This is a genomic window from Saccharopolyspora shandongensis, assembly GCF_900106995.1.
Lineage (GTDB): Bacteria > Actinomycetota > Actinomycetes > Mycobacteriales > Pseudonocardiaceae > Saccharopolyspora > Saccharopolyspora shandongensis.
This window is the reverse complement of sequence record NZ_FNOK01000062.1, coordinates 1-56,241: the sequence shown is the minus strand read 5'-3', so window position 1 is coordinate 56,241 and position 56,241 is coordinate 1. Positions and strand designations below refer to the sequence as shown.

The 56,241-nt window shown below is 70.3% G+C and carries 51 protein-coding genes; 25 read left to right on the top strand and 26 right to left on the bottom strand.

Going from position 1 to position 56,241, the window contains the following annotated elements:
• The 7 genes from BLW84_RS50040 to BLW84_RS39085 form a co-directional block, all read right to left on the bottom strand.
• The coding region (locus tag BLW84_RS50040) for a helix-turn-helix domain-containing protein (protein WP_281247488.1) at positions 1-216 on the bottom strand (216 nt) is incomplete at its 3' end.
• A gap of 65 nt (positions 217-281) precedes the next feature.
• Positions 282-845 (bottom strand): hypothetical protein, encoded by a 564-nt coding sequence (locus BLW84_RS39110; protein WP_093276437.1) that lies wholly within the window; start codon positions 843-845, stop codon positions 282-284.
• Between the two features lie 46 nt (positions 846-891).
• A complete protein-coding gene (locus tag BLW84_RS39105) occupies positions 892-2,118 on the bottom strand; it encodes an RNA-guided endonuclease InsQ/TnpB family protein (protein WP_245761692.1) in 1,227 nt (408 codons plus the stop codon).
• 133 nt (positions 2,119-2,251) lie between these two features.
• Entirely contained in the window at positions 2,252-4,339 is a 2,088-nt protein-coding gene (locus BLW84_RS39100; RefSeq protein WP_093276435.1) for an acetate--CoA ligase family protein, read from the bottom strand.
• The gene (locus tag BLW84_RS39095; protein ID WP_093276432.1) at positions 4,336-4,773 is read right to left on the bottom strand and encodes a Zn-ribbon domain-containing OB-fold protein; all 438 of its coding nucleotides are present in this window, start codon (positions 4,771-4,773) and stop codon (positions 4,336-4,338) included. Before BLW84_RS39095 ends, BLW84_RS39100 begins: the two co-directional genes overlap by 4 nt.
• Before the next feature lie 3 nt (positions 4,774-4,776).
• Positions 4,777-5,922 (bottom strand): acetyl-CoA acetyltransferase, encoded by a 1,146-nt coding sequence (locus BLW84_RS39090; protein ID WP_093276430.1) that lies wholly within the window; start codon positions 5,920-5,922, stop codon positions 4,777-4,779.
• Entirely contained in the window at positions 5,919-7,091 is a 1,173-nt protein-coding gene (locus BLW84_RS39085) for an acyl-CoA dehydrogenase family protein (protein ID WP_093276427.1), read from the bottom strand. Before BLW84_RS39085 ends, BLW84_RS39090 begins: the two co-directional genes overlap by 4 nt.
• A 262-nt stretch (positions 7,092-7,353) precedes the next feature.
• Between BLW84_RS39085 and BLW84_RS39080 the strand changes: the two genes are divergently transcribed.
• From BLW84_RS39080 to BLW84_RS39070, 3 genes are all read left to right on the top strand, one after another.
• Complete coding sequence (locus BLW84_RS39080) at positions 7,354-7,980, top strand: TetR/AcrR family transcriptional regulator (protein ID WP_093276425.1); 627 nt, start codon at positions 7,354-7,356, stop codon at positions 7,978-7,980.
• Entirely contained in the window at positions 7,980-8,789 is an 810-nt protein-coding gene (locus BLW84_RS39075; protein ID WP_093276422.1) for a thioesterase family protein, read from the top strand. The genes BLW84_RS39080 and BLW84_RS39075 overlap by 1 nt, the downstream gene beginning before the upstream one ends.
• Positions 8,790-8,987: 198 nt before the next feature.
• Entirely contained in the window at positions 8,988-9,440 is a 453-nt protein-coding gene (locus tag BLW84_RS39070) for an Imm1 family immunity protein (protein ID WP_093276419.1), read from the top strand.
• Positions 9,441-9,480: 40 nt separating this feature from the next.
• Here BLW84_RS39070 and BLW84_RS39065 read toward each other — a convergent pair whose 3' ends face one another.
• Positions 9,481-10,155: a PHP domain-containing protein gene (locus BLW84_RS39065; RefSeq protein WP_177226940.1), complete on the bottom strand. Its 675-nt coding sequence runs from the start codon at positions 10,153-10,155 to the stop codon at positions 9,481-9,483.
• Positions 10,152-11,069, bottom strand: coding sequence for an SDR family oxidoreductase (locus BLW84_RS39060; protein ID WP_093276417.1), 918 nt, complete (start codon positions 11,067-11,069; stop codon positions 10,152-10,154). Before BLW84_RS39060 ends, BLW84_RS39065 begins: the two co-directional genes overlap by 4 nt.
• 156 nt (positions 11,070-11,225) lie before the next feature.
• Between BLW84_RS39060 and BLW84_RS39055 the strand changes: the two genes are divergently transcribed.
• From BLW84_RS39055 to BLW84_RS39045, 3 genes are all read left to right on the top strand, one after another.
• The gene (locus BLW84_RS39055) at positions 11,226-12,707 is read left to right on the top strand and encodes an MFS transporter (protein WP_218157646.1); all 1,482 of its coding nucleotides are present in this window, start codon (positions 11,226-11,228) and stop codon (positions 12,705-12,707) included.
• 70 nt (positions 12,708-12,777) lie between these two features.
• Positions 12,778-13,368 (top strand): isochorismatase family protein, encoded by a 591-nt coding sequence (locus BLW84_RS39050; protein WP_093276412.1) that lies wholly within the window; start codon positions 12,778-12,780, stop codon positions 13,366-13,368.
• Between the two features lie 209 nt (positions 13,369-13,577).
• Positions 13,578-14,483, top strand: coding sequence for a GlxA family transcriptional regulator (locus BLW84_RS39045; protein ID WP_093276409.1), 906 nt, complete (start codon positions 13,578-13,580; stop codon positions 14,481-14,483).
• 292 nt (positions 14,484-14,775) lie between these two features.
• Here BLW84_RS39045 and BLW84_RS39040 read toward each other — a convergent pair whose 3' ends face one another.
• The 4 genes from BLW84_RS39040 to BLW84_RS39025 form a co-directional block, all read right to left on the bottom strand.
• On the bottom strand, positions 14,776-15,216 hold the full coding sequence (locus tag BLW84_RS39040; RefSeq protein ID WP_093276406.1) for a hypothetical protein: 441 nt from the start codon (positions 15,214-15,216) through the stop codon (positions 14,776-14,778).
• Positions 15,217-15,218: 2 nt separating this feature from the next.
• Positions 15,219-16,172, bottom strand: a complete 954-nt coding sequence (locus BLW84_RS39035) for a ribonucleotide-diphosphate reductase subunit beta (RefSeq protein ID WP_218157645.1) — start codon at positions 16,170-16,172, stop codon at positions 15,219-15,221.
• A 4-nt stretch (positions 16,173-16,176) separates the two neighbouring features.
• Entirely contained in the window at positions 16,177-17,442 is a 1,266-nt protein-coding gene (locus tag BLW84_RS39030; protein WP_177226939.1) for an MFS transporter, read from the bottom strand.
• A gap of 242 nt (positions 17,443-17,684) precedes the next feature.
• The gene (locus BLW84_RS39025; RefSeq protein WP_093276400.1) at positions 17,685-18,575 is read right to left on the bottom strand and encodes a LysR family transcriptional regulator; all 891 of its coding nucleotides are present in this window, start codon (positions 18,573-18,575) and stop codon (positions 17,685-17,687) included.
• A 155-nt stretch (positions 18,576-18,730) separates the two neighbouring features.
• On the opposite strand from BLW84_RS39025, the gene BLW84_RS39020 reads away from it, so the two are divergent.
• Positions 18,731-20,452 (top strand): AMP-binding protein, encoded by a 1,722-nt coding sequence (locus tag BLW84_RS39020; RefSeq protein ID WP_245761691.1) that lies wholly within the window; start codon positions 18,731-18,733, stop codon positions 20,450-20,452.
• A 3-nt stretch (positions 20,453-20,455) separates the two neighbouring features.
• Here BLW84_RS39020 and BLW84_RS39015 read toward each other — a convergent pair whose 3' ends face one another.
• Positions 20,456-21,601 (bottom strand): FAD-dependent monooxygenase, encoded by a 1,146-nt coding sequence (locus BLW84_RS39015; protein WP_245761690.1) that lies wholly within the window; start codon positions 21,599-21,601, stop codon positions 20,456-20,458.
• A 139-nt stretch (positions 21,602-21,740) separates the two neighbouring features.
• Between BLW84_RS39015 and BLW84_RS39010 the strand changes: the two genes are divergently transcribed.
• Complete coding sequence (locus tag BLW84_RS39010) at positions 21,741-23,150, top strand: M20 family metallopeptidase (protein WP_342743218.1); 1,410 nt, start codon at positions 21,741-21,743, stop codon at positions 23,148-23,150.
• A gap of 105 nt (positions 23,151-23,255) precedes the next feature.
• Complete coding sequence (locus tag BLW84_RS39005; protein WP_093276393.1) at positions 23,256-24,530, top strand: MFS transporter; 1,275 nt, start codon at positions 23,256-23,258, stop codon at positions 24,528-24,530.
• Between the two features lie 354 nt (positions 24,531-24,884).
• Here BLW84_RS39005 and BLW84_RS39000 read toward each other — a convergent pair whose 3' ends face one another.
• Positions 24,885-25,778 (bottom strand): MurR/RpiR family transcriptional regulator, encoded by an 894-nt coding sequence (locus BLW84_RS39000; protein WP_143061261.1) that lies wholly within the window; start codon positions 25,776-25,778, stop codon positions 24,885-24,887.
• Between the two features lie 34 nt (positions 25,779-25,812).
• Between BLW84_RS39000 and BLW84_RS38995 the strand changes: the two genes are divergently transcribed.
• The 7 genes from BLW84_RS38995 (at position 25,813) to BLW84_RS38965 (ending at position 33,862) form a co-directional block, all read left to right on the top strand.
• Positions 25,813-26,205, top strand: a complete 393-nt coding sequence (locus BLW84_RS38995; RefSeq protein ID WP_093276388.1) for a C45 family peptidase — start codon at positions 25,813-25,815, stop codon at positions 26,203-26,205.
• Positions 26,205-27,800: an ABC transporter substrate-binding protein gene (locus BLW84_RS38990; RefSeq protein ID WP_093276385.1), complete on the top strand. Its 1,596-nt coding sequence runs from the start codon at positions 26,205-26,207 to the stop codon at positions 27,798-27,800. Before BLW84_RS38995 ends, BLW84_RS38990 begins: the two co-directional genes overlap by 1 nt.
• A complete protein-coding gene (locus BLW84_RS38985; RefSeq protein ID WP_218157644.1) occupies positions 27,797-28,771 on the top strand; it encodes an ABC transporter permease in 975 nt (324 codons plus the stop codon). Before BLW84_RS38990 ends, BLW84_RS38985 begins: the two co-directional genes overlap by 4 nt.
• Complete coding sequence (locus BLW84_RS38980; RefSeq protein ID WP_093276383.1) at positions 28,768-29,631, top strand: ABC transporter permease; 864 nt, start codon at positions 28,768-28,770, stop codon at positions 29,629-29,631. The genes BLW84_RS38985 and BLW84_RS38980 overlap by 4 nt, the downstream gene beginning before the upstream one ends.
• Before the next feature lie 136 nt (positions 29,632-29,767).
• Positions 29,768-30,556 (top strand): ABC transporter ATP-binding protein, encoded by a 789-nt coding sequence (locus BLW84_RS38975; protein ID WP_093276380.1) that lies wholly within the window; start codon positions 29,768-29,770, stop codon positions 30,554-30,556.
• Positions 30,553-31,362, top strand: coding sequence for an ABC transporter ATP-binding protein (locus BLW84_RS38970; protein WP_093276377.1), 810 nt, complete (start codon positions 30,553-30,555; stop codon positions 31,360-31,362). The genes BLW84_RS38975 and BLW84_RS38970 overlap by 4 nt, the downstream gene beginning before the upstream one ends.
• Before the next feature lie 190 nt (positions 31,363-31,552).
• The gene (locus BLW84_RS38965) at positions 31,553-33,862 is read left to right on the top strand and encodes an ATP-binding cassette domain-containing protein (protein ID WP_093276445.1); all 2,310 of its coding nucleotides are present in this window, start codon (positions 31,553-31,555) and stop codon (positions 33,860-33,862) included.
• Positions 33,863-34,337: 475 nt separating this feature from the next.
• Here BLW84_RS38965 and BLW84_RS38960 read toward each other — a convergent pair whose 3' ends face one another.
• Positions 34,338-34,910, bottom strand: a complete 573-nt coding sequence (locus tag BLW84_RS38960) for a DUF8189 domain-containing protein (RefSeq protein ID WP_483880107.1) — start codon at positions 34,908-34,910, stop codon at positions 34,338-34,340.
• Between the two features lie 342 nt (positions 34,911-35,252).
• Between BLW84_RS38960 and BLW84_RS38955 the strand changes: the two genes are divergently transcribed.
• A complete protein-coding gene (locus BLW84_RS38955; RefSeq protein ID WP_093276372.1) occupies positions 35,253-35,897 on the top strand; it encodes a dihydrofolate reductase family protein in 645 nt (214 codons plus the stop codon).
• Between the two features lie 55 nt (positions 35,898-35,952).
• On the opposite strand, the gene BLW84_RS38950 is transcribed toward BLW84_RS38955, so the two are convergent.
• Positions 35,953-37,275, bottom strand: coding sequence for an MFS transporter (locus BLW84_RS38950; RefSeq protein WP_093276369.1), 1,323 nt, complete (start codon positions 37,273-37,275; stop codon positions 35,953-35,955).
• Between the two features lie 211 nt (positions 37,276-37,486).
• Positions 37,487-38,374 carry a LysR substrate-binding domain-containing protein gene (locus BLW84_RS38945; protein WP_093276368.1) on the bottom strand — a complete coding sequence of 296 codons (888 nt, stop codon included), beginning with the start codon at positions 38,372-38,374 and terminating at the stop codon, positions 37,487-37,489.
• 254 nt (positions 38,375-38,628) lie between these two features.
• On the opposite strand from BLW84_RS38945, the gene BLW84_RS38940 reads away from it, so the two are divergent.
• The 6 genes from BLW84_RS38940 (at position 38,629) to fabG (ending at position 45,845) form a co-directional block, all read left to right on the top strand.
• On the top strand, positions 38,629-39,942 hold the full coding sequence (locus BLW84_RS38940; RefSeq protein ID WP_245761689.1) for an MFS transporter: 1,314 nt from the start codon (positions 38,629-38,631) through the stop codon (positions 39,940-39,942).
• 86 nt (positions 39,943-40,028) lie between these two features.
• Positions 40,029-41,174 (top strand): acyl-CoA dehydrogenase family protein, encoded by a 1,146-nt coding sequence (locus tag BLW84_RS38935; RefSeq protein ID WP_093276362.1) that lies wholly within the window; start codon positions 40,029-40,031, stop codon positions 41,172-41,174.
• 37 nt (positions 41,175-41,211) lie between these two features.
• Positions 41,212-43,344, top strand: coding sequence for an acetate--CoA ligase family protein (locus BLW84_RS38930; protein ID WP_093276359.1), 2,133 nt, complete (start codon positions 41,212-41,214; stop codon positions 43,342-43,344).
• Positions 43,345-43,371: 27 nt separating this feature from the next.
• Positions 43,372-43,827 (top strand): Zn-ribbon domain-containing OB-fold protein, encoded by a 456-nt coding sequence (locus tag BLW84_RS38925; RefSeq protein ID WP_093276357.1) that lies wholly within the window; start codon positions 43,372-43,374, stop codon positions 43,825-43,827.
• The gene (locus BLW84_RS38920; protein ID WP_093276354.1) at positions 43,824-44,972 is read left to right on the top strand and encodes a thiolase; all 1,149 of its coding nucleotides are present in this window, start codon (positions 43,824-43,826) and stop codon (positions 44,970-44,972) included. Before BLW84_RS38925 ends, BLW84_RS38920 begins: the two co-directional genes overlap by 4 nt.
• A gap of 138 nt (positions 44,973-45,110) precedes the next feature.
• Positions 45,111-45,845, top strand: a complete 735-nt coding sequence (gene fabG / locus BLW84_RS38915) for a 3-oxoacyl-ACP reductase FabG (RefSeq protein WP_177226938.1) — start codon at positions 45,111-45,113, stop codon at positions 45,843-45,845.
• Between the two features lie 49 nt (positions 45,846-45,894).
• On the opposite strand, the gene BLW84_RS38910 is transcribed toward fabG, so the two are convergent.
• A complete protein-coding gene (locus BLW84_RS38910) occupies positions 45,895-47,061 on the bottom strand; it encodes a cytochrome P450 family protein (RefSeq protein ID WP_093276349.1) in 1,167 nt (388 codons plus the stop codon).
• A 129-nt stretch (positions 47,062-47,190) separates the two neighbouring features.
• Here BLW84_RS38910 and BLW84_RS38905 point away from each other — a divergent pair, with 129 nt between their 5' ends.
• The gene (locus BLW84_RS38905) at positions 47,191-47,673 is read left to right on the top strand and encodes a MarR family winged helix-turn-helix transcriptional regulator (RefSeq protein WP_093276347.1); all 483 of its coding nucleotides are present in this window, start codon (positions 47,191-47,193) and stop codon (positions 47,671-47,673) included.
• Positions 47,674-47,680: 7 nt separating this feature from the next.
• On the opposite strand, the gene BLW84_RS38900 is transcribed toward BLW84_RS38905, so the two are convergent.
• From BLW84_RS38900 to BLW84_RS38870, 7 genes are all read right to left on the bottom strand, one after another.
• The gene (locus BLW84_RS38900) at positions 47,681-48,835 is read right to left on the bottom strand and encodes a CaiB/BaiF CoA transferase family protein (RefSeq protein WP_093276344.1); all 1,155 of its coding nucleotides are present in this window, start codon (positions 48,833-48,835) and stop codon (positions 47,681-47,683) included.
• 237 nt (positions 48,836-49,072) lie between these two features.
• Entirely contained in the window at positions 49,073-49,759 is a 687-nt protein-coding gene (locus tag BLW84_RS38895) for a dienelactone hydrolase family protein (RefSeq protein WP_218157643.1), read from the bottom strand.
• 168 nt (positions 49,760-49,927) lie between these two features.
• Positions 49,928-51,223: a NupC/NupG family nucleoside CNT transporter gene (locus BLW84_RS38890; RefSeq protein WP_218157642.1), complete on the bottom strand. Its 1,296-nt coding sequence runs from the start codon at positions 51,221-51,223 to the stop codon at positions 49,928-49,930.
• A 124-nt stretch (positions 51,224-51,347) separates the two neighbouring features.
• A complete protein-coding gene (locus BLW84_RS38885; protein WP_093276339.1) occupies positions 51,348-51,752 on the bottom strand; it encodes a DoxX family protein in 405 nt (134 codons plus the stop codon).
• A gap of 128 nt (positions 51,753-51,880) precedes the next feature.
• Positions 51,881-53,476: an MFS transporter gene (locus tag BLW84_RS38880; RefSeq protein WP_093276335.1), complete on the bottom strand. Its 1,596-nt coding sequence runs from the start codon at positions 53,474-53,476 to the stop codon at positions 51,881-51,883.
• 83 nt (positions 53,477-53,559) lie between these two features.
• Positions 53,560-54,636 carry a J domain-containing protein gene (locus BLW84_RS38875; RefSeq protein WP_093276332.1) on the bottom strand — a complete coding sequence of 359 codons (1,077 nt, stop codon included), beginning with the start codon at positions 54,634-54,636 and terminating at the stop codon, positions 53,560-53,562.
• A gap of 66 nt (positions 54,637-54,702) precedes the next feature.
• Entirely contained in the window at positions 54,703-54,948 is a 246-nt protein-coding gene (locus BLW84_RS38870) for a biotin/lipoyl-containing protein (RefSeq protein ID WP_093276329.1), read from the bottom strand.
• A 685-nt stretch (positions 54,949-55,633) separates the two neighbouring features.
• Here BLW84_RS38870 and efeU point away from each other — a divergent pair.
• The coding region (gene efeU / locus BLW84_RS38865; protein ID WP_093276440.1) for an iron uptake transporter permease EfeU at positions 55,634-56,241 on the top strand (608 nt) is incomplete at its 3' end.

The window sequence follows — 56,241 nt, the reverse complement described above, 5'->3', positions numbered from 1 at the left end:
CGCCTCGTGGCCACCTGTCAACCACGCCCGGTGCCACTTCGATGCGGTCTGCTGTGATACCCCCAACGCCGAGGCCACATCGACCTGCCGCTCGCCCCGCTCGAACATCTCCGCCGCCCGCCTCCGCCGCTCACGCAGCGCCTCGAAATCCCGCCTAGCGGCGCCAGATTTGTTCTCACGGGACTGCTTACCCGTCGATCGTGAAGACCTCGCCACGCCACAATCATCCCACCGGGCAACACAAACCAAGCACAACGACACACCCTATAACCAAAAGATCATTAGTACATCGCCCACGCCGTCGGGCCGACACCGGCCGCGAGCGGGCTGGCCGGGTCCAGCTCCATCCGGATCAGCGCGCCGGGGATGTCCGAGGTCGGTTCGGCGAACGCCGCCGAGGTGAGTCCGAGGCGAGCCGCCAGCCGCGAGCTGTCCCGCAGCGTGATCAGCGTGCCGCCGCCGCGCACCCACTCGGTGAGCGCCGCCCGCCCCTGCTCGCCCAGCGAATCGGCAGCTTCCGCCTCCGGCCCGTTCGGCACGACCAGCACGTCGTAGTCGGCCAGCACACCGGCGGCGATCTGCTCGGCGGTCAGGTCGCCGAACCCGAGCCCCTGGTCGCCCAGCCACCAGCGCAGCCAGCCCGACGATTCGACCGCGGCGCTGTTCTCCGACACCTGCCAGACCGCCGTCCGCGGCGCGCCGACGACCGGCGGCGCGACCGGTTCGGCCTGCTGCGGCAGGGGAATCGCCCGCGGCTTCACGTCGGCGCCCGAACGCCCGCCGCTGACGTTCTCCAGCAGCGGGCCGCTCCAGGCCGTGACGTCGTAGAAGTACGGAAACGGCACTTGACCTCCTCTCCACCGTGGAGGCTGGAGATTCCTACTGTGCCTATCAGTGCGGGGTTCGCCGCGATAGGTCACCTCGGTGGGTTCCTGCTTCACCGCGCTGAGCCAGAACGGGTCCTGGTCTTACCTGCGCTCCACAGGCTGTCACCGCCAGTCCGGCGGCCTTGGCGACATTCACTGCCGCGTTGATGTCCCGATCCAACGACACCCCACATGCCTGACACTGCCAGGAACGCACGTGCAACGGCTTGGGACCATCCTTCACTCCACACCGTGAACACACCTGGCTGGCGGGCTCGAACCGTCCGATACGGACCATGCGACGCCCGTACCGGACGGCTTTGTACTCCAGCATCGAAAGAAACGCCGACCAACCTGCGTCATGAACGGACTTGGCGAGCCGCGTCCTTGCAATCCCCACCACAGCCAGGTCCTCAACAGCGATCGCTTGGTTCTCGCGGATCAGCCGAGTTGACAGCTGGTGGTGAAACTCGCGGCGAGCGTCTGCCACCCGCGCATGAGCACGCGCAACCTTGACTCTGGCCTTCTCCCGGTTCCTCGAACCTGTCTCCTTGCGCGACAAGGCTCGTTGTGCCCTCTTGAGCTTCTTTTCCGTATGTCGCAGGAACTTCGGGCAGGCAATCTTGCGCCCATCCGAAAGCACCACGAAGTGCTTTAGGCCAAGGTCGATGCCGACCGCCGAATCAACGTCAGGCAGTATTGCCGATTCGGCGTCAACCACAAACGACGCGAAGTACCGCCCGGCCGCATCCTTGATCACCGTCACGCTCGACGGCGCAGACGGAAGCGAACGCGACCATTTCACCCGCACATCGCCGATCTTGGGCAAGGACAGCTTCCCGCCATCTGCGACCTTCCAACGGGCGTTGGCGGTGAACCTGATCGACTGGTATCGATCCCGACGCGTCTTGAACCTGGGCAAACCCACCTTCCGGCCAGCACGCTTGCCGCTGATCGAGTCGAAGAAATTTCGGAAAGCCGTGTCGAGGTCCCGCAAGGACTGCTGCAGCACGACGGCCGATACATCGGCCATCCACGCCCGCTCAGGTGTCTTTTTCGCGTTAGTGATTAGCAGCTTCGATAGCTCGCCTGCCTTGGGAAAGGGCATGCCCGCGGCATAGGCCTCCTGCCGCGCCCTCAGTCCGTCATTGAACACAACCCGGGCGCACCCGAACGCCCGGGCCAACGCGCTCTGCTGTCCCGGCGTCGGAAACAGACGAAATCTGTACCGAAGCTGCACAGCCACAACCATGTACCGTCGGTTACGTCATCAACTCCGTGCACCTCGCATCAAGGGCTAACACTACTCCTGATCCACACAGGTAATCCGTAGACGATTCGGTCAAGGTTGCATCAAAGCGCTTGGTACTCAATAGATTTGTGGTTCACCGAGTCCAGGTCACCAACGCGTCCAGGGCTTCGACGCGGTCGCCGTCGACCAGGAGCGGGTTGACCTCCAGGGATTCCAGGCCGTCGCCGAGCGCTTGGGCGAGGCGTCCGATGCGCACCACGACATCGGCCACCGTGTCCAGGTCGGCCGGGGTCGAGCCGCGGGCGCCCTGGAGCAGCGCGGCGCCGCGCAGTTCGCCGAGGGCCTGCCGGACCTGGGCGTGGTCGACCGGGAGCAGTCGCAGCGCCGAATCGCGCAGCACCTCCACCCACACCCCGCCGAGGCCGATGGCCATCGTCAGCCCCCACGACGGGTCGCGGACGACGCCGACCAGCAGCTCCACGCCGCCGCCGCGCTGCGGCTGCACGAGCGCGCCGATCCCGCTCGCACCGGATTCCCGCAGCGTCGCGCACACTTCCTCATGCGCGCGGCGCACGTCCTCGGGGCCGGACAGGCCGAGCCGGACGCCGCCGATGTCGCTCTTGTGGCCCAACCCGTCGGCGACCGCCTTGAGCACCACCGGGTAGCCGAACTGCTCGGCGGCCGCGACCGCGGCGTCCGCGTCCGCCGCCAGTTCCGAGGGAACCACCGGGATCCCGTTGGCGGCCAGCAGCGCCGCCGCCTGGTGCTCGGTCCAGATCCCGGAACCCCGCACGCCCAGCGGCTCCGGATCGTCCACATGGGACAATTCGGCTTCCGACCAGCGCGCCGCGGCGCCCAGCGCGGTCATGCCGTGCTCGATTCCGCCCGCCACGTAGGGGAAACCCGACTTCTCCTGGATCATCCGGCCGAACTCGCTGACGTCGGCGCACACGTTGCCCAGCACCGCCACCGGGCGCGGCGACTCGCGGATCCGGCGCGCGTTCTCCCGGAACGCCGCGATGCTCAGCTCCGGGTTCGGCGGTGGTACCCGCGGCAGGTCGGCGAGCAGCAGGACCGCGTCGATGCCCGGATCCTCGGCCACCACCTCCAGCGCCCGGCCCAGCAGCGTCCGGTCGACCACCACGTACCCGGTCACGTCCAGCGGGTTCTGCACGGTCGCGAACTCCGGCACGATCTCCTTCAGCCGCGCCACGGTTTCCGGTGCGTACTCGGGGAGTTCGAGCCCTTCCTCCGCCGCGCGGTCGGCGATGATCTCCGACGCGCCGCCCGAGGGCGTGACCACGCCGATGCGGCGCCCCGGCAGCTTCCCGATCTCGGCCAGCAGCCCGGCCGTGATGAGCAGGTCCTCCAGCGAGCGCACGCGGATCACGCCGAGCTGCCGGAAGGCCGCGTCGACCACCGCGTCGTCGCCGACCAGCGCGCCGGTGTGCGCCTGCGCGGTGTGCGACGCGATCTCGCTGGACCCGATCTTCAGCGCCACGATGGGCTTGCCCGCCTGCGCGGCGCGGCGGGCGACCCGCGCAAACTCGGCCGGGTGGCGCACCTGCTCCAGGAACAGCGCGATGACCTTGGTCGCCGGATCGTCGACGAGGTAGTCGATCACGTCGGTCACCGACAGCACCGTTTCGTTGCCCATCGCGGTGAGCAGGCTGATGCCGACGTTGCGGGCCTGCGCGAAGTTCAGCACCGCGCTGGCCAGCGCCCCGCTCTGCAGCACCACGCCGATCGGGCCGCGGACCAGCGGTGCCGGGATCGGCAGGCCGTACGGGGTGATGCCGGCGGCCGCGTTGATGTAGCCGTTCCCGTTGGGCCCCAACAGGATCAGGCCGTGCTCGCGGGCGAACTCCGCCACCTCCCGCTCCAGCCGGCGGCCCTCGGCGCCGGTCTCGCCGAAGCCCGCGGTGAGCACCACGTAGCTGCGGATGCCCAGTTCCGCGCCCTCGCGCAGCACGTCCAGCAGCGCGTGCGTCGGAACCATCACGTACGCCAGGTCGACCTTCTCCGGAATCGCCGACAGGCTCGGGTGGGCGCGCTCGCCGTGCACGATCTCGGTGCGCGGGTTGACCAGGTGCACCGGGCCGGGGAAGCCGTTGTTGCGCAGGTTGTCGAAGGTCGCCAGCGACCAGCCGGACTTGTCGGTGGCGCCGACCAGGGCGATGGACCGCGGGTTGAACAGCGCCCGCACGGCTTCCGCACTCATCGCGCCACCACCCGGAAGCACGGCAGCTCGGGCCCGTCCGCACCGAGGCGGGTGATCACCAGCTCCACCCGGTCCCCGATGCGCACCCGCCCCGCATCCGTGCCCGGCTCATGGGCCCCCAGTTTCAATTGAAACTGCGGGCCGACGATCCGGGTGAGCATCCGCGGGCCCTCGTCCAGGTCGACGAGCGCGACGGTGAACGGCGCCTGGTCGGCGAACTCGCCGAACGCCTTGTGCGCCACCGTCCAGGAGTAGACCGTGCCGCGGCCGCTCGCGGTGAACCAGTCGAGCCGGTCTCCGAAGCAGCCCGGGCACACCGAGCGCGGGTAGAAGACGGCGGCTTCGCAGTCCGCGCACCGCTGGATGCGGAGTTCGCCCGCGGCGATGCCGTCCCAGAACGGACGCGTCTCGGCGTCCGGGATGATCTGCACCATCGGTCAGCCCCTTCCCAGCACGATGGTCGACGTCGACGACAGCACCCCGCCGGTGCCGTGGGCCAGCGCCAGCTCGGCGCCGTCCACCTGCCGCGGCGTACCGGCGAAGTCGTGGCGCAACTGCCGGGTCGCCTCGATCAGCAGGAAGATCCCGTACATCCCGGGATGCGTGCAGGACAGGCCGCCGCCGTTGGTGTTCATCGGCGCCTCGCCGCCGGGCGCGGTGCGGCCGCCCGCGACGAACGCGCCCGCCTCGCCGGGCTTGCAGAACCCGAGCGATTCCAGCGTCAGCAGCACGGTGATGGTGAACGAGTCGTAGATCTCCAGCACGTCGATGTCGTCGTGCCCGACCCCGGCCATCTCCAGCGCCGCCGGGCCGGACCGGGCGGCGCCGGTGACGGTCAGGTCCGGCATGTTGGCGATGGTGTTGTGCGTGGTCGCCTCGCCGTGCCCGAGCACGATCACCGGCCGCGTGGCCAGGTCCGGCCACCGGTCCTCGGCCGCGACGACCAGCGCGCCGCCGCCGTCGGTGACCAGGCAGCAATCCAGCTTGCGCAGCGGTTCGCAGATCATCGGCGACGCCAGCACCTCGTCGACGGTGAGCGGATCCCGGTGGTACGCCTGGGGATTCAGCCGCGCCCATTCCCTCGTCGACACCGCGACCTCGGCGAGCTGCTCGCTGGTCACCCCGTGCTCGTGCAGGTACCGGTTGGCCGCCAGCGCGTAGGCGCCGACCGGCGTGGGCAGCCCGTAAGGCCGCTCGAACTGCTCGGTCAGCGTCGCCGGGCGCGGCTGGTTGCGGGACCGGTCGCTGCGCTGCGTGCTGCCGTAGGCGATCACCGCGACGTCGATGACGCCCGCCTCGATCGCCGCGGTGGCGTGGCCGAGGTGCGCCTCGAACGACGAGCCGCCGATGTTGGTGCCGTCCAGGTACCGCGGGCGCATGCCGAGGTATTCGGCCAGGGCCAGCGCCGGCGACCAGGACCAGCCGCCCGCGACGAACAGCGCGTCGACGTCGTCGCGCCGCAGACCGGCCTCGGTCAGCGCGGCCTTCGTCGCCTGCGCCTGCTGGGACAGCACGGTCAGGTGCGGGGTCTTGCCCAACTCGGATTCGGCCACTCCGACGATGGCCGCGCGACGCCGTGTCACTCCGCGATCCCTCCCAGCTTGACGTGGCCCTTGAGCAGGTTGCGGGCGATGGTGCGGCGCTGGATCTCGTCGGTGCCCTCGTAGATCCGCAGCAGCCGCAGCTCCCGGTACCAGCGTTCGATCGGCAGCTCGCGGGTGTAGCCCATGCCGCCGTGGATCTGCAGCACCCGGTCGACGACCTGGTTGGCCATCCCCGCGCCGTGCAGCTTGGCGATCGACGACCAGTGCCGCGCGTCCATGCCCTGCTGCACCCGCCACGCGGCGTGCAGGGTGAGCCACTTGGTGGACTCGATCTCGACCTGGGAGTCCGCGATCTGCCACTGGATCGCCTGGTACTCGGCGATCGGGCGGCCCATCGATTCGCGGATCTTGGCGTGGTCGATGGCCATCTGCAGCATCCGCTCCGCCGCGCCGATCGCCCGCGCCGGGATCATGTAGCGGCCCTGGCCGATCCAGCGCAGCGCCAGCGGGAAGCCCCGGCCGACCTCGCCGAGCACGTTCTCGGCCGGCACCCGCACGTCCTCGAACACCAGCGACGCCGGACCCCACTGGCCCATGGTCGGGATGGGTTCGGACTTCCAGCCCATGTCCCGGTCGACGAGGAAGCACGTCACGCCGTTGTCGGCGCTCGCGTCGGGGTCGGTGACGGCGAAGACCATCACGAAGTCGGCCTCGTTGCCGCCGGTGATGAAGGTCTTCTCGCCGTTGATCACCCAGTCGCCGCCGTCGCGGACCGCGCGGGTGCGGATGTTGCGGGCGTCGGAGCCCGCGCCGGGTTCGGTGATGGCGAAGCAGGACTTCCGCTCGCCGTCGATGGTCGGCACGAGGTAGCGCTTGCGCTGCTCGTCGTCGCCGGCGTAGAGGATGTTGTCGGCGCTGCCGCCGAAGGTGAACGGCACGAACGTCCGGCCGGCCTCCATCGCCAGGATCGCAGACATGACCGCGCCGAGGTTCATCCCGCCGTATTCCTCAGGCGTGTTGACGCCCCAGAAACCGGCCTTCTTCGCCTTGTGCTGGAGCTCGCGCAGCACGTCCGGGTCCACCGACGGTTTGCCGGCGCGCTCGTTGCGCAGCACCTCTTCTTCCAGCGGCCGCACTTCCCTGGTGATGAAGCTGCGGACGGTGTCGCGGATCTGCCGTTCCTCTTCGCCGAGTGCGAAGTCGACCATCGCGAAGTCCTTTCGACTCGGGCCCCGTCGCCCGGCGGCGACTTTCTAGAACCGCACTCTAAATACTTGGACGCCCCGCGACTAGCGTCCGTCCGTGGTAGCCATGCCGACGGCGGATTCGTTCTAGAATGTGATCCCACTACTCGAACACCGGTGGGCGGACGTTTCCCCAGGCCGGGCCCGTGAGTACTTTGTGCTGCCATAGCGACACGAAGTACGCACGGCCCCGACCAGGGCCGATCAGCACGACGGGAAGGTGGGCATGGCAGGCAAGACGAATCGCTCCAACGCCTGGCAGTGGAGCCGAACCGCGGAAACCCGCCGCGTGCTGCTGCAGGCCGCGCGCGAGGTGTTCACCGCGAAGGGGTTCGCCGAGGCCAGCGTGGCGGAGGTCGTCGAACGCGCCGGGTCCAGCGTCGGCAGCCTCTACCACCACTTCGGCGGCAAGACCGAGCTGTTCCTGGCGCTGTGGGAGGACCACCAGGCCACCCACGAGCAGAACGCGATCAGTTCCGTCGCCAAGGCCCGCGCCGGCGGCGAGGAGGACCCGCTGACGCTGTTCAACGTGGGCGCGCGGGCCTTCCTGGAGGGCTCGTGGGCGCGCCGCGACCTGGTGCGGCTGTTCATGGACGGCGACGGGCCGCCCGGGTTCGAGCTGATCCGCCGGACCCGCGGCCGCGAGTGGGTGCGGCAGAACGCGGTGCTGCTGGGCGCAGGCACCGACCCGGTGGACCGGGTGACCGTCGCCGTGCTGACCACGATCATCGGCGAGGCGGGCCGCGAGATCGCGACGTGCGCCAGCAAGCGGGAGGCGAACAAGGTCCTGGAGGCGACGCTGCGGCTGATCCGCCGTCTGGACCCGCTCCGCGACGAAGACGAGGAGGATTGATGGCCGAGACCAACGGCGCGGAACCGTTCTTCACCATCGACGGGGACCGGCTGGTGCCCGGCCCGCACGCGGGCAGCCCGTGGGCGCCGGACATGATGCACGGCCGGCTGTTCGGCGGACTGCTCGCCCGCGCCCTGGAGCAGGAGCACGCCGAGCCGGACTTCCACTTCACCCGGCTGACCGTCGACCTGTTCCGCAACACCAAGCTGGTGCCGGTCCGGGTGGAGACCCAGCGGGTCCGCGACGGCCGTCGCATCCGCGTCGCGGACGCGACGGTGTACGCCGGGGACGCCCCGGTGGCGCGGGCGAGCGCGGTGCTGCTGCGCCGCGGCGAGCAGCCGACCGAGACCGTCGAGCAGACACCGGCCTGGGACGTCCCGAGCCCTGAGGCGATCGGCTCGCCGCGCGCCCAGCCGTCGGGCTGGCCGCCGCCGTTCGACATCTGGATGCTCGACGCCGACGGCGAGCCCACCAGCTCCTGGAACGCCGACGGCCGGCGCCGCGCCTGGCTACGGGACAACAACGAGCTCGTGGCGGGGGAATCCCCATCGCCGTTCGTGCGGGTCGCGTTGGCGGGCGATTTCGCCAGCCCGCTGGCGAACTTCGGCACCCACGGCAAGCTGGAGTTCATCAACGCGGACTACACGCTGACGCTCAGCCGCCTCCCGCTGAGCGAAGCGATCGGCATCGAGGCCACGGGCCACCTCAGCGAGGACGGCGTAGCGGCGGCGAACTGCACGTTCCACGACACCAGCGGCCCGATCGGCTACTGCACCGTGACGGCGGTGGCCAACCCGGCCGCGAAATAACCGACGCGGCCCGTCCGCCGGCCGTGAGTCTTTTGGACGGCAATAGCAACCCAGAAGACTCACGGCCCCGCTCTTCCAGCCGACACGATCGTGGCAAATTAGGCTTCGCAGCAATGAAAACTGTCACACCGCCCCGAAACGATCTCCGCGCACTGCCACGCGGCAGCGAACCATCGTGATTCGTGGAAAGGCCAGGCCATGACTGTGGTAACAGCGGTTATCGACAACCAGCTCCGCTACGCACGGACGGATGCGGAAGTCAGTTCGCTGATCTTGGCCGCTCTGGCGGAGCAACACGATTGGGCGACTTTGTTCTACGTGTGGGATCGGCCGTGCCGTGAATCCGATGATGGTTCTCTGCACGAGTACCCGGGTAACCAGCTTCGGCTGGACGCCGATCCCGATTCGGGCTGGGGCGCGCTCAACTACGTCAACACTGCCGACGACTCCGAGCCACCCGGCGTTTGGAACAGCCTCAATCCCGCGCCACCGCTGGATGCGCCGACGATCTGGTTCGACCCGGGGACACCGACAGCGTTTCCCGCGTCCGCAGTCCTGCCGATCGATGCGATCCACGATGCCGTTGCGGAGTTCTGCCGCACCGGTCGGCGCCCCGCGTGCCTGCAGTGGCAGGGCGCTCGGTGGTCCTGAGATCGTGAGCGATGATGCTGGTAAGAACCGGATTTTTCACTCACGAACTCCGTCCCGGCTGCCAGCCGACGTGGTCTCGGTACTCGCCCCAGATCCGGGCTTCCGGGAGCTTTTCCAGGAAGTCAGTGGGGCCGTCGAAGTCCGGCATGTGGAGATAGGCCGCTCCGATTCCCGGTGGGTCGTGGGCGTCCGATCCCGCCGCTGCCGGGATTCCGCAGCGGGCCGCGAAATCTGCCGCCGCCTCGTTGTGATCCGGGTCGCTGATCTTGGCGTTGCAGACCTCCACCACATCGAGTGCACCGTGTTCGTGGAGTTCTCGCAGGCCCTCGGCACCGAGGCTGGTCCGGTTCGGGTCCAGCGGATGCGGCGCGTAGATCACGCCCCGCTGATCGCGAATTCGGCGCGCCACCTCGGGTAGCGGCAGGACGTACGGGATTCGCTCGGTCAGGAACAGGCCGATCACCTCGCCCGCGCGGGTGCGGATCTCCTCCCCGACCACGACCCGCGCGCCGATGTCGCGTGCCACGGCCTCCCACGCGCCGTCGAGGCTGTGGTGGTCCGTCACGCACACCACGTCGATCCGCTCCGCCGCCACCCGCTGCGCAATTTGCTCCACTGTGGACACCGCGTCGCCGGAGTGCACAGTGTGCAGGTGGCAGTCGACCCGGACCCAGCCCGGCGGGACGGGACCGGGGTCGGGCAGCCGCCAGCTCACCCCTCGCTCGGGACCTTGCCGTTGGTCAGCGCGTTCTCCCGCGCCTCCGCCACCAGGCCCGGAATCACGTCGTCGAGCTCGGCCGGGTCCCAGCGCTCGCCCTTGTCGACGCCCGGCCCGGCGATCCAGCCCTCCGCGACGCTGATCGAACCGCCGCGCACGTTGAACACCCGGCCGGTGATGCCCTTGGCCTTCTCGCCCGCCAGCCACACCACCAGCGGCGCGATGTTGTCCGCGTTCGCAACGTCGAACCGGCCTTCCTGCGCCCGGACCTGGCGCCCCAGGCCGTCGGTCATGCGGGTCAGCGCGGCCGGGGCGATGGCGTTGACCGCGATGCCGTAGCGCTCCATCTCGCGGGCCGCGATGACGGTCAGCCCGGCGATGCCCGCCTTCGCCGCGCCGTAGTTGCCCTGGCCCGGGTTGCCGTAGATGCCGGAGGACGAGGTCGTGTTGATCACCCGGGCGTCCACCTCCTCGCCCGCCTTGGCCTTGGCGCGCCAGTACGCCGCGGCGTGCCGCAGCGGGGCGAACGTGCCCTTCAGGTGCACGCGGATCACCGCGTCCCACTCCTGCTCGGTCATGTTGAACAGCATCCGGTCGCGGAGGATGCCCGCGTTGTTGACCAGCACGTTCAGGTCGCCGTAGTGCTCGACGGTCGACTCGACGAGCCGCTTGGCGCCCTCGAAGTCGGCGACGTCGTCGCCGTTGGCGATGGCCTCGCCGCCGGCCGCGCGGATCTCGTCGACGACCTCGCCGGCCGGCCCGGTGGAGGAGCCGGTGCCGTCGACCTCCGCGCCGATGTCGTTCACCACGACCTTCGCGCCCTGCCTCGCGAACTCCAGGGCGTGGCCGCGGCCGATGCCGCGCGCCGCGCCGGTCACGATGACGATCCGCCCGTCAACGATGCCGCCCATGCGTCCTCCCGGAAGCCGGTTTTTGGAGCCGTCTTCTAGAAACACTGCGAGTGATTCCCACCACTGTCAATGCCTTTTGCACAGATGGACGCTTCCTCGGCGGACCCAGATGAGAATACGGTTCTAGTATTGCCCGTTCGAGGAGGAGGCCCGGCCGTGGACGATCAGCTGCGCTACGCGTGGCGCGTGTTGTCCGTGGTCAGCATCGCCAGCGTGCTGACCGGGCTGGGCACCAGCTCGCTCAACGTGGCGCTGCCCGAGGTTTCCCGGCACTTCCAGGCCAGTTCGACCGCCGCGAGCTGGATGCTGCTGTCGTTCATGCTCGCCACGACCACGCTGATGGTCTTCTTCGGCCGGCTGGCCGACCTGTTCGGCCGCCGCACCATGTACCTGGCCGGGCTGGCCGTCTACACCGCCGCGAGCCTCGCGCTGGGCTTCGCGCCGACCGCCTGGACCGTGGTCGGCCTGCGCGTCGTGCAGGCCGCCGGCGGCACGATGCTGCTCGCCAACAGCGCCGCGCTGCTGACCACCGCCTTCCCTCGCCAGCACCTCGGCCGCGGCATGGGCATCTACATCGCGTCGTTCTCCGTGGCGCAGCTGCTCGGCCCGACGCTGGGCGGCTTCCTCAGCCACCGGTTCGGCTGGGAGTGGGTGTTCTGGAGCAACGTCCCGATGGGCCTGCTGTGCCTGCTCTGGGGCGCGATGGTGCTGCGCCCCGACAAGGGCCGGACCGGCGAACGCGGCGTCGACGCGCCAGGCAACATCCTGATCCTGCTCTGCCTGGGCAGCTTCCTGCTCGGGCTCTCGCAGATCGGCGAGCGCGGCCTCACCGATCCGCTGGTGCTCGGCTCGTTCGCGCTGTCTGTCGTGCTCGCGCCGGTGTTCCTGGCCGTCGAGCGGCGGCGCCGCAATCCCGCCGTGGACATCGGCCTGTTCCGCGATCCCGGCTATTCGTTCGGGCTCGCCGCGGGCCTGCTCAACACCATCGCGCGGATGGCCGTGCTGCTGCTGATCGCGCTGTTCTACCAGGCGGTGCAGGGCGACGACCCGGTGGCGGCCGGGCTGAAGGTCCTGCTGCTGCCGTTGACCACCATGATCGCCTCGACCGGATCCGGCCTGCTGCAGGGGCGGATGTCCACGCGCGCGATCGCGATCACCGGCGGCGTGCTGACCGCCGTCGGCCTGGTGGTGCTGGCGATCTCCGTCTCCCCCACCGTCCCCTATGGACCGATCGCCGTCGGGCTCGTGCTGCTCGGCACCGGATCGGGGCTGTTCATGCCCGCCAACGCCACCGCGGTGATGAACGGCCTGCCCCGCAACCGGGTCGGCATCGGCAACGCGATGCGGCTGACCGCGCAGAACATCGGGGTGATGGTCAGCACCGCGCTGGCGCTGGCGTTGATCACCGGCCCGCTGCCGGTGGAGCTGCGGGCCGACGTGTTCGCCGGGACGATCTCCGGGGTGTCCGGGCAGGCCGTCGACCAGCTCGTGCTCGGCTACCGGATGGCGCTGCTGACCATGACCGCGATCGCGGCGCTCGGGGTGATCGCGGCGGCGGTGCGCAGCCGTGCCCCCGAACAGCAGGCGTCGGCACCGGAACCCGCGCGCACCGACGAGCCCGCGCAGCGATCGCGGTGACCAGATCGTTCCGGTGTGCGGCGCGATCGTGCCTCCCGCCCGGGCGCGCGGACGACCAGACTCCTCAAGCGTGAACAAAGCACTCCTCGTCGTCGACGTCCAAGAGTCCTTCCGGCAGCGCCCGTTGTGGCGGGTCATCTCCAACCCCGGCATCGTCGAGCAGGTCAACCAGCTGGTGGCGCTGGCCCGCGCCGAAGGCGACCTGGTCGTCTGGGTCCTGCACAGCGAACCGGGCACCGGCAACGTGTTCGACCCGGTCAACGGCCACGTCCGGCTGCAGGACGGGCTCGCCCCGGCGGACGGTGAACCGCTGCTGACCAAGACCGCGCACAACGCGTTCACCACCACGAACCTGCACCAGACCCTCACGCAGCGCGGAATCCGGGAGCTGTCGGTGTCCGGGATCCGCACGGAGCAGTGCTGCGAGACGACGACGCGTGTCGCCTCGGACCTCGGCTACGACGTCACGTTCGTCACCGACGCGACGGCGACGAACCCGATCGCGCACCGGGACGCCCCGGCGGACCAGACGATCGAGGAGCTCCTGGCGGACCCGCGGACCCTGCACTCCGAGGACATCATCGCCCGCACCGAGTACGCCCTGGCGGGCCGCTTCGCGACGGTCCGCACCGTCGCGGAACTCACCGGCACCCAGGGATGACGGCGAACCCGCCTGCGGAGGCATTCGAGAACGCCCAATTTTAGGCAAAATCGGAAACCCGGCCCGGGGACGGTGTCCAATTTTAGGCAAAATCGGGAGCCGGACCCGGCCGGGTTGGATGTCCAATTTTAGGCAAAATCGGGATGTGCGCCCTCGTGGTGGTTCGGTGGCTCCGGGTGGTGGCGCGGATTGGGTAGGATGACCGGATCGTGAGCCGCGTTGTGTTCTTGCTGCTGCCGGGACTGCACCTGCTGGACCTGGCCGGGCCCGCGCAGGCGTTCTCCACCGCCGCAGGCCTCGGGCACCGCTACCAACTGTCGTACGTCGCGCAGGGCGACGAGGTGGTGAGCGCGCAGGGCTTGCCGCTGCACGCCGACACCAGCTGGCCCGCGCTGACCAGGGACGACCTCGTGCTCGTCCCCGGTTCGCGCGTGGCCGATCCGCCGCGTTGGCCGAAGCTGCACGCCGCGTCCGCCGAGCGGCTGCGCGCGCACCACGCCGCCGGCGGGACGGTGGCCAGCGTGTGCTCGGGCGCGGACGCCTTGGGGCAGGCCGGTCTCCTGCGGGGGCGCCGCTGCACGACGCACCACGACCTGCAGGACGAGCTCGCTCGCCGGTATCCGGCGGCGAGCGTGGTGCGCGACGTGCTGTTCGTCGAGGACGACCGGGTCATCACCTCCGCCGGGATCGCCAGCGGCATCGACCTGGCGCTGCACCTGGTCGCGACCAGGCACGGCCCCGGCGCGGCGGCGCGGGTCGCGCGCGGCATGGTCGTCTACGCCCGTCGCAACGGCGACGATCAGCAGGCCAGCGCGATGCTTCGGCACCGCTCGCACCTCAACGACGCGGTGCACCGCGTCCAGGACCTCATCGACGCCCGCTTCGCCGAGTCGCTCCCGCTCGCCGCGCTCGCCGCCGCCGCGGGCTGTAGCGAGCGCACCCTGACCCGCTCCTTCGTGCGCGCAACGGGGCTGACGCCCCTGCGCTACCAGCAGGTGCTCCGCGCGGAGCGCGCCGAGCACCTGCTCAGCCGGGGCGCGACGGCGGAGGCCGCGGCGCACGCGGTCGGCTTCGCCGACGCGCGCATGCTCCGCCGCCTGCGTTCCCGCACCTAGCGACCGTATATCCACAATGGACAATTTCGGCAGCGGGATGAGCGCGGCGGGATCAGATCCGGAGCTCCTTGAGCCGCTGGGTCGAGCGCCGGACCGCCCGGTCCGACGTCCTCCACCGCATCGGAGAGCTGTTCAGGTCGCCCTGCGGACCTAACGCCGCCAGCTGAACGGAAGCGGATGCGGAGCGAACGGACCGTTCACCTCAACACACGAAGCAAACGGACCGTTCACCTCAACACACGAAGCAAACGGACCGTTCACCCCAACACACGGAACGGACAGTCCGTTCACCTCACCCGGCGGGCGCCGCCTCCGGCGGCAGCGAGGCGGGGATCCGGCCGATCGCCGCGATGGACTCCACCACGAAGTAGATGCCGCGGAAGAACAGCAGGACGTCGCCGTGCACCAGCCTCATCCGGCGGTACATCAGCAGCCGCCCGGCGTCCTCGCCGGTGGTGATATCCCGCCAGGCGGCGGCGTCGGCGGTCAGCACGTAGTCCGCGTCCGGCTCGTCGCGGATCGACGCCTCGACGCAGTCGCCGTCGGCCCACTGCAGCCGCAGGTACTGCCCCGTTTCCGCGAGGCCGAGCGACCAGGACGACGAGTACGACCCGCGCGCCCGGTCGATCCACTCCCAGTAGCTCTCGAGCTTCGTCGCCCGGATCGCCTCGTCCGGCCCGCGGTCGACCACCTCGCGCGCCGCATCCGCCCACTGTGGACTGAACAGCCGCATGCTCATCCTCCCGCCAGTTCGGGCTCGATATTGTCGATCATCCGCTCGATGTCCGGCGCCAGGCCGATGCCGACGTCGGAGAGCTTCATGTTCAGCTGGCGGATCATCAGCCGCCGCACGTCCTCCGGCGACCAGCCCAGCGACTCCAGCGCCACCCGGCGGCTCGTCGCGCCGTTGATCGCCAGGATGGTGCGCAGCGTTTCGTGGATCTCCAGCAGCAGGCGGGGATCCTCGCGCACCGAGTCGCGCAGGAACCGCATCCCGGCCTGCACGTGGCGGGCCTCGTCGCGGCAGGTGGCCGTGAACCCCGCGTAGTAGCCGGGCAGGAAACCCCTGTTGCGGCAGTAGGTCAGGGTGATCTTCATGACCGACAGCGCCAGCACGCCCTCGATCCACAGGAAGTAGTTGGTGCCGTAGCGCACCCGCAGCGCCGGGTTCTCCGGGTCCGCGCGCAGCTCATCGGCCTGGTAGGCGAGCAGCCCGAACGGCCCGACGAACGTTTCGGCCACGTGGTGGAAGGACGCGTCCAGCACGTCCTGGATCGACTCGCCGGGCAGCCCGACCACCTCGCGGTAGAAGCGGTCGAAGAACACCGTGTGGCGGGCCTCGTCCTCGATCTGGCTGGACATGTAGATCTTCGATTCCTCGCTGCCGCCCAGCATGAACACCGGCAGCTCCACCTCGACCTGCCGCTCGCCGTGGTGGAATCCCGAGGAGATCGCGACGAACGCCTCCCGCTCGACCTCGGTCATCCGCTCGGTCCAGTCCGCCGTGTCGCGGGTGAAGTCGAGCTCGTAGACGTCCCAGCGCTGCCGCAGGTAGCGGCGGTAGAGGTCCAGGTAGCCGGGTAGTCGTTTCAGGTCGCGGTGCAGGTAGGCCAGCACGTCGTCGATGTCGACGCGGCCGAGGCCGGCCAGGTCGACGCGGTCCACCGCGTCCTGGGAAAGGTCGGTCATCTGCTCACCTCTCGGCTTTCTCGACGCCGGGCGCGACGTCCTCGCGGGCCTGTGGACGCCGCCACGGCCCACGGAACAGCAACATCACCGGCAGGAACAGCACCATGCAGACCAATGCGATCGACAGCCACGCCGACCAGCTGGTGGCGGCCACGACGCGCGGCATCAGGAACAGCACCAGCACCGCCATCACCCTGGTCAGGAACGAGAACACGCCCCACGCACTGCCCTGCAGCCGCGGATCGATGTCCTCGGTGTTCTCCGAGTAGTTCGCCATCCACGGCGCGTACGCGGCGCCCATGCCCGCGCCCAGCAGCGCCCCGGTGACCAGCAGCTGCCCGATGGAGATCGTGTCGCCGCCCATGAGCACCACGAGGTAGCCGGTCATCACCACCGCGACGACGGTGCCCACGGCGGTGATCGGCTTGCGCAGCTGCAACCGGTCGGAGAGCCGGCCGACGGCGATCAGCGTGCCGAGGTTGAGCACCCAGAACCCGCTCATCACGGCCGATGCCGAGGCCGCGCTGAGCCCGAAGCTCTGCGCCAGCATCGTCTGCCCGAACAGCGACAGCGTCAAGTAGAGCACCAGCCACACCGAGATGCCGACGACGTGCGCCCACATCGTGGTGTGGCCGAACAGGTCCCGCATCCGCACCGGCCGGTCGGTGTCGGCCGCGGCCAGCGCGCGCTTCTCGGTCTGCTGGATCTGCGCCCGCAGCTGCGGCGACAGATCGGCGATGTTGAACGCGATCACCAGCGAGATGACCAGCGAGACCACACCCATGATGACGAACTGCGAGCGCCACGAGTTGTCGAACAGCGGCAGCGTGAATCCGGCGATCACGGCGGCCAGGAAGTTCGCGCCCACCGGCCCCCAGGTCCAGAAGCCGAAGGCCTGCGCCCGGCCCATCCGCGGCGAGAAGTCCCGCACCAGCGGCGCGGTCGCGGCCATCACCACGCCGTCGAGCATGGACAGGAAGGCGCGGGCGACGAGCAGTTCGCCGGGCGTGCTGACGAGCGTCATCGCGAAGCACATCAGCGCGGTCAGCAGCATCAGCGGGACCAGCACCCGCACCCGGCCGAACTGGTCGGTGAGCCGCCCGCCGATCATCGCCGCGATCGCCCCGGCGATCAGCGCCAGGGCCGACACCGAGCCGTAGGTGATCAGGCTCATGTGCAGGTCTTCCAGCAGCAACGGCACCACGGGGACGATCTGCCCCTCGTAGGAGCCGATGAGGCTGGCCAGCACCGCCATGGACAGGATGCGCATCCGGCGGGATCCGGTCGGATACTCCGAGAGTTCACGAACGTACGAGAGCCCCATTGCTCCGCCCTTCCGCGACCGGCTGTCGGCCTACCCCCACATCCGGCTCGGCCCGAGCCGCAACCCTAGAATTTCGCTCTAAAATTCGTCGACCGATCAACAGGGTCGGAGCGATCTTCCCCCAGTGTCAAGGGTTTCGGGCACATTCCCCCCGAACGTCGAGGAGGACCGCGGCGAACGACCGGCCGTCAGCCGCCGTCGCGGATGGTGGCGATCAGGTGGTCGACGAAGAGCCGGACCGGGGCCGGGAGCCGGCGCTGGGCCATCGTCTGGATCTGGAGGTTGCGCTGCAGCAGCTCCGGGTTCGTCAGCGGGATCGCCACCAGGCCCTCCGCGTCGAGGCGGCGGCGCACGCTCAGCCGCCCGGTGAGGGTCACGCTGCCGGAGAGCCGCGCGAAGCTGTGCAGGGCGATCGTGTGGTTGCTGACGAAGACCGGGTCGAACTCCAGGCCCTCCATGCTGCAGCAGATGTCGAACAGCTGCCGCAGCGTGGTGCCCTCCTCCATCAGCGCCAGCGGATACGGCAGCAGGTCGGCCAGCGCGGCTTCCGAGCGATCGGCCAGCGGGTGATCGGCGCGGACCAGGGCCCGGATGTCGTGGCGCTCGGAGTGCTCGACGCGCACGCCCTTCTCCGGCGCCGTGCTGAAGGTGACCGCGACGTCCGCGGTGCCCTCGCCGACCTCCCGGGTCGCCGCGGCCGGGGTGGTGACGTGCAGCCGGAACCGGACGCCGGGGTGCTCCACGCGGAAGGAGGCCATCGCCTCCGGCAGGAAGTCCTGGGCGAAGCCCTCCGAGCTGACGACCTTCACCGTGCTCCGGTGCGACTGGTGCAGCTCGCGCATCTCGGCGAGGACCTGCTCCTCCTCGCGCATCCGCCGCCGCGCGTAGGCGGCCAGCATCTCGCCGGCCTCGGTGAGCACCATGCCGCGCGGCTGCCGCTCGAACAGCGGCATGCCCGCCTCGTTCTCCAGCTTCGCCACCTGGCGGCTGATCGCCGAGGTCGCCACGTGCAGCCGCTCGGAAGCCTCCCGGATCGATCCGGTGCGAGCCACCTCCAGGAAGTACCGGAGCTGGTTCATCGGGCGAAAGCCGGGCGGCCGCGGGACATGGCCGGGACGCTACCGCACCCGCCGCGCGGGACGGCGCCGGCCGGGGCGCGGCGGACTGTTGACATGCGGCCGGTTCGGCACGACGCTGAGCACCGTCAACCGACTAGTCGGTATGTTTCGGGCGAGTGGCGGGAGCCGAGATGGACGTGGTCAGCTACCTGGCGGATCTCCGAGCTCGACAGCAGCGCAGCTGGCCGCGGGACGTGCCCCGCGACGTGACCTACCCGCTCGGCGAGGTGCCGGTGACCGACCACCTGCGGCACTGGGCCCGGCACGAGCCGCAGCGCCCCGCGATCGTCTTCTACGGCCGTGAGATCACCTACGCCGAGCTGGACGAGGCGTCCGACCGGTTCGCGGGCTGGCTGGACGGCGCGGGCGTGCGCGCGGGCGACCGGGTGGGCGTGCTGCTGCCGAACTGCCCGCAGTTCGTGATCGCGATGATGGGCATCCTCAAGCTCGGCGCGGTGCACGTGCCCGTGAACCCGATGTTCCAGCAGCACGAACTCCGCTACGAGCTCACCGACGCCGGCGTCGAGGTGCTCGTAGCGAGCACCGACCTCGTGCCGCTGGTGGAGCAGATCCGGGCGGAGACACCGCTGCGCGAGGTGCTGGCGACCTCGCCCGCCGACCTGCTGCCCGCCGAGCCCGTGCTGCCGCTGCCGGAGGCGCTGCGCACCGACGCGACGGGCAGCCAGTGGTCGCAGATCGGCGCCAGCCCGCGCGCCGAGCGACGCGAGGTGGACCTGGACGCGCTGGCCGCGCTGAACTACACCGGCGGCACGACCGGGCTGCCGAAGGGCTGCGAGCACACGCAGCGGCACATGCTCTACACCGCGGTGACCGCCGGCGCCGCGCGACCGCCGCGACGGACCGCCGAACCCGACGTCTACCTCTGCTACGTGCCGATCTTCTGGATCGCCGGGGAAGACATGGGGATCCTCGTCCCGCTCGTGCACGGCGGCACGGTCGTGCTGCTCGCCCGGTGGGACGCCACCGCCGTGCTCGACGCCGTCGAGCGCTACCGCGTGACCGACATGATCGGCACCGTGGACAACTACGTCGAGCTGATGGAGCACCCCGGCTTCGCCGCCCACGATCTGTCCAGTTTGGACAACGCGCGGTCGATGTCGTTCGTCCGCAAGCTGACGCCCGACCTGCGGCGGCGCTGGGCGGCGGCGGTCGGCGAGCACAGCGTGCTGCGCGAGGCGTCCTACGGCATGACCGAGACGCACACTGCCGACACCATCACCTACGGCTTCTCCGACGACGACCGGGACCTGCGCTCGGAGCCGGTGTTCTGCGGGCTTCCGGTGCCCGGCACCGAATTCATGGTCGTCGATGCCGAAAGCGGCGAGCCGGTGCCGATCGGCGACCGCGGCGCGATCGCGATCCGCACGCCCTCCCTGCTCACCGGCTACTGGAACCGCCCGGAGGCCAGCGCCGAGGCGCTGCGCGACGGCTGGCTGCGCACCGGCGACGTCGGGATGGTCGACGAGGACGGCTGCCTGCACTTCCTCGGCCGCAACAAGGAGATGATCAAGGTCAGCGGCATGAGCGTCTTCCCGTCGGAGGTCGAGGCGCTGCTGGCCCGCCACCCGGAAGTGCTGGGCGTGGCGGTGGTGCCGATGCCGCACCGCGCCAAGGGCCAGCTGCCGCTGGCCTACGTCCAACCGGCCCCGGGAACCGGGCTGACCGCGGAGGCGCTGACCGGGTGGGCGCGGGAGAACATGGCCTCGTACAAGGTGCCGCGCTTCGTGCTGGTGCCGGAGCTGCCGATGACCGCGACCGGGAAGATCAAGAAGGGCGATCTGCTGGAGCGGGCCCAGCGCCTCGCGGAGAGCTCCTGACCGTCAGCCGCCCAGCACCTCGATCCGCGGCGGGGTCCAGCCGCTGACCCGCATGAACGTCTTGATCGCCGCGCTGCTCGGGGCGAGCCGCGCGGCGGTGTCGCGCAGCGCGACCGCGACCGGATTCGCCAGGAACGGGCCGAAACGCCCGGCCCAGTACGAGGCCCGCGCGATCTGCTGGGTGCGGGGACGGCGCTCGGCGTCGTAGTGCGTCAGGGCCTCGGCCACGTCGTCGAACCGCGCGCAGGCGGCGACCAGCACGACGGCGTCTTCGAGCGCCTGGCAGCCGCCTTGGCCGAGGTGCGGGGTCATGGCGTGCGCGGCGTCGCCGAGCAGCGCCACGTTCCCGTTCGCGTACGACCGCAGCCGGCCGCCCAGGTGCCGGATGTCGTTGCGCAGCACCGCTTCCGCCGGGGTGGCGTCGATCAGCTCCGGGATCGGCGGGTGCCAGGACTCGAACTGCGCCCGGAGGAACGCTCGCTCATCGGGGTTGCGGGCACCTTCCGGTGCTGGCATCGCGACGTACCAGTACATCCGGCCGTCCACCAACGGCACGATGCCGAACTCCCGGCCCCTCCCCCAGCTCACACCGATCTCGGTCAGGTCCCGGCGCTCGCAGATGGCGCGCCACGCGGCGAAGCCGGTGTAGCGGGGGCGCGGCGCGTCCGGCCAGTACTGCGCGCGGACCTGGCTGTTGATGCCGTCGGCACCGACGACGAGATCGGCGGGCGGCAGGTCGAGGCCCGGCACCGCACCGTCCCGGCCGACTGCGGTCACTCGGGCCCCGGTGTGCAGGCAGTCCGCGGGGAGCTCGTCCAGCAGCATCCGGTGCAGCTGGGCTCGGTGCACGCCCAGCATCGGCCTGCCGAGCTCCCGCTCGATCTCCGCGCCGTCCAGCCTGCTGAGCCACCGGCCGTCGCTGGAGCGCATCCCGGCGGACTCCTGCGGCTTCCCCAGCTCCCGGACCCGCTCGCCGAACCCGAGCGCCTCCAATGCGCGCAATGCGTTGGGCCACAGCGTGATTCCCGCCCCGATCGCGCCGATCTCGGCGGCCTGCTCGACCACCACCACCCGCCAGCCGGTCCGGTGCAGGCCGACGGCCGCAGCCAGCCCGCCGATCCCGGCACCGATCACAGTCGCGCTTCGCACCACCTCACGCTACGCCACGCCCGGCGCGGCCGTTGCCGATCCGGCAACGCTGCCTTGTCTTTTTGCTGCTGGTCATGCGGCGTTCCGCGTGGTTGAGTCTTGCGAATCCAGGGCGCGCATCCGGCGCGGAAAACCCTTGGTGCGCAAGCGAATGCGGGAGGACATCGCGGTGAGCCGGGAAGTGGCGGTCGAACGGGCGACGCAGTACTACGACTCCGGCGCGTTCCGCTCGGACCTCGCGCGGCGGGTCGCTTTCCACACCGAGAGCCAGGACCCGCAGCGCGCCGACGTGCTGCGGCAGTACCTCGCCGACGAGATCGCGCCCGCCGTCGAACGGCTCGGCTGCACCGCGCGCATCGTCGACAACCCGGTGCCCGGCGGCGGTCCGTTCCTGATCGCCCACCGGCACGAGGACGACGCCCTGCCCACGCTGCTCACCTACGGTCACGGCGACGTCGTGCTGGGGCACGACGCGCAGTGGCGCGACGGGCTGGACCCGTGGCGGATCACGGTCGAGGGCGACCGCTGGTACGGCCGCGGCACCGCCGACAACAAGGGCCAGCACACCATCAACCTCGCCGCGCTGGAGCAGGTGCTCGAAGCACGCGGCGGCAGGCTCGGCTTCAACCTCAAGATCCTGCTCGACATGGGCGAGGAGACCGGATCGCCGGGTCTGAGCGAGGTCTGCGCGGACCTCGCCGACGATCTCGCCGCCGACCTGCTCATCGCCTCGGACGGCTGCCGGCTCTCGGCGCAGCGGCCGACGCTGTTCCTCGGTTCGCGCGGCGCCGTCAACTTCTCGCTGCGCGCGAACCTGCGCGACAGCGCCTACCACTCCGGCAACTGGGGCGGCTTGCTGAGCAACCCCGCCAGCATCCTGGCCAACGCGCTGGCCAGCATGATCGCCCCCCGGGGGGCCGTGCGGGTGGAGGGCCTGCGGCCCGCACCGATCCCGGCATCGGTGCGGGCCGCGTTGGCCGACATCACGGTCGACGGCGGCCCGGGCTCCCCCGCGATCGACGCCGACTGGGGCGAGCCGGGGCTGACGCCGAGCGAACGTGTATTCGGCTGGAACACCCTGGAGGTGCTGGCGTTCACCGCGGGCACCCCGCAGGCGCCGGTCAACGCCATCCCCGGCACCGCCGAGGCGCACTGCCAGCTCCGGTTCGTCGTCGGCACCGACTGGCAGGACGTCGAGCGGATCGTGCGCGCGCACCTCGACGACCACGGTTTCCCGATGATCGACGTGGAGGTCACCAGCAGCGTCGCCGCCACCCGGCTGGACCCGGAGGACGAATGGGTCCGCTGGGCGCTGGAGTCGCTGCGGCGCACCACCGACGTCAAGCCGGCGCTGTTGCCGAACCTGGGCGGCACCCTGCCCAACGATGCCTTCGCCGACGTGCTCGGGCTGCCCACGATCTGGGTCCCGCACTCCTATCCCGCCTGCGCGCAACACGCGCCGAACGAGCACCTGCTGGGCACCGTCGCACGCGAGTCGCTGGCGATCATGGCCGGCCTGTTCTGGGACCTCGGCGACCTCCGCCACTGATCCCCCGCGGCTGCGGCGATTTCGCGCGAAATCGCCCATCGCCCCGCACGGATATCGCCGATTTCACGCGAAATCGCGCTCCTGCCTGAAGACCTGGAGACCGTGATGGCCACTTCTACCGCGGCGGCGACGTCGCACAAACCGTTCCGGGTGATCGCGGCCGCCTCGATCGGCAACGCCCTCGAGTGGTACGACATCGCGGTCTACGCGATCTTCGCGACGGTCCTGTCGAAGGTGTTCTTCCCGGCGCAGGACGAGACGGTGTCGCTGCTGCTGACGCTGGGCACCTTCGGCGTCTCGTTCCTGATCCGGCCGATCGGCGCGGTGGTGCTCGGCGCCTACGCCGACCGCGCCGGGCGCAAGGCGTCGCTGACGCTGTCGATCCGGCTGATGGTGCTGGGCACCGCGATCATCTGCCTGATGCCCTCGTACGAGACGGTCGGCCTGGTCGCGCCGATCGGCATCCTGCTGGCACGGCTGATCCAGGGCTTCTCGGCGGGCGGCGAGTTCGGCAGCGCCACCGCCTTCATGGTCGAGCACATGCCGGGCCGGCGCGGATTCGTGGCCAGCTGGCAGTTCGCCAGCCAGGGCCTGAGCACGCTGGTGTCGGCCGGGATGGGCGTGCTGCTGACCACCACGCTGAGCCCGGAGCAGCTGGAGTCGTGGGGCTGGCGGATCCCGTTCGCGGTCGGCCTGCTGGTCGGCCCGGTGGGCTACTACATCCGGCGGTTCGTCGACGAGGCACCGGAATTCACCGCGACGCAGACCGCCGAGCCGCACTCGCCGGTGCGCACCGTGTTGCGCACCCAGAAGGCCCGGATCCTGCTGGTGGTCGGCGCGCTGCTGGTCTCCACGGTGCTCAACTACACGATCACCTACATGCCGACATACGCGATCAAGCAGCTCGGCCTGCCCGCGTCGACCAGCTTCGCGGCCACCCTGGCCACCGGCATCGTGCTGACCGTGGTGACACCGCTGGCCGGGCACCTGTCGGACAAGATCGGCCGGGTGAAGCTGATGGGCGTGTTCGCCGCGCTGATCCTGCTGCTGATCTACCCGATCTTCGCGACGCTGGTGGCGTTCCCCGGATTCGGCGTGATGGTCGGCATGATGCTGCTGATCGGGCTGCTGAAGGCCTGCTACTTCGGGGCGCTGCCGGCCCTGATGTCCGAGCTGTTCCCCACCGAGACCCGGGCGACCGGCATGTCCATCGGCTACAACATCGGGGTCAGCGTGTTCGGCGGGTTCACGCCGTTCATCAGCACGTGGCTGATCGGCCTCACCGGCACCAGCCTGGCCCCGAGCTTCTACCTGATGTTCGCGGCAGCAGCGAGCCTCCTCAGCCTGCTGGTGATCCGCCGCCGCCTCGGCCTCCGCTGACGCGCTTCGTGAGTGACCGTCGAGCCGTGCGTACTTTGTGTTGCCATAGCAGCTGTTTTGGATGTCGTGGGGTGACGTGTGGTAGCGCGAGGTTTGTCTTTGAAGCGGCGCAGCCGCTTAGCCCACGCTCGCAACTCGCACCGCCGCGGGTTCTCAGGTGTCTTCTCGCGAGGACAGCCCCGACGTGGTGAATTGGTCATTCATGATGTCGGGGATCCCACAGCGAGAAGGCGACCGTAATTCCCGCAGGGGGGCCGCCACCCGCACCGCCACGCAGAGCAAGTTCGGAAACAGCCTCTATAGCAGCACAAAGTACGCACGTCCCCATGCCCGCAGCCTCAGCCACTCGCGAGGTCATTTGCGCAGCAGGCGTTCTCGGAGGGACGTCAGGGTGTTCCGGGTTTCCACGGCTTGGGTTTCGTGGAGGGTCGCCACCCCGTGGACGAGGAGGTCCGTCAGGGTCAGCGCCGAGGTCGATTCCGCCGCGACCCGGCCCGCTCCGCCCGCCGCGTAGAGCGCCACGTCCAGTTGCGGGGCGAACTGCTTGGCCAGGCGGCGTTCCGAGATCAGGATCCGGCGCGCGCCGACCACCTGGGCGTGGTCGAGCAGCACCTCCAGCTCCGGCAGGGCGCGCCCCGGCAGGTAGATCACGACGACGTCGTCGCGGCCCAGCAGCAGCAGGTCGTCGGCGAGCCGGAAGCCGGTGCTGCCGACGAACCGGGCCCGCCGCCCGAGCCGGTTCAGCCGCAGCGCCAGGTGCCGCGCGCCGAGTTCCGAGCCGCCGACACCGAATGCCATCACCTCGCGCGCGTGGGACAGCAGGCTCACCGCCGTCCGCACGTCTTCGAGCTTCAGCGCGGCCAGGGTGTTCTCCAGCTCATCGCGGGCCTCGGTGAACACCGTGGCCATCGCCCGCTCCAGGTCCGGGCCGATGCTGGCCAGCCGCTGCTCCAGGCGGGTCGCCGGCGCCACCGTGGTCACCAGCGCCCGCCCGGCTTCGCGCTTGAGCTCCGGCAGCCCGCTGTAGCCGAGCTTGCGCGCGGTGCGGACCACCGTCGCGTCGCTGGTGCCGGTGTGCTGGCCGAGTTCTTCGGCGGTGGCGAAGACCAGCTGTTCCTGCGGCATGTTCAGCAGGTAGCGCGCCACCTTCTGCTCCGCGCGGGACAGCCCGTCGAGGCGCTCCTGCACCCTCGCGCGGAGGTCGTCGACACCCGCCTCGCTGCTGACGCACCGCGACGACTTCGCCATCGACGTCGAGACGACGCCCAAGGCGCACGGCTGGGTGTACCCCGAGGACGGGATCCTGGTGCACGGCAACCACTACCAGGCCTTCATCCCGCCGCAGCTGGCCGCCGACTACCGGCCCCGGCCGGTGGACTCCCTGTACCGCGTGCCCCGCATCCGCACCGGGCTGCGCCAGGCGCGCACCGCGTCCGGCGGCGATGCCGGGCGCAAGGCGATCAAGGACGCCTTCTCCGATCACTTCGGCTACCCGGAATCGGTGTGCACCCACCCCGACGAGCGCACCGACGAGATCCGCCAGTGGTCGACCGTGCTGCACAACTGCATCGACCTCACCGCGGGCGAGTACTACGTGGCCGCGGGCAACCCGTGCACCGAGGAGTACCAGCTGCTGCCGTGGAACCTCTACGACGGACCGGGCGGTGACGGCTGATGCGAAGATGCCTCGCCTTGCTCTCCGTCGGGTTGCTGGCCGGCTGCGGCAGTTCCGCGCAGCTCGGCGCGGTCCAGCTGGTGCCGAACACGCCGCCGGCGGTCGCGCCGGCCGGCGATATCACCTGGTTCCTGGACTCCGAGCCGCTCACCCTCGACACCGACTACCACGGCGCCACCACCGAGGACACCGTGGTGGCCAACCTCTGCGACCGCCTCTACCAGCTGCAACCGGACCTCACCGTCCGCCCGTGGCTGGTCGAGGAACCGGCGATGCCGGACCCGACGACGTTCGTCTACCGGGTCCGCGACGGGGTCCGGTTCCACGACGGCAGCGCGGTCACCGCCGAGGACGTCGCGTTCAGCCTGCGGCGGCACGCCGAGGACGGCAACGACGAATCCGACGAGTTCGGCAACGTCGAGTCCATCGACGTCACCGGCCCGATGGAAGTGACCGTGCGGCTGGAAGAACCGGACGCGCAGTTCAAGTACCGGATGGCCGGCGACGCCGGGATCGTCCTCAACGCCGAGGTGGTGAACCGGCTCGGCCAGGACTTCGGCAGCCCCGGCCGGCCCGACGCGTGCAGCGGCCCGTACTACCTGGACCGCTGGGACGCCGGGGCGAGCCTGACCATCAAGCGGTTCCCGGACTACTGGAACCCCGAGCTCCGGCCGCTGACCGAGAGCATCCGGTTCGTCTGGGGCGACGAGTGGGCGGCGGTCAACAGCCTGCGGACCGGCGCCGCCGACGGCGCCTACCTCGACGACCCGAGCATGGCGCCGGCGCTGAGCACCAGCCCGGAACTGTCCCTCCACTTCGGACTCACCACGTCGGCGTGGCAGCTCATCCCGACCGACCGCGGGCCGATGGCGGACGTCCGGCTGCGCACCGCGCTGTCGCTGTCGCTGGACCGCCAGGGCATGGCCGAGGCTGCGTTCCGCGGCGCCGCCGAACCGTGGAAGCTGCCGGTCGGCGCGGGCACGTTCGGCACCGGCAAGGAGCTGTTCGAGCAGGCCTACCAGCAGATCCGCGACGTCCCGATCCGCCCCGGCGAGCAGGACCTGGCGCGGGCCCGCGACCTGGTGCGGGAGGCGGGGCCGCCGGCGGAGCCGATCGTGGTGGCCAACGACGGCACCGCCGTGGGCAACGTGCTGGCCAACGGCGTCCGCGACGCCGGGCTGAAGCTGGGGCTGCCGGTGGAGATCCGCACCGTGCCGCCCGCCCAGTTCTCGGAGCTGTTCGCCTCGCCGGAGGCGCGGGCCGGCGTCGACCTGATCGTCAACGACTGGTACCTGTCCAAGCCCGACGGGCTGGGCATGTACGACAACGTGCTGCCCGACAGCGTCAACAACTACCTGGACTTCCGCGACGAGCAGTACGAGAGCACCTTCGCCTCGGCCGCCGCCACCTACGATGACCTGCAGCGCGCCCGGCAGGTCATCCGGCTGCAGGACGAGTACCTCGGACACATGCTGTCCATCCCGCTGGTGATGGCCCCGACGACGCTGGCGATGAGCAACCGGCTCACCGGCGCGCCGGTCTCCAGCGCCTACCTGACCTATCCGTGGGCGGCCGATCTCGGGAGGCGGTCTTGATCGCGCTGATGCGTTGGCTCGGCCAGGTGGTGATCACGCTGCTGGTCGCGTCGTTCCTGATCTTCGCCGCGATGTACCTGGCGCCCGGTGACCCGGCGACGGTGCTGGCCGGCGGCGCGGAGAACGCCAGCGAGGAGACGCTGGCCGCGATCCGCGCGGAATACCACCTGGACCAGCCGTTCCTGGTGCAGTACGTGCTGTGGCTCGGCGGCGTCGTGCGCGGCGACCTCGGCCGGTCGTTCGTCTACGGGCAGGACGTCGGCTTCCTGATCGCCACCCGGCTGGAGACCACGGTGTGGCTGGCGCTGTACGCGGCGGTGCTGACCATCGCGATCGGCGTGCTGCTCGGCTCGCTGTCGGCGGTGCGCCGCGGGCCGCTGGACTCGGTGGTGTCGGCGACGACGGCCATGCTGGCCGGGATCCCGCCGTTCGTCGCGGCCGTCGGGCTGATCGCCGCGTTCGGCGTCGGGCTGGCCTGGTTCCCGGTGACCGGCGCCGGCGAGGGCGTGCTCGGCAGGCTGCACCACCTGACGCTGCCGGCCGTCTCCTTGGCGGTGGTGTCGCTGGCGACCATCACCCGGGTCACCCGGCAGTCCATGGTGGACATCCTGGTGCAGGACCACGTCCGGGTCGCCCGCACCCGCGGCATCCCGGAGCGGCTGGTGATCGGCCGGCACGTGCTGCGCAACGCGGTCGGCCCGATCGCCACGATGGCGGGCATGATCACCGCGAGCCTGCTGGCGGGCACGGTGGTGGTGGAGTCCGTGTTCGGGCTCAGCGGCGTGGGATCGCTGCTGGTCAACGCCATCAACACGAAGGACTTCCCGGTCACGCAGGCGGTTCTGCTGTGCATGGTGCTGGCGTACGTGGTGACGACCGGGCTGACCGAGCTGGTGCAGCACGTCGCCGATCCGCGGCTGCGCCGGGCCCGGCGCGCGGGTGTCCCACGACAGGCAGGAGCGGCGGCATGACACTGTCCGGATCACTCGTCGCCGACGCCGCGGTCGCGTCCGGGCGACGGCGCAACGGCCCGCTGTTCTGGGGCGCCGCGGGCGTTCTCGCGGTCCTCGGGCTGGCCGCGCTGGCCGCGCCGCTGATCGCGCCCTACGACCCGACGGCCACCGATTTCGACTCGATCCTCGCCCCGCCGGGCATCGAGCACCTGCTGGGCACCGACCAGCTCGGCCGCGACATCCTGTCCCGCATCCTGCATGGCGCCCGCACCAGCCTGATCGCGCCGCTGGGTGTCCTGGCCATCGCGCTGCTCCTCGGCCCGGTGCTGGGCGTCGTCGCGGCGTGGCGCGGCGGCTGGCTGGACGCGGTGGTCGCCCGCGCGACCGATGCGCTGATCGCCTTCCCCGGCCTGCTGTTCGCGGTGCTGACCATCGCGGTGCTCGGCACCGGTGTCGCGGCGTCGGTGCTGGCCCTGGGCCTGGCGTATTTCCCCGCCGTCGCCAAGATCACCCGCAGCGCCGCGCGGGCCGAGCGGCAGCGCCCGTACATCGAGGCCTACCGGGTGCAGGGCATGGGCGGCGCGGCGATCTGCCTGACCCGGTTGCTGCCCCGGGTGATGCCGATCGTGCTCGGCTACGCGGTGGTGCTCTTCGGCGATGTGCTGATGGCGCTGGCGAGCCTGAGCTACCTCGGCTTCGGCTCGCAGCCGCCGTCGTCGGACTGGGGCCTGATGGTCGCCGAGGGCCAGTTCGCGATGCTCGAAGGCGCGATGGCCCCGACGCTGGTGCCCGGCGCGATGATCGCGATCGCGGTGGTGGCGTTCAACATCGTCGGCGTGCGGATCGCCGACCGGCTCGGCAGGGTGGACCAGTCATGAGTAGCCCTGTGCCAACCCCAGCCCTCCTCAACCGCACCCCAGGGGACCGTGACGCAAACCAGCCACGAGAAACCACGCAACGGGAGATCGGGCTGAACGCAACCACCACTGTGAATCGCGGAGAGGCGGACCAGTCATGAGCCTGGCAGAACTCCGAGATCTGACCGTGGGTTTCCCCGGCAGGCCGATCCTGCGCGGCATCGACCTGCGCGTCGAGGCGGGCGAGGTGGTCGGGCTGGTCGGCGAGTCCGGTTCCGGCAAGTCCACCGCCGCGATGAGCATCGCCGGCGCGCTACCGGCTTCGGCCGCGGTATCCGGACAGATCACAGTGGACGGTCGGGACGTGCTGGGCATGTCCCCGGCGGAGCTGCGGGAGCTGCGGACCCGCAAGGTCGGCGTGGTGCAGCAGGAACCGCGGGCGGCGTTCAACCCGGTGCGCCCGGTCGGGCACTTCCTGACCGAGCAGCTGCGCACGAATCTCGGCTGGCCCCAACAGGATGCCGACGACCGGGTGGTGGGCCTGATGCGCGAGTGCGGGCTGCGGGAACCCCAGGCCATGCTCGCGCGGTATCCCCACGAGTTCTCCGGCGGCATGCTGCAGCGGCTGGTCATCGCCGCGGCCCTCGCGCCGGAGCCGGAGCTGCTGATCGCGGACGAGGCGACCAGCGCCCTGGACGTCACCACGCAGGCCGAGATCATCGGGATCCTGAGCCGGGCACGCGCCGATCGAGGGCTCGGGATCCTCTTCATCACGCACGACCTGCCGCTGGCGGCGGCGTTCTGCGATCGCGTGGTGGTCCTGCGCTCCGGCGAGGTGGTCGAGGAGCAGGGCGCGCGCGAGCTGTTCGCCGCGCCCAAATCCGCCTACGCCGCGGAGCTGCTCGCCGCTGTTCCGGTGCTGGACGAGGACGGAGTCGACGCATGACGCTCGAAGTGACCGGCCTGCGCAAGTCGTTCGGCCAGACCCGCGCGGTCCACGACGTGTCGCTGACCGTGCCCGATGGCGGTTCGCTAGGCCTGGTGGGCGAATCCGGTTCCGGCAAGAGCACGATCGCCCGCATCCTGGCCGGCCTGGAACGACCCGACGGCGGCGAGATCACCTTGGACGGCGCGCCGGTCGCCACCCGGCCGCGCACCGGCCGGGCGCGGCTGGCCAGGGCGAAGGCGATCCAGCTGGTGTTCCAGGACCCGTACCTCTCGCTCGACCCGGCGGTCCCCATCGGCCGCTGCCTCGACGCGGTGCTCCGCCTGCACGGCTGGTCGGATCGGGCCGCGCGGCAAGCCCGGGTCGGCGAGCTGCTCGACCAGGTCGGCCTGGACGCGGCGAAGAGGCATGCGCTGCCGCGGGAACTCAGCGGCGGCCAGCGGCAACGCGTGGCGATCGCGCGGGCCGTCGCGGTGCGGCCGAAGCTGCTGATCCTCGACGAAGCGGTGTCCGCGCTGGACGTTTCGGTGCAGGCGCAGATCCTGCGGCTGCTGGCCGAACTCCGGCGCGAGACCGGCACGGCCCAGCTGTTCATCAGCCACGACCTGGCCGTCGTCAACGAGGTCACCGACACGATCGCGGTGCTGCTGCGGGGCCGCCTCGTCGAAAGCGGCACCACCCGCGACGTCCTGCGCGCACCGGAGCATCCGTACGTGCAGCTGCTCAAGGATTCGGTGCCCCGGCCGGGCTGGAACCCGGCGGACATCGCCGCCCGCCGCGCCGAACTCCCGGAGCTGGCAGGCTGATTTCGCGGCGGTTGTCGGTCCCGGCCGGTATAAAGGATGGCCGGTGATCCGCGAGTCACCGATTCCGCAGATCAAATGCCGCGAGCGTGCCGGGGTGCCATGACGCCCCGGCACGCTCGCGGGCGCGCGGAATCGGTGTCGCGGGCATCCGGAACCAATGCCTTTCGCACGGTTGGAGAAGCAGCGCAGCATGAGCCCGGATCCGTCCGAACGCATCAACTCCGAAACCGCCGAGCCGCGGCGGGCCGCCGACAGCCACGACGTGATCGAAGTCCGCGGGGCGCGGGAGAACAACCTCCGCGACGTCTCGCTGGACATCCCCAAGCGGCGGCTCACGGTGTTCACCGGTGTCTCCGGTTCCGGCAAGTCCTCGCTGGTGTTCGGCACCATCGCGGCCGAGTCCCGGCGGCTGATCAACGAGACCTACACGGCGTTCATCCAGTCGTTCATGCCCAGCCTCGGCCGCCCGGACGTGGACTCGCTGCGCAACCTGAGCACCGCCATCGTCGTCGACCAGGAGCGGATGGGCGCCAATTCCCGCTCCACGGTCGGCACCGCCACCGACACGCACACGATGCTGCGCATCCTGTTCAGCCGCCTCGGCACCCCGCACGTCGGCACCGCGACGGCGTTCAGCTTCAACAGCCCCGAAGGCATGTGCCCGGAGTGCGAGGGGCTCGGGCACGTCTCGACGATCGACGTCGACGAGCTAGTCGACAAGGAGCGCTCGCTCAACGAAGGCGCGATCACCGTCCCCGGTTTCGCGGTGGACTCCTGGTACTGGCAGGTGATCGCCGGCTCCGGGCTGTTCGACCCCGACGTCAAGCTGCGGGACTTCACGCCCGAGCAGTGGGAGGACTTCCTCCACAAGCCGGCCACCAAGATCAAGCACGCCACCATCAACACCACCTACGAGGGCCTGCTGGTCAAGGTGCAGCGGGTCTACCTCGCCAAGGACCGCGAGGCGATGCAGCCGCACATCCGGGCGTTCGTGGACCGCGCGGTGGTGTTCGCCGACTGCCCGGCCTGCGGCGGCGCCCGGCTGAACCAGGCCGCGCTGGCGGCGAGGATCGACGGCCGCAACATCGCCGACTGCTCGGCGATGCAGATCAACGAGCTGGCCGAGTTCGTCCGCGGCATCACCGACGAATCGGTGGCACCGCTGCTGGAAACGCTGCGCGACACGCTGGATTCACTGGTCGAGATCGGCCTCGGCTACCTGAGCCTGGACCGCGAGTCCGGGACGCTCTCCGGCGGCGAGGCGCAGCGGGTGAAGATGGTTCGGCACCTCGGTTCGAGCCTCACCGACGTGACCTACGTCTTCGACGAGCCGACGGTGGGCCTGCACCCGCACGACATCCAGCGGATGAACGACCTGCTGATCCGGTTGCGCGACAAGGGGAACACGGTGCTCGTCGTGGAGCACAAGCCGGAGACGATCGAGATCGCCGACCACGTGGTGGATCTCGGGCCGGGCGCGGGCACCGCCGGCGGGCAGGTGTGCTTCACCGGCGACGTGGCGGGCCTGCGGCGCTCGGACACCCTGACGGGACGGCACCTGGACCACCGGGCCCGGCTGCGCGAGGCGGTCCGCAAGCCGACCGGCCACCTGTCGATCACCGGCGCCGACGCGCACAACCTGAAGAACGTCGACGTGGACATCCCGCTGGGCGTGCTGACCGTGGTCACCGGCGTCGCCGGATCGGGCAAGAGCTCGCTGATCCACGGCTCGCTGCCCCGCCGCGACGGCGTGGTCGTGGTGGACCAGGCCCCGATCCGCGGTTCGCGGCGCAGCAACCCGGCCACCTACACCGGCCTGCTCGACCCGATCCGCACGGCCTTCGCCAAGGCCAACGGCGTCAAGGCGAGCCTGTTCAGCGCGAACTCCGAGGGCGCCTGCCCGAACTGCAAGGGCATCGGGCTGGTCTACACGGACCTGGCGATGATGGCCGGCGTCGCGACGGTCTGCGAGAAGTGCGAGGGCAAGCGGTTCACCGCCGAGGTGCTGGCGCACAAGCTGCGCGGCAAGGACATCAGCGAGGTCCTGGGCATGTCGGTGGCGCAGGCCCACGAGTTCTTCACCGCGGGCTCGGCGCGCGCGATCCTGGGCCGGCTCGTGGACGTCGGCCTGGGCTACCTCCGCCTCGGCCAGCCGCTGACCACGCTGTCCGGCGGCGAGCGGCAGCGCCTGAAGCTCGCGATCCACATGGCGGAGAAGGCGTCGATCTACGTCCTCGACGAACCGACCACGGGCCTGCACCTGGCCGACGTGGACCAGCTGCTCGCGCTCCTGGACCGGCTGGTGGACGACGGCGGCACGGTGATCGCCATCGAGCACCACCAGGCGGTGATGGCGCACGCGGACCACCTGATCGACCTCGGTCCCGGCGCGGGCCACGACGGCGGCCGGATCGTCTTCACCGGCACCCCGGCCGATCTGGTCGCGACCGGCGACTCCCTGACGGCCCAGCACCTCCGCAAGTACGTCGGCGGCAACTAGAAGGGTCACCTGCACGCCCGGGCTGCTGGTCGCGCAAGCAGCCCGGGCGCGAAGGCAGGGGCGCGTGAAGCCGGATCACCACCCGCACCCTGCGGGGCCGGCCCACCGTCCATTTCGGAATCCCCCTTCGGACACCCGTGCCCGAAGGACCGGACCGAGTGTCCGTTGGGTCGGGCCGCAGGCAGTTTCAATTGAGCGTTTTTCATCCTGGTCGGCCCGCAGCCGCGGGTCGCAAAGCTGCACGTCGATGGGGTGCCGCATGCGCCGCAGGCGCATAGCCCACCTACGACACTTGCACCGCCGCGGGTTCTCAGAGGCTTCCTGGCGAGGACGGCCCTGACGCCGTGTATTGGACATACATAAGTCAGGGCACCCACAGACCAGGGAGCCTCTGAGGTTCCGCCACCCGCACCGCCACGCAAAACGAGGTTGGAAAAACCTCATTGAAACCGCTCACCGGACAGGTGAGGGTGGTTCAGTTGGCGAGGAAGACTCCGCCGAGGTTGTTCTCCCAGTTCTTCCACGGTTCGCTGGAGGGAGTGATCTGGTGGGCGCGCGCCATGCGGCCCGTCTTGTCGACCCCGTACACGACCAGCCTGCCCTGCGGATCCCGGGCCGCGGAGACCAGTTTGGCGATGCTACCGCCACGGTTGTTCCACTTGCTCCACGTCGCCCGCGCCGTTCCGGCCTGGTAGACGTCCTGCAAGTTGCCACTGGTGTTCACCGCGAACACCACCACCCCGCCCTTGGCACCTACGGTGGCCATCGGCCTACCCGTCAGCCGGCCGCCCAGGCTCTGCCAGCCCAGCCACACGTCCGACGCAGCACCCGTCTCGGCGTTGTGCTGCAACGATCCGTCCCCGCTCAACGCGAAGACGTGCAGCATGCCCTCAGCATCCATGGCCACAGCCGGGGGTCCGGCGATGGAGCCACCCAGGTCCTGCGGAGCGTTCCACTCGTCGGCGCCGAGCCTGGCCTGCGCGATCGTCCGCAACCGCCCATCCGGCCCGGGTGCGAAGATCCGCAGCTTCCCTGCGGAACGGCACACTATCGGGAAACGACTCGGGAGCCACACACCCCCACACGCCACGACGACGTCCGGTGACCGCTGCTCAGCGGCGACTCGGAGGTGGACTTCGAAGTAGCAACCGCCCGGCACATCGCGCGCCGAAGTGTCCACAGTGCCGGGGCGAATCTTCCGGCAGGATTCCGAGAACGCTCGGGCGGCAATTCCGGGTGGGCCCGTGCGGTCGCGGACGGCTGTGGTGGTCGAACCGCCGCCCGAACTCCCCGGTGTGTCCGGCGTCACCGGACGATCGGCCGGTGACGCCGATGAGTTCCGCCGGCGCGCGTGGTCTCCTCCAACAACAAGAGCGCAGGAGGAACACGCGTGACCCAGCTTTTGAGAGTCCAGAACTTCAACGTCTCGCTCGACGGATTCGGTGCCGGTGAGGGCCAGAGCCTCGAGAGGCCGTTCGGCCACGCCGACCCCGCGGCCATGTTCGGCTGGGGCGGCGCCACGGCCAGCTGGCCCACCCGCACCGATCCCGGCGGCAGCCGCGGGCTCGACGACTACTTCACCCGGGACTTCGCCCGCAACATCGGCGCCGAGATCATGGGTCGCGGCAAGTTCGGCCCGCAGCACGGCCCCTGGGAGTACCACGACTGGCTGGGCTGGTGGGGCGACGAACCCCCGTTCCACACGCCGGTCTTCGTGCTGACCCACCACGTGCGCCCGTCGTTCACGCTGTCCGACACCACGTTCCACTTCGTCGACGGCGATCCGGCGACGGTCCTCGAACAGGCGCGGGAAGCGGCGCAGGGCAAGGACGTCCGGCTCGGCGGCGGAGCCACCACCATCCGGCAGTTCCTCGATGCCGACCTCGTCGACACCATGCACGTGGCGGTCTCGCAGGTGGAGCTGGGATCCGGGTCGAAGCTCTGGGAGTCGCCCGACGAGCTGCGCGACCGGTTCCACCTGGACGTCGTGCCCAGCCCGAGCGGCGTGACCCACCACCTGTTCTGGCGGAAGTGACGCGAGCCGGGCCCGGTGGTGATCACCACCGGGCCCGGCTCGTCTCGACCGCGGATCAGGCGGTGACGGCCTGGCGGGGCTTGGCGAGGTCCCAGCGGTGGCGGGTGAGCACCACCGGCACGCCTTCGCCGCGGGCCTCCGCCGCGAACACCTCCGCCCGCGCCCGGCGCCACCAGACCACCGTCCGGAACGCGCCGAACAACAGCATCGCCACCAGCGCCAGCATCGCCACCCGGTACTCCGAGCCGCCCGGCATGTCCTGCGCCAGGTCCAGCACCAGGCCCACGAACAGCACGCCGAGCGCCGTCGCGGAGTGGCCGCCCGCGTTCGCCACGCCGGTCGCGGTGCCGACCCGGGACACCGGGTTGTAGTCCCGCACCAGGGCGAACGCCACCGCCGAAACCGGGCCGCCCAGGGCGAAGACCAGGAACGCCGTCGCGATCACCACCAGCGGCGGGCGGCCTTCCGGCCAGCCCAGCAGCACCACCCAGGACAGGGCGTTGAGCACCAGGTAGCCCAGCACGATCCACATCCGGCACTCCGGGCGGTGGCCGATCAGCGCGCCCACCACGGGCCCGCCGATGACCTGCCCGATGATCAGCAGGCTGAGCATCACGCTCGCCGTCGCCGCCGGCACGCCCAGCCCGTTGACCAGGTACGGGAAGCCCCACAGCAGGGTCAGCGCGCCCGAGACGAACATCGTGCAGAAGTGCGCCCAGAACGCCAGCCGCGTGCCCGGCACCGACCAGGCCTCGCGCACCTGCTGGAACACCGCACCGCCGCTGCGCGCCTGCGCACCGCCGAGCGAGGCGTCCCGCACGACCGTCGAGGTCACCGCCGCGTAGCCGAGCGTCAGCGCGCCCACCAGCAGGAACGTCGCCGTCCAGCCCATGTTCTGCAACGCCAGCGCGAGCGGGAACGTGGCCGCAACGCCACCCAGCGCCCCCAGCGCGCTGGACACCGTTGCCACCAGTGCGTAGCGGCGGGCGGAGAAGTGCGCCGCCACCAGCCGCAGGATGCTGACCCACATCAGCGCGTCGCCGAGGCCCAGCACAGCGCGGGCGAGCAGGCCCATCGAGTAGGAATCGGCGAGGCCGAAGAGCATCTGCCCCGTGCCCAACAACAGCACCGCGACGGTGATCACCTTCCGGGAACCGAAGCGGTCCACCAGCAATCCGGTGGGAATCTGCATGCCGGCGTAGATGCCGACCTGCAGGACCGTGAACGCGCTCAGCGCGGCCGGACCGACGTCGAACCGGTCGAGCGCCTGCGTTCCGGCAACCCCCAAGCTGCCCCTGTGAAATACCGCGGCGAGATAGGCGATCACCGCCGCGCTCCAGATCCACCATGCCCGACTCTCCGGTCGGTCGGCAGCCACGAAAGACCTCCTTGTTCAGTTCTGTGCAGCGAAAGTCGAAATCAAGATCATCGATGATCGAACGTTCACCGGGTTTGTCGCTGCGACCCGGCGCGAAGTTACGCGGGACGCACGTGCACTGCACCACACTTCGCGTCCGCGTCCGTTTTTCCCGCCACGACGGAAAATCCCGCATCACCGTCCTCTATGGACAGTTGCCGTGCGGATCCGGTCAGAGCTCGGCGACGACTTCGTCGAGCAGCCCGACCAGGCCCGCCAGCGCGGGGTTCCGGTCGCCCTCTCGCCACACCAGCGCCAGCGGGACGGACGGGGCGTCGTGCACCGGCACCAGCACCACACCGGGAACCTTCAGGTGCGCGGCCGTCATCGGGACCAGGCTGATGCCCGAACCCGCGCCCACCAACGACAGGATCGTGTGGGTGTCCGGCGCCTCCTGCACGAAGTTCGGGTTGTAGCCGCGCTGCAGGCACGCCGCCTGCACCAGCTGGTTGACCACCGAACCGCGATTGGTCGGGTAGCTGATGAACGACTCGCCCCGCAGGTCGTCGAGCCCCACCCGCCACTCGCCGGCCAGCCGGTGCCCGTCCGGCAGCGCCACCGCCAGCGGGTGCTGATCCAGCTCCCGCACGCACAGGCCCTCGGTCGGCACGGGCAGCCGCAGCAGCCCGGCGTCGACCTCCTGCTGGTTGATCTGGTCCACCAGCTCGCCGCCGTAGAGCGGGCTGAGGATGTCGAAGCGCACGTTCGGGTAGCGCTCGCGGAACTTCCGCACGATCAGCAGCATCACCCGGTACGACGTCTGGCCGCTGAAACCCAGCCGCACCACGCCGATCTCGCCCGCGGCCGCCTGCCGCGCCAGCCGGGGCGCGGCCTCGGCCGACTGCAGCGTCTTGCGCGCCTCGCGCAGGAACGCCTCCCCCGCCGCGGTCAGCTCCACCTGCCGCGTAGTGCGGCGCAGCAGCGCCACCCCGACCTCGTGCTCCAGGCGCTTGATCTGCTGTGAGAGCGGCGGCTGGGACATGTGCAGCCGCACCGCGGCCCGCCGGAAGTTCAGCTCCTCCGCCACGGCGACGAACGCCTGCAGGTGGCGTAGCTCCACCGCTCAAACCTCCCGACCGCGAGCACCTTTGCCCAGGTCAGCGCCGATTATGTCGCGCGACCGAATCAAACCTACCCGAATTTGGTGTTAGACGGAACACACCCGCTGACCTAGCGTCGAGGAACCGCGTTCGCGATGCGGCGGGCGCCGGGCCCCGTCCGCCGCATCGGCGAATCCTGCGGTTTCCCAACGGGTTTCGACCTGCCGAGCACCACGGCGGGCGCCCGGATTCGGCGGAGACGGAGCCAAATTCGATGAGACGGCTTTCAGAGCAGGAGAGAATGGGGCGCAAGGCCGGGATCGCCTCGTTCGTCGGCACCAGCATCGAGTGGTACGACTTCTACATCTACGGCACCGCGTCCGCGCTGGTGTTCGGCAAGCTGTTCTTCCCCGTCGTGACGCCCGCGATCGGCGTCCTGGTCTCGTTCGCGACGTTCTGGGTCGGGTTCCTGGCCCGGCCGCTGGGCGGCATCATCTTCGGCCACCTCGGTGACCGGGTCGGCCGCAAGAAGGCCTTGATCATCACGCTGCTGCTGATGGGTGTCACCACCGTCGGGATCGGCCTGCTGCCCACCTACGCCACCATCGGCATCGCGGCGCCGATCCTGTTGGTGCTGCTACGCGTCGTGCAGGGCCTGGCGGTCGGCGGCGAGTGGGGCGGCGCGGTGCTGATCGCGACCGAGCACGCGCCCAAGGGCCGCAGCATCATCTCCGGCTCGTGGGCGCAGCAGGGCTCGCCGTCCGGGCAGATCCTCTCCTCGCTGGCGTTCACCCTCGTCTCGCAGCTGCCCGACGAGTCGTTCTACGACTGGGGCTGGCGGATCCCGTTCCTGGCCTCGGCGGTGCTGGTGGTGCTGGGACTCGTGATCCGGCTGAGCATCGAGGAGTCGCCGCAGCTCACCAAGCTCAAGGAGACCGGGCAGACCGCGAAGTTCCCGCTGCTGGACACCTTCCGGCACCACACCGGGCTGGTGGTCCTCGGCGTCTTCGCCTGCGCGATCGTCTTCTCCGCCTCGTACTTCAAGAACACCTTCGCGGTGTCGTGGGCGACCAACGAGCTCGGCTTCCAGCGCGAGACGTTCATGACCGTGGTGCTCATCGCCAGCATCACCCAGTTCTTCGTGCAGCCCTTCGGCGCGGTGCTGGCCAGCAAGTACGGCGTCCGCAAGATCGTCACCATCCTGCTCGTCGCCGAGCTTCCGGTGATGCCGCTGATGTTCCTGCTGATCAGCACCGGCAGCTTCGCGTGGTCGGTGGTCGGCATGGTGCTGGCGACCCTCCCGCACGTGATGTTCTACTCGATCCTCGCCGGCGTGCTGGCCGACGCGTTCCCGGCCCGCGTGCGCTACACCGCCATCTCGCTGTCCTACGGCCTGGCCGGGACGCTGCTGGGCGGCACCACCCCGATGATCGGCCAGCTGCTGCTGACCGCCTCCGGCTCGATCCTGCCGGTGATCGGCTGGGCGCTGGTGACCGTACTGATGTCGCTGATCGGCGTCCGAATCCTGTTGACCCGGTCCGCGCAGCGCGCGGACCAAGAAGCCGCCGAGCCCGCCGTGACCGGGTGAACCCGCGGCGGTGCGAGCTGAGTCCCGCACCGCAAGCGGCTACCGCCGCTTACAAGACAAAACGTGGCGAAGGAGTGAGGACAACGATGGACCCGAACGTGTTCGACGACGTGCTGCGCACGGTGCGCGACTTCGTCCGCAACGAGGTGGTGCCCGCCGAGGACGAGATCGACGAGACGAACGCGATTCCGCAGCGGGTGCGCGAGACCGCCGCCGCGATGGGGCTCTTCGGCTTCGCGCTGCCCGAGGAGTACGGCGGGCTGGGCCTGTCGATGAGCGAGGACGTCCGGCTGGCGATGGAGCTGGGCTACACCGTTCCGGCGTTCCGCTCGATGTTCGGCACCAACAACGGCATCGCCGGTCAGGTGATCGTCAAGTACGGCACGGAGAAGCAGAAGCAGGCGTGGCTGCCGCGATTGGCCGCCGGGGAGGCGATCGCGTCGTTCGCGCTGACCGAGGACGGCGCCGGCTCGGACCCGAGCTCGGTGCGCACGAAGGCCCTACGTGATGGCGATGAGTACGTGATCTCGGGTGCCAAGCGGTTCATCACCAACGCGCCGCAGGCCGACTTGCTCGTCGTGTTCGCCCGCACCGACGAGGAAGCCGAGACGCACAAGGGAATTTCGGTGTTCCTCGTCGAGACCGGCCTGGACGGCGTCCGGATCGGGCCGCCGAACGCGAAGATGGGCCAGGCCGGGGCGCACACCGCCGAGGTGTTCTTCGACGACGTGCGCGTGCCCGCCGAGGCGATCGTCGGCGGCCAGGAGGGCACCGGATTCGCCGCGGCGATGTCGTCGCTGACCCGCGGCCGCCTGCACATCGCGGCGATCTGCGTGGGGCTGGCGGGCCGGATCGTCGAGGAGTCGGTGCGCTACGCCGCGGAGGCCGAGCAGGGCGGCAAGCCGATCAGCCGGTTCCAGCTGGTGCAGGCGCTGCTGGCCGAGTCGCAGGCCGAGCTGTACGCGGGCCGGTCGATGGTCCTGGAAGCCGCCCGGGAGTACGACTCGGGCGCGGACACCCGGCTGGCGCCGTCGTGCGCGAAGTTGTTCTGCAGCGAGATGGTCTCCCGCGTCGCCGACCGTGCGGTGCAGGTGCACGGCGGCTCCGGCTACATGCGCGGCGTCCCGGTGGAGCGCTTCTACCGCGACTCGCGGGTGTTCCGGATCTACGAGGGCACCAGCGAGATCCAGAAGCTGATCATCGCCAAGCAGCTGCTCCGCCAGCTCCCCTGATCCGGCTGAACGCCATTCCCTTAGCTAGGAGGAATCTGTGGGCGCCGTCGACAACACGGCCATCCAGCGACTGCTGCATCCCCGATCGATCGCCATCCTGGGCGCCTCGGACAACCCGATCAAGTTGTCCGGCCGTCCCATCGAGCTGATGAAGCGGTTCGGCTACACCGGTCGGTTGCTGCCGATCAACGCACGGCGCTCCGAGGTGCAAGGCCTGCCCGCCTTCCGCAGCCTCGACGACATCGACGGCGACATCGACCTGGCGATGGTGATGCTGCCCGCCGACAAGGTCGTCGACGGGGTGCGGGACTGCGCGAAGCGCGGCATCCCGGCGGCGATCGTCGGCGCCTCCGGCTTCGCGGAGGTCGGCGGGCGCGGCGAGGCGCTGCAGCAGCAGTTGCAGGACGTCATCGCCGAGACCGGCATCCGCGTGCTGGGCCCGAACTGCCTGGGCATGTTCAGCCTGCGGGACCGCGCGCTGCCCACGTTCACCTCGGCGATGGACGAAGGCGGCGAGCTGCGCGAGGGCCCGGTGTCCTTCGTCAGCCAGAGCGGCGCGTTCGGCACCTTCATCTTCAGCGCGGCGCAGGCCGCCGGGCTGGGCATCTCGCACTTCCTGAACACCGGCAACGAGGCCGACCTGTCGGTGGCCGAGGTGCTCGGCGGGCTGGTGGAGACCGACGAGACCAAGGTCCTGATGGCCTACCTCGAAGGCGTGCACCACGGCCGCGGGCTGCTGCAGGTGGCCCGTCGGGCGCACGAACTGGACAAGCCGATCCTGGCGGTGAAGGTCGGCCGCTCGGAGGCCGGTGCGCGCGCCGCGCAGTCGCACACCGCGTCGCTGGCCGGCGAGGACGCCGTGTTCGACGGCGCGACCCGCCAGCACGGCATCGTCCGGCTGGACGGGATGGAGCCGCTGCTGGACGCGGGCCTGGTGTTCGCCGACGGCAGGCGCACCCGCGGCAGGCGACTGAGCACGTTATCGCTCTCCGGCGGCGCCGGGGTGCTGATGGCCGACCAGGCCAGCAGCAACGGCCTCCAGGTGCAGCCCTGGGACGAGGCGTGGCAGCGGCGGATGGCCGAGGTCATCCCGCCGTTCGGTTCGCCGCGCAACCCGGTCGATCTGACCGCCACGCTGATCAGCGACCCGGGCATGCTGCGCCGCGCCCTGGAGATCACCGTCGAGCACCCCGGCACCGACATGATCGCGGTGCTGCTGGGCAACTCCGACAACGCGTCCGGGCCGCTGATCGACGCGATCGAGCAGGCCTACCGCTCCACGGACCGGCCGCTGGTGGTGGTGTGGACCGGCGGCAGCGGGCGGCCGCGCCGGCGGCTGCAGGACCTGGGCATCCCGTGCTTCACCGACCCCGGCCGGGCGGCGGCCGCGCTGGGGAAGCTGGCCGACTTCAGCCTGCGCCCGCCGCTGCCGACGGCCGAGCGCCCGGACGACATCGACGACCAGGTGGTCCGCGGGATTCTCCGGGACGCCCGGGAGCAGGGCCGCCGCCAGCTCAACGAGTACGAGTCGAGCCGGTTGATCGCCGCCTACGGCGTGCCGTGCTCGGGGGCGTTCCCGGCCGACGACCCGGATGCGGCGGTGGCCGCCGCGCGGGACCTGGGCGGGCCGGTGGCGGTCAAGTTGCTGTCCGACCACATCGGGCACAAGTCGGACATCGGCGGCGTGCGGCTGGGCCTGACCAGTGACGCGACGATCCGCACCGCCGCCGCGGAACTGCTGGACATCGCGCGGGAGGCCGGGGATCCGGCGGCGCGGCTGCTGGTGCAGCGGATGGCCGGCGGCGACACCGAGCTCATCGTGGGCATCAAGCGCGACCCGGCCTTCGGGCCGGTGGTGGTCGTCGGGTTCGGCGGCGTGCTGGTGGAGGTCCTCGCCGACAGCCAGATCGGCGTGGCGCCCCTGGACGCCGACGCGGCGAAGCGCCTGCTGACCTCGCTGCGCGGCAGCCGCCTCTTCGGGGAGGTCCGCGGCAAACCCGCGCGGGACCTCGACGCCGCGGCGGACGTGGTCGCCCGGCTGTCCTGGCTGGCCCACGACCTCGCCGAGGACGTCGCCGAGCTGGACGTGAACCCGCTGCTGCTGGACCAGGTCGGCAAGGGCGTCGTCGCGGTGGACTGCCTGGCGGTCCTGACGCAGCCCGAGGCGTGAGTGCGGAGAACCAAGGAAGGTGCGGAGATGAGTGAAGTGACGCCCCCTGCCGGGGCGGCGCCCGAGGTGGTGTTCCGCGACGGCCTGGCGGCCGGTAAGTTGCGGTTCCAGCGCTGCGGCAAGTGCGCGGCGGCGGTGTTCCAGCCGCGCGTGCTGTGCCCGGCGTGCGGGAGCGACGACTTGGGCTGGGAGCGCAGCAGCGGTCGCGGGACCGTGTACTCGACGACCGCGGTGCGCGGGCGCGAGGGGATGCACAACGTCTCGCTGGTCGACCTCGACGAGGGCTTCCGGATGATGTCGCGCGTCGACGACGTCGACGCCGACCAGGTCGTCATCGGCACCCGCGTCGGATTCGCCACGGTCGAGCAGGACGGCACACCTGTTGCGGTGTTCCGGGCCGGAGGACGACACGTGCAACAATCCGCCGCCGCGCGTGACGGCCGACCGGGTGCGGGTGTCCCGCAGGACAAGGAGCAGTCATGACGTTGCGCGGCACCACGGCGGTCGTCGGCGTTGCCGAGTCGGACCTCGGCCAGGTCGCGCCGGGCCTGACCCCGCTGGACCTGGTCGGGCAGGCGACGGTGCGGGCGCTGGCCGACGCGGGCATCCAGAAGTCCGAAGTGGACGGTCTATTCACCGCGTCGTCCTACTACCCGATGTCGGGCATGGACACGGCCGAATACCTGGGCATCCGGCCGAAGTACGTCGACGGGTCGACGATCGGCGGCAGCTCGTTCGTCTCGCACCTGCTGCACGCCGCGGCGGCGATCAACGCCGGGGTGATCTCGACGGCGCTGATCGTCTACGGCAGCACCCAGCGTTCCGATGGCGGCCGGTTGGTGTCGCCGTCGAAGCCGAACCCGTTCGAGGCGCCGTACCGCGCGCGGCACCCGATCAGCATGTACGCGATGGCGACGGCGCGGCACATGCACCAGTACGGCACCACCCGCGAGCAGCTGGCGGACGTGGCGGTGGCGGCGCGGCAGTGGGCGCAGCTGAACCCGGTTGCGTTCGCCCGCGACCCGCTGACCCGCGAGGACGTGCTGGCCGCGCGGATGATCAGCGATCCGCTGACCAAGCTGGACTGCTGCCTGGTCACCGACGGCGGCGGCGCGGTGGTGCTCACCAGCGCCGAACGCGCCCGGCAGCTGCCCGGCAAGCCGGTGTTCCTGCTCGGCGCGGGCGAGGCGACCTCGCACCGCAGCATCTCGGCGATGCCCGACCTGACGGTCACCGCGGCCGCCGAATCGGGCGGCCGAGCCTTCGCGATGGCCGGGCTGTCCCCGCAGGACGTCGACGTGGTCGAGCTCTACGACGCGTTCACCATCAACCCGGTCCTGTTCCTGGAAGACCTCGGGTTCTGCGAGAAGGGCGAGGGCGGCGCGTTCGTCGCCGAGGGCCGGATCGCGCCGGGCGGGAAGCTGCCGGTGAACACCAACGGCGGCGGCCTGTCGTACTGCCACCCCGGCATGTACGGAATCTTCACGATCATCGAGGCGGTGCGGCAGCTGCGCGGCGGATGCGGAGCCCGGCAGATCGAAGGAGCCGACGTCGCGCTGGCCCACGGCAACGGCGGCGTGCTCTCCAGCCAGGTCACGGCGATCTTCGGCACCGAACGCACCCTGTGAACAACCGACCGCAGTAGATGGTCCGGAACTTCCCGCAGTTTCAATTGAAACTGTGCGGGTGCACGGCACGTCCGGGCGTATCGGGGGGACGCCCGGACGTGCCCCACCCGCATGGGACAGCACTAGGAGGATTTGCAGATGTTGCAGGACAAGGTGGCCGTCATCACCGGCGGCGCCAAGGGGATCGGGTTCTCCATCGCCGAGAACTTCGTCGCCCAAGGCGCGAAGGTCGTGCTCGCCGACATCAACGCCGACCACGCCCGGGACTCCGCGGACAAGCTCGGCGGCACGGGCACCGCGCTCGGCGTGGCCTGCGACGTCACCGACCCGGACGCCGTGCAGGCGGCGATCGAGGCGGCCACCGCCGAGTTCGGCTCGCTGGACGTCATGGTGAACAACGCAGGCATCACCCGCGACGCCACCATGCGCAAGATGACCCTCGACGACTTCGAGGCCGTCCTCGACGTGCACGTCAAGGGCGCCTGGCTGGGCACCCGCGCCGCCGCCGCGGTCATGCGCGAGCAGGGCAGCGGCTCGATCGTGAACATCTCCTCGATCTCCGGCAAGGTCGGCATGACCGGCCAGACCAACTACAGCGCCGCCAAGGCGGGCATCGTCGGGCTGACCAAGGCCGCCGCCAAGGAACTCGCGCACAAGGGAGTCCGGGTCAACGCGGTCCAGCCGGGCCTGATCCGCACCGACATGACGGCGGCGCTGCGCGAGGACGTGTGGAACGCGAAGCTCCAGGAGATCCCGATGCAGCGCGCGGGCGAGCCGGAAGAGGTCGCCAACGTGGTGCTGTTCCTGGCCTCCGAAATGTCGTCGTACATGACCGGCTGCGTCCTGGAGATCACCGGCGGCCGCCACATCTGACGCCGGCGAGGGCGCCGCTTCCTGTGTGAAGTGGCGCCCTTGTCGCAGCTCAGCCGCGCAGCGAGACCGGGAGCCCGGTCAGCCTGCTGCTCAGGAGGCCGCCGATGCCGGTCTGCCGGAGCTCGCCGAACGGGACCGCGAGGCGGGCGTCGGGGAAGTCGGTCCGCAGCACCGCAGCCACGGCGCGCAGTTCGAGCTGGGCGAGTTGCGCGCCGATGCAGAAGTGCGGCCCGGCGCCGAAGGACAGGTCGGGGCCGGATGGGCGGGCCGGATCGGTGTTGATCCCCAGGACGTCCACGAGCACGGGCGCCCGGGCGGGCAGCCGCACGCCGGCGAGCTCGATCTCCTCGGTGGTGAAACGCCAGAGCGTGAACGGCGCGGGCGGGTGCATCCGCAGCGTGTCGCGGACGAGTTCGTCGACGGCCTCCTCCTCCGCCGGGATCCGGTGTGCGCCGTCCGAGAGCAGGCGCGCGAGCAGGAAACCGAGGGCTGCGTCGGTGGTGAGCTGTCCGGCGAAGATCAGTCCGAACAGGTGGTACCGCAGCTGGTCCCGGGTGGTCTCCGGGGAGACCCGGTCGCGCAGCTCGGCGGCGAATCCCCTGCTGTCGTCGCGAATTCCGTCCTCGGCGAGTTCCGAGAGCTCGGCGATCGCCCTCCCCTGCGCGCCCGGCTCGGCGCTGAACATCAGCCGGCAGGCGTCGGTGGCCCGGTCGAGGTGGTCGAGCGGAACGCCGAGCAGGTCCAGCAGGACGGTGAGCGGGTAGCGAGTGGTGAAGTCCGCCACCAGGTCGACGTCCGCGCCGCCGGCGGCGAGCTCGGCGAGCAGTTCCCGGGCGATCGCATGGATCCGGCCGGAGTGCCGGTGGATCCGCTTCGCCGCGAAGATCGGCGCGTGCGCGCGCCGCAGCGCCGCGTGCTCCGGCCCGTCGAGGGTGGTGAGGGACGGCTGCTCGGCCGCGGTCCGTTCGAGCCCGGCGCGCTGCGGATCCCAGTTCAGGGGCGCGAATGCCGGGTCCTTGGCTATTCGGGGGTCGACGAGAACGGCGCGCGCCAGGGCGTCATCGGTCACTACCCACGCTCGCCCTCCGGCGGGCGCGTCCACCTCGACGATCGGCCCGGCCGAGCGCAGCGCGGCACGCGTGGGATCCGGCTCGTCCAGGCCGCGGACGAATGGGGCGAACGGGTCTACGCCATCGGGGTGCGGCGCGTTGCTCATCGGACTCTCCACGAGGTCTCGGGTTCCCAACTAGCTTCATCAAGGAATTACTTCATGGTGAAGCTAGAGTTGATAGGGTTGGATTGTCAACGCACCAGGAACGGCAGCGAGGCGGGAGAGCGAACGACCATGACCGAGGCACGGCAACCTCACGACACCGCGGCGCGCAGCGTGCGCCTCCTGGACGGCCTCCGGAGCTTCGGCGCGAACTACACCGAGCTCACCGGCCGCTTCGCGGCGTGGCTCGGGCTGCACTCCACCGATGCCGCCGCCCTGGTGGAAATCCTCTACGCCGAGGACAAGGGAACCCCGCTGTCGCCGACCCGCCTCAGCGAACGCCTCTCGCTGACCACGGGCGCGACCACGAACCTGCTGAACCGCCTGGAAAAGCTCAGGCACATCGTCCGCACCCGCGAGCACGCCGACCGGCGAAAGGTGACCCTGCGCAGCAGTGCGCGCATCGAGAAGCCGGCGCGCGAGTTCTTCGGCCCCTTCAGCGAGCGCTTCAACGCGCTGGTCGCCCAGTACCCACCGGAGCAGCTGGAGCAGTTCGAGAACTTCCTCGCCCAGCTGTGCGCCACGATGGGCGAACTGCCGGACGCGGCGGAGTAGTCGCGGGTCAGTCGCTGGGTGCGTCGTCGACGTCGGCGAGTTCGGCGAGGATCGCGCTGGTGTGCTGGCCGACCTCCGGGATCGGGTCCATGCGCGGCTCCCGGCCCGCGACGGTCACCGGCGGCAGCAGGGTGCGCAGCGGCCCGGCGGGCGAGTCGACCTCGCGCCACCGGTCGCGGGCGGCCAGCTGCGGGTGCTCGGCGAACTCCGCCATCGTGCGCATCCGCGCGTTGGCGATGCCGACCTCCTCCAGGCGGGCTTCGATGTCCGCGCTGCTCAGCTTCGCGAACACCGCCTCGACGACCGCCTTCAGCTCGGCGACGTTCTCGACGCGCTTGGGGTTGGCGTCGAACCGGGGGTCGGCGGCCAGTTCCGGCCGGCCGAGCACCTGCTCGCAGAACTTCACCCACTCCCGCTCGTTCTGCACGCCGAGGAACACCTGCGCCCCGTCACCTGCCGCGAACGGGCCGTAGGGCGCGATGGCCGCGTGCCGCGCGCCGGCGCGCTTCGGCGCGGTGCCGCCGTATTCCGCGTAGTAGTACGGAAAACCCATCCACTCGCCCAGCGCGTCGAACAGCGAGACCTCGAACGCCGTCCCCTTCCCGGTGCGCTCGCGCTCGTACAGCGCCGTGAGCACGCCGCTGTAGGCGTACATGCCGCCGGCGATGTCCGCCGTGGAGATCCCCGTCTTGGCCGGTTCGGCCTCGCTGCCGGTGATGGAAACGAGCCCCGTCTCGCACTGGATCAGCAGGTCGTAGGCCTTCTTGTCGCGGTAGGGGCCGGAGCTGCCGTAGCCGGAGAGGTCGCAGACGATCAGCCGCGGGTGCTTCGCCGTCAGCTCGGCCGCGCCGAACCCGAGCCGCGCCGCCGCCCCCGGCGCGAGGTTCTGCACGAACACGTCCGCGGTCGACAGGAGCTTGTCCATGATCAGCCGGTCGGCCAGTTCCTTCAGGTCGAGCGCGATGCTCTCCTTGTTCCGGTTGAGCCAGACGAAGTGGCTGGCCAGGCCCTTCACCGAGGTGTCGTAGCCGCGGGCGAAGTCGCCCGTCGGGCGCTCGACCTTGATCACCCGGGCGCCCAGGTCGGCCAGTTGCCGGGTCGCGAACGGGGCGGCGACGGCCTGCTCCAGCGACACCACGGTCACGCCTTCCAGCGGAAGCATCGACCCTCCAGGCGAGTATTTGTACGGCCAATTGCTTCGCCAACATTGCCCCGCCCGACCAAAAGTTGTCAATGCCCACGATCGCGACACGAGTAATGGCCGTACATATGCGCCGGCCTGGCGCGACGACGTACCGGTTTCGACGAGAAGCCCGGACCTGCTGCGAGGTGAACGGCCTGTTCGCCTCGATAGACGAGGTGAACAGGCCGTTCACTGCACCCGATCTGCGTGAGCCCGTCAGGTGAGGTGGCGGCGGAGGAAGTCGAGGGTCCTCGGCCAGGCCGTGCGGGCCGAATCTTCGTGGTACGCCGCCGGGTTCTGGTCGTTGAAGAACGCGTGTCCCGCCGGGTAGACGTGGATCTGGGGGCGGACTTCGGACTGCTGCTGGATCTTGTCGCGCAGTTCTGCTACCGCGTCCATGCTGATGGATCGGTCGTACTCACCGAAGTGGCACAGCATCGGCGCCGTCAAGCCGGCGAAGTCCGTGTCCGCCACCGACGGCAGGCCGTAGAACGGCACCACCGCGCCGACCCGGTCGCCCTGCTGGGCGGCGAGCACGATCGCGAACTTGCCGCCCATGCAGAACCCGACCGCCCCGACCGACGAACCCGTCACCGAGTCGTGCGCCAGCAGGTAGTCGACCGCACCGGAGAGGTCCCGCGCCGCCTGGTCGACGGGCAGCTGCTGCATCAGCCGCGCCGCCTCCTGCGCGTCGTGCGTGGTGTGCCCGCCGTAGAGGTCCGGCGCCAGCGCGACGAATCCCTCGGCCGCCAGCCGGTCCGCGATGTCGGCGACGTGGTCGGTGAGCCCCCACCACTCCTGGATCACCACCACACCGGGACCCGAACCGGACGGCGTCGCCAGGTACCCGTGCGCTGTGCGCCCGTTGCTGGCGAAACTGACGTTCTGGTGCGGATTCGTCACGCTGGCACTCCTTCGTCCGGCCGACCCCGACCGGCCCATCGTCGCGCTCGGCCGGGCTGATCGCACACGGTCATACCGCGCCGCCGGGCGAGCCGCCAGGCGAAGATCGACAACGTATCGAGGACCGGCGGCACCTGCCAAGGCCCGGCCCGGTGATCCGCGACGGGGTCAGACGAGGACCCCCGCGATGGTGGCGCTGAGCAGGTTCGCCAGGGTCGCCGCCATGATCGCCCGGACGCCGTCCTTCGCGATCCAGCCGCGACGGCTGGGCACCAGGCTGCCCAGGCCGCCGAGCAGGATCGCCAGCGAACCGAAGTTGGCGAAACCGGTCAGCGCGAAGGTGATGATGGTGGCGCTCTTCGCGCTGAACTGGCCGATCTGCGGGCCGAAGTCGGCGAACGCGACGAACTCGTTGATCACCAGCTTCTCGCCGACGAACCCGCCGGCGGCGACCGCCTCGTGCCACGGCACGCCGATCACCCACATCAACGGCGAGAACAGGTAGCCGAGGATCTGCTGGAGCGTGAGGTCGGGCAGCCCGAACAGCCCGCCGACGCCGCCCACGATCAGGTTCACCAGCGCGATCAGCGAGACGAACGCGAAGAGCATCGCGCCGACGTTCATCGCCAGCTTGAGGCCGTCGGCGGCGCCGCCGGCGGCGGCATCGATGACGTTGCGCGGCTTCTCCTCCACTTCGGCCTCCACGGCGGTCTTCGTCGCAACCGCCTGGCCTTCCTCTTCGGCGGTCTCCGTCGCGACGGTTCCCTCCGCCGGGCTTTCCGCCGCGGCGGAACCGGCCGGGGCGGGCTGCTCCTTCGCCGCGGGCATGACGATCTTCGCCATCAGCAGGCCGGCGGGCGCCGCCATGAAGCTCGCCGCGATCAGGTTCTCCAGCTTCGCGCCGAGCATCGCGTAGCCGACCATCACGGTCCCCGCCACGGTGGCCAGCCCGCCGACCATCACCGCGAAGAACTCCGAACGGCTCATCGTCTTCAGGTACGGCCGGATCGTCAGCGGCGCCTCGGTCAGGCCGAGGAAGATGTTCGCGGTCGAGTTCAGCGACTCCGGCCGGGTGGTGCCCAGCACCTTCTGCAGGCCGCCGCCGATGATCCGCACCACCCACTGCAGGACGTTCAGGTGGTAGAGCACCGCGGTCAGCGCCGAGATGAAGATGATGATCGGCAGCACCTGGAAGGCGACGACGGTGCCCTGCGACGGCAGGATCGGCCCGACCATGAACTCGATGCCCTCGGTCGAGGAGCTGATCACCTTCTGGACGCCGTCGGCGGCGGCGCTGAGCACCTGCTTGCCCAGGTCCCACCGCAGCACGATCACCGCGAACGCGATCTGGATCAGCAACGCACCGATCACGGTGCGGGGATTGATCGCGCGCCGGTCGGTCGACAACGCGAACGCGAGCAGCAGCACCACGAGCATGCCGCCGATTCCCCACAAGACCTGCACTTGAACCGCCCTTCCCGGCTGCCGCCGCGGGCATCCGCGGCGGAGTACTCGAACGCGGGAATTCTCACCTCCCGCGAATTCGAGCGACGAGGCGGGCGGCCGCTCCGAGCCGGGAGCGCAACCGTCACGACCGGGCGGCGAGCAGCGGGATCGACCGGCGCCGCCCCCAGGCCACCACCAGGAACAGCAGCACCAGGACGAACGGCATGAGCGCCGTGACGGGCGCCTGGAACACGAACACCTGGGTGATCGTCGCGCCGACCATGACACCGGCGAGGCCGAGCGCCGCCATCCCGGCCAGCCGGGGCACGAGCAGGCCGATGGCGCCCAGCAGTTCGAGACCGCCGGTCAGGTACCGGAACCACTGCCCGAACCCGATCAGGTCGAACATCTGCACCGCCGTCGGCTCGCCGAGGAGCTTCGGGGCCGAGGCGAGCACGAAGAACACCGCCAGAAGGACCTGAAGCGCCCAGAGCGCCACGTGCACGCCCCGCCGCTGGGACACCGCCGCATTCGAGTCGATCGTCATGACTGGCACACCCTCTCCGCACCGGATGGAAAACGTTCGCTACTCCCATAGACCAGGGTTGCGACGAGAACTCATCGGTGCCGGGCGGGAAGCCCCGGCCGGAGCCGGATCCCGGTGCAGGACCCGGCTCAGGAGCGCCCGGGTTGTTCGGTCGGGATGAGGCGCGTGAAGAAGAGCGCGACCCCGGCGATGAGCGCGAGCACTGCGTCGGCCGCACGCAGAGCCTGCAGCCGCGCGACGGCGTTCTCCTGCACGATCGCGGAAGCGGTACCCGACGGCAATCCGGTCGCGGCAAGGGCCCGTTCCAGGGCGGCGTCGGACAGGAAGGGAGCACCGCTGACGAGCTCGACCTCGGCTTGGGAGGTCACCGGGGGTGGCACGCTCGGGTTCTGGCTGATGCCCTGCAGGAACGATGTGGTCAAGGCGGCGATGAGCACCGAACCGGCCAGCGCGGTGCCGACCGACACGCCGAGGTTCGTGGCGGTGTTCTGGAGACCACCGACCTCGCCGGTCCGTTCGTCCGGGACCGCGGAGACGGTCACGCTGCCCAGTTGTGAGGCCAGCGAGCCGATACCGAGCCCGGCCAAGAGCATCGGCACGGTCGTGACTTCGGGGCCTGCGCCGAGCTCGAGTGCCGCCAGCAATGCCACCAGCCCGCCGAAGAGGGCGGCCAGACCCCACTGCACCACGCGACGCGGTGATGCATCCGGCCACACCTTCGGGATGCCGACTGCGGCGAGGAGCAGGGTGATGGACAGCGGCAGCAGGCGCGCGCCGGTCTGCAGGGCGGTGAGTCCGAGAGAAATGGACAGGAACAGGGGCACGATGAAGAACAATCCGGCCTGCAAGAGGAACTGGAAGAAGAAGATCGTCAGTCCCCCGCAAAGCTGCCGATTGCGCAGCATCGCGGGGGCGACGAGCGGCTCGAGGCCGTGTGCCACGCGCCTGCGCTCCCACGCGAGGAACACCTGGAGCACGAGCCCGCCGGCCAAGATCAGCCAGATGGTGGCGGAGACGCCCAGCAGAGCCGGCGCGTCCGGCTTGGGCGCCACCCATCCCCAGCTGCTCGAACGCAGCACCGCGTACACGACCAACCCGAGGCCCGCGGCGGACAGCGCGGTGCCGACGAGATCGAAATCCGGGCGGCGGTGCGGCGGCGCGTCCGCTACGCGGCGTGCGAGAAGGACGATCACGACCACGACCACGACCTCACCGGCGAAGACCCACCGCCACGAGAAGTACGTGGTCACGAGGCCACCGACGAGCGGCCCCACGGCGACGGCTATCGCGCCGGCGGACGCCACGAGCCCGTACGCCCGCGGCCGCTGAGCCTGCTGGAAGTTCGCGGCCACGAGCGCGACGATCGCCGGCATGATGAGCGCGGCACCCAGCCCTTCCAGCAACGACCAACCCAGGATCAGCACTCCCAGGCCGGGGGCGAGCGCGGTGGTCAGGGAGCCGCAGCCGTAGATCACGCAGCCGACGGTGAACGCGCGGCGTCGGCCGATCAGCGTACCGATCTTGCCGCCGGTGATCATGAACATCGCCATCACCAGGGCGTAGAGCGTGATGGCGGCCTGGATGCCGCTCACCGTCGTACCGACGTCCTCGGCGACCGTCGCGATGGACACGTTCATGACCGAGGTGTCCAGCGTCATCAGGAACTGCCCGACCGCCAGAGTTCCCAGCACCGTCCCGCCGCCGGTCCCCCTCCTCGCCTGCATAAGGCCATCATCTGCGGAGGACTACGTCGCGGCAGCGCGGCCTCGTTCGAACGATCAAGGGCGGCAAGGGAGTTCGCGCCGGATCAGTCGGCGACGACCTGCTCCAGCACGGTGGTGAACGCCTCGCGGTCCACGCTCGCCGGGTCCTGCGCGAGCCACCGCCCGATCTCCCGCACGAACTGCGCCGGGGTCATCGGCGACACCGGATCGCCGTCCTGCTCGACGGTCGTGACGTCACCGGCGCGGCTCGGGTAGATCAGGACCACGCCGCGCACCTCGACGTCGGGCAGCAGCTCGGCGAAGGCATCGACGCCTTCCGGCAGCCGGGTCGCGCCGCCGCGGAAGACGTGGCCGTTGCGCCACAACGCGCCGTCCTCGTCGGCGGTGTAGTGGCCGGGCAGCCAGCTCTTGGACTCCACGAGCACCAGCCGACGCCCGCACAGCACCGCGTGGTGCACGTCCTCGAACACCGAGTCGGGCCAGGCCAGGCCGTGGAACACGCGCACGCCCGGCAGCCGGGTCAGGTACTTCGCGCACAGCTCGGCGGTCAGCTGCTGCGCGCGCTCGTGCTGCGCGTCGGGCAGGCCGAAGATCCGGCGGCCGCCGAACTCGGAGACGAACGACCGGTCGATCCGGTGCGCCCGGATGTGCCGCCGCAGCAGCAGCACGATCACCACGCCGGAGGCCACCAGCAGGGACAGCCAGACGGCCAGCAGCATCGCGGTCAGCTCGACGGCGAGCCCAGCCAGCAGCAGCATCGACCAGCCGCCGACCAGCGCCAGCGTCGGCGCCCGCTCCGGGCCGGTGACCGGCAGGTACCGGACCCGGGTGCCCGGGTCGACGGCGTCCCACCAGGGGATGTCGTCCAGGCGCAGCCGCGGGACCTTCGGCACGTAGTCCGGATCTTCGCCGAAATCCCGCCGCCGGCGCCGTTGCGACGCCCGCAGCCGGGGCGCGGGCTCGTCGACGCGGTCGTAGTCGGCGCGGCGCACCGGATCGTTGAGGGTTTCGTAGGCCTCCTGCAGCAACCGGAAGGTTCCCGCGGTGCCGCCGACATCGGGGTGCATGCTGCGTGCCAGCGACCGGTAGGCGGACTTGATCTCGGCTGCCGTCGCGTCGCGGTTCACGCCCAGCAACTCGTAATAATCGACCCCGCGCACGGCCCTCCCGCCTCCCACCACTGCGCGGTCATGATAGGGCTTGCGCGGAATTCAAGATCACCCGCGTCAGGTGTTTTCGTCGGCGAGTTCGGCGATTTCCTGCCCCCGGGCGACTTCGGTGCCGTCGGTGAGCAGGAACCGGGTCACGATGCCGGCGGAAGCCGACTTGACGGGGTTGAAGGTCTTCACCGCTTCGATCACCGCGATGGTCTGGCCGGGGTCGACGTGGCCGCCCTCGCGCACGTACGGATCGGCCTCCGGGGCCGGACGCCGGAAGAACACGCCGGACTGCTGTGCCTTGACAGTGGACATACCCGGTACCGTGCGCCTTCCCCGGCCTGGTCGCCAGTCGCGCGGCCCTGGAAGCGAAAAAACCCGCTGACCTCCCGGTCAGCGGGCTCTTCCACGCGGGCGGCCGAGACGGCTGGCGCCGTCCCTCCCTTTTGACCACCCGGGACAGCCGCGCGGCCTGAGGTGGCGCCTTGGACCGGCACGGCTAGTTCTGCGGTCGTACGCCGGGACGACGGGCCGTGGAGCCGGGATGCTCCAGCGACCCACCCGGCACCGCCAGGTCGTTCGCCGGCGGGCGCTGGGCCCACCGATGCCGCTGCCACCTTAGCCGATGCTCCCGGCTTCGCGGAGCGAAACGTGACCCAGCGCTCCTCATGCGCCACATTCCGCACACCCGGCGCGTGTGGCACACGCGAGCGGCGAATTCGCACTCCGTCCCATCGCGACCCAGCTCGGTCCACAGCGGACAGTGCCCATTCCAGCAGTCAACTAAATGATCTTCAGGGCCGAACCTCCCGATTCCACGCAACCGAAAAGATATTCGAACATTTCGGACATGTATCGGAAAAGTAGTCCAAACCGGCCGAAAACGATCGCATCGACCCAGGTCAACAGCATGTCGCAGGGTTCACAACCATTTGACATGAAGGTGAGCCTTACCTATGTTCTCCATGCCTCGCCGGTCGTCGAAACAAGGAAGATGCGAATGCTATTCAGTAATGCGTTGATCGGACTGCGGGAAGGGCTGGAGGCCGTTCTCGTGGTCAGCATTCTGGTCGCATTCCTCGTCCGGACCGATCGCCGCCGCGCGCTGGCGCACGTCTGGCTCGGGGTCGCCGTGGCGGTCGCGCTCTCGGTGGCCCTGGGCGCGGTGCTCACCTACACCGCGGCGACGCTCAGCTTCGAGGCGCAGGAAGCCTTCGGCGGGATCGCCTCGATCATCGCGGTCACCTTCGTCACCGGCATGATCTTCTGGATGCGCCGCGCCGGCCGCACCCTGGCGGCCCAGCTGCGCGGGCAGCTCGACGAGGCGCTGCAGCTCGGCCCGGTCGCCGTGGCCACCGTGGCGTTCCTCTCGGTCGCACGGGAGGGCATGGAGACCGCGGTGTTCTTCTTCTCCAGCGTCCAGTCCGCCGGCGGCGGCACCGTGCTGCCGCTGGTCGGCTTCCTGATCGGCATCGCGATCTCGATCTTGCTCGGCTGGCTGCTCTACGCCGGGGCGATCAAGGTCAACCTGTCGAAGTTCTTCACCGTCACCGGCGTGCTGCTGGTCTTCGTCGCCGCCGGGGTCTTCGCCTACGGCGTGCACGACCT

Coding starts and splice junctions, on each gene's coding strand:
- BLW84_RS39105 (WP_245761692.1), bottom strand. CDS start 2,118: ATGGTTGTGGCTGTGCAGCTTCGGTACAGATTTCGTCTGTTTCCGACG.
- BLW84_RS39100 (WP_093276435.1), bottom strand. CDS start 4,339: ATGAGTGCGGAAGCCGTGCGGGCGCTGTTCAACCCGCGGTCCATCGCC.
- BLW84_RS39095 (WP_093276432.1), bottom strand. CDS start 4,773: ATGGTGCAGATCATCCCGGACGCCGAGACGCGTCCGTTCTGGGACGGC.
- BLW84_RS39085 (WP_093276427.1), bottom strand. CDS start 7,091: ATGGTCGACTTCGCACTCGGCGAAGAGGAACGGCAGATCCGCGACACC.
- BLW84_RS39080 (WP_093276425.1), top strand. CDS start 7,354: ATGGCAGGCAAGACGAATCGCTCCAACGCCTGGCAGTGGAGCCGAACC.
- BLW84_RS39075 (WP_093276422.1), top strand. CDS start 7,980: ATGGCCGAGACCAACGGCGCGGAACCGTTCTTCACCATCGACGGGGAC.
- BLW84_RS39070 (WP_093276419.1), top strand. CDS start 8,988: ATGACTGTGGTAACAGCGGTTATCGACAACCAGCTCCGCTACGCACGG.
- BLW84_RS39060 (WP_093276417.1), bottom strand. CDS start 11,069: ATGGGCGGCATCGTTGACGGGCGGATCGTCATCGTGACCGGCGCGGCG.
- BLW84_RS39040 (WP_093276406.1), bottom strand. CDS start 15,216: ATGCGGCTGTTCAGTCCACAGTGGGCGGATGCGGCGCGCGAGGTGGTC.
- BLW84_RS39035 (WP_218157645.1), bottom strand. CDS start 16,172: ATGACCGACCTTTCCCAGGACGCGGTGGACCGCGTCGACCTGGCCGGC.
- BLW84_RS39030 (WP_177226939.1), bottom strand. CDS start 17,442: ATGCGCATCCTGTCCATGGCGGTGCTGGCCAGCCTCATCGGCTCCTAC.
- BLW84_RS39025 (WP_093276400.1), bottom strand. CDS start 18,575: ATGAACCAGCTCCGGTACTTCCTGGAGGTGGCTCGCACCGGATCGATC.
- BLW84_RS39005 (WP_093276393.1), top strand. CDS start 23,256: ATGGCCACTTCTACCGCGGCGGCGACGTCGCACAAACCGTTCCGGGTG.
- BLW84_RS39000 (WP_143061261.1), bottom strand. CDS start 25,778: ATGGCGAAGTCGTCGCGGTGCGTCAGCAGCGAGGCGGGTGTCGACGAC.
- BLW84_RS38990 (WP_093276385.1), top strand. CDS start 26,205: ATGCGAAGATGCCTCGCCTTGCTCTCCGTCGGGTTGCTGGCCGGCTGC.
- BLW84_RS38980 (WP_093276383.1), top strand. CDS start 28,768: ATGACACTGTCCGGATCACTCGTCGCCGACGCCGCGGTCGCGTCCGGG.
- BLW84_RS38975 (WP_093276380.1), top strand. CDS start 29,768: ATGAGCCTGGCAGAACTCCGAGATCTGACCGTGGGTTTCCCCGGCAGG.
- BLW84_RS38970 (WP_093276377.1), top strand. CDS start 30,553: ATGACGCTCGAAGTGACCGGCCTGCGCAAGTCGTTCGGCCAGACCCGC.
- BLW84_RS38965 (WP_093276445.1), top strand. CDS start 31,553: ATGAGCCCGGATCCGTCCGAACGCATCAACTCCGAAACCGCCGAGCCG.
- BLW84_RS38940 (WP_245761689.1), top strand. CDS start 38,629: ATGAGACGGCTTTCAGAGCAGGAGAGAATGGGGCGCAAGGCCGGGATC.
- BLW84_RS38935 (WP_093276362.1), top strand. CDS start 40,029: ATGGACCCGAACGTGTTCGACGACGTGCTGCGCACGGTGCGCGACTTC.
- BLW84_RS38925 (WP_093276357.1), top strand. CDS start 43,372: ATGAGTGAAGTGACGCCCCCTGCCGGGGCGGCGCCCGAGGTGGTGTTC.
- BLW84_RS38920 (WP_093276354.1), top strand. CDS start 43,824: ATGACGTTGCGCGGCACCACGGCGGTCGTCGGCGTTGCCGAGTCGGAC.
- fabG (WP_177226938.1), top strand. CDS start 45,111: ATGTTGCAGGACAAGGTGGCCGTCATCACCGGCGGCGCCAAGGGGATC.
- BLW84_RS38910 (WP_093276349.1), bottom strand. CDS start 47,061: ATGAGCAACGCGCCGCACCCCGATGGCGTAGACCCGTTCGCCCCATTC.
- BLW84_RS38905 (WP_093276347.1), top strand. CDS start 47,191: ATGACCGAGGCACGGCAACCTCACGACACCGCGGCGCGCAGCGTGCGC.
- BLW84_RS38900 (WP_093276344.1), bottom strand. CDS start 48,835: ATGCTTCCGCTGGAAGGCGTGACCGTGGTGTCGCTGGAGCAGGCCGTC.
- BLW84_RS38885 (WP_093276339.1), bottom strand. CDS start 51,752: ATGACGATCGACTCGAATGCGGCGGTGTCCCAGCGGCGGGGCGTGCAC.
- BLW84_RS38880 (WP_093276335.1), bottom strand. CDS start 53,476: ATGCAGGCGAGGAGGGGGACCGGCGGCGGGACGGTGCTGGGAACTCTG.
- BLW84_RS38870 (WP_093276329.1), bottom strand. CDS start 54,948: ATGTCCACTGTCAAGGCACAGCAGTCCGGCGTGTTCTTCCGGCGTCCG.